Origin of the sequence: Nitrosospira briensis, from assembly GCF_900115125.1 — a bacterium.
Classification (GTDB): Bacteria; Pseudomonadota; Gammaproteobacteria; order Burkholderiales; family Nitrosomonadaceae; genus Nitrosospira; species Nitrosospira briensis_A.
In genome coordinates this window covers 1,142,428-1,200,098 of sequence record NZ_FOVJ01000001.1, presented here as the reverse complement: position 1 = coordinate 1,200,098, position 57,671 = coordinate 1,142,428, and the positions used below count along the sequence as shown (strand labels likewise).

Sequence of the window (57,671 nt, the reverse complement as noted above, 5' to 3'; positions counted from 1 at the left end):
GCGCCATGCCGGAAGGTTTCGTTTACGATACCGAACCGGCTAGCCGGGGGGTGATCGCAGTTTCCCTGATCAATCCTCTTGCGGTCTTTCCATTTTTCAGGGCAGTGCAATCCGCGTTTTATGTCGCGCAGCAGAATGTGACCGATCCCATTGTGCTGTCGCAACTCGCCGCAAACGCGGGTTTGGACGCGCAGCGGTTCTTGCGGACGTTCGAGTCGGAGATGGCCAGGAACCTGGCACTTGCTCATTTTCAAAAGGCACGGCAATGGGGCGTGCGCGGCTTCCCTTCCCTGATAGCGCAGAGCGGAGAAAATTATGACCTGCTCGCCGCGGGCTATTGTCAGTTTGAGGAGTTACGCCTCAAACTCGACGAATGGCTTACGGATATAGCTTGATAACCTGATTTCCGATTTCTTATAGATATAGACCATGCATAAAACATTCATGAGGTTTTTTGTTTCCGCGGTTGCGCTGTCCGTGTTTTCCATTTCCACCCCTGTCGCTGCCGAAAAGGAGAGAGGCAATCGTAATGCCAGTCAACAGGGGCACTTCAAGGGGAAAAAAAAGGATAATAGCAACAATTATCAACGGCACCGGGGCGGAAGCAAACATATGATCCATAATTTCGACGGCCGTCAACGGGCCATTGCTCACGAGTATTTTGGACCTCGTTTGCAAAGCGGCCGGTGTCCTCCGGGCTTGTCAAAAAAGTACAACGGCTGTATGCCTCCGGGACAAGCGAAGCAATGGAGGATGGGCTATCCACTAGCCCGGAACGTCGTGTTTTATGACTTGCCACCTCATCTGATGAGCCGAATGGGCCGGCCCGGACCAGGATACCGCTATGTGCGTGTCGCGGCCGATATCCTTCTGATCGCAGTCGGGACCGGTATGGTTGTCGATGCAATTGAAGATTTAAACTCCATGTAAATGCCAAAAAAAGCTTGTATGTATTAGATGCTACCGGGCAGGTTAGAGCGTGCAGCGATTGTTTTCGTCCAAACGAAACCTAAAATCAAACCTGCTCGCTGATTGAGTCGATTTTTTTAACTCATTACCTAACCTGATCTTGCGCTTGCCGTTTTATATAAAATCGATGGCGCATTCGTCGATAGAACTTACAGGATATCGAGTGGGTTAATAAAAGATATTGCAGAATCATGGTGTTATATTTAGGCATGGTTATTGCTCCTCCAATAGGTTGCTCACGCCGAGCACTTACTTATAGAGGACGCCATGAAATTCAAACCGATAACAACCAAAAATAGATTGGTTACGAGCGCGCTGATGGGTCTTGGAATGACCGCTCCCATGTCAGCCTCCGCATTGACGATTGATATAAATACGTATGTGACAGGTAGTCCGGCATCTGGAACCGAAGCATCCGTCGCTACTCTGATATTGACCCAGAACGGGACCAATGTTGACTTCAGATTTAATAATACAGTGAACAATCTTCCGGAGAATATCGGAGACGATGCCTACATCTCCCAACTCCTGTTTTCCTACGAAGGTTCAGCTGATCTTACGAACGCTTCATTCTCGAATTTTGGAGGAACACAGCAGGTAGATGACATAGATATGCATAAAAGTAATGCAGGGTATGATTTTTATGTGGACCTGGAATATCCTACCAAATCGGGGGAGCGGTTTGTAGATGGCGAATACACTACCTGGACCATCAACGGTGTTTCCGTAGATAACTTTCTTGTTTCCGTGCCAGGAAGTGGCCCGGATTCACTGGCGATGGTACATATTCAGCAAGTCGGCGCCGGGCCAGGCGGAGAAGATTCCCTGAAGTATGTGGGTGGCATAAGCAACCCCCCGATAGACCATCCGCAAAACCCTGTTCCGGAACCAGGATCACTCGCGCTTATGGGTATTGGATTATTAGGGTTGGGGGCAATGCGCAGAGGCAAAAAGTAGCGGGGTCAGGTAAGGGATACAGTCTGCTCGGATAGCTCACGCAGGCAACTCCCGAGGGGGTTGCCTGAGGGCGTTGTTTTACCTGAATTCGTCAGTTAAACGCCTATTTTTTCAGTTGGCATCCACCCCGTCCAATTACCGGATTTAAGTTCAATGCAAAAAACGCGCGAGTATATCGCGAGGGAATGAGTATTATCGAAAGGGCATACGTCGCTGTATAGTTGCTTCAATATCGAAGACAGGCGGAGAACGGGTGACTTACAAACCCGTTCCACTAGACCATCCGAAACGCTCCAGTACGCCTTGGACCGCATCGCTCGCAATGATCCATGCGATAAGGTAAGACGTTAAGCTTAACAGGATAATTGTACCGATGGACTGCCATGGGCTGAGAGTAGAATAATGCCTCCATTGCGACAGAAATCCCGCGTCCTTCGGCAGGTCGGGCTGATGCCGTTCGAATTCGGAAATAATATTACGGCGAGCTCGCCGTAACGCCTCTCTGACTCCTGTCCGATAAGCGTCATCAACAAGATCCAGCCGCCCGGCTTGCAAGTCAGGAAAAGGCTCATGCTCCGGTGTTTTCCAGGCTATTTCCTTGTAGAAATCCTTCATCCGGTCGAGGTACCGTTCATCTGCAAACATCTCCTCAGTTATTCCCTGAACAGTGGATATGACTTCCTTGCCCACAGCAGACTGAGCAGCAGCTTTCGGCTTCAAAAATTCAACGATCTCCTGAATAAACCCGTCTTCCTTCCTGGCGATAAGCTTGAGCCAAATTGCTTCGGCCGCCTGGGGGGAGGGAGGGCGGTATCTTGCCCCGCTGTGGGAGACACCGTCGAATAGCTCATTGAGTTCCATTTTTGCCGCGCGTTCGCAATCAGCATCAATTGCCTCAAGCCGGGCTCTGAGATCGTCATTTGTCATCGTGCTTGCAGCAATACTCTATGGTTTGGATGAAGCGAATAGCCGGATGAGTCGCAAGTGTAGCGTAATTTGCAAAAGGCGTGCACTTGCCAGGAGATGAGCTTCAGATGCGTCTCATCGAGGAACCATGACTCGTGGCGTAAAACAGCGCATTCACTTTGGCGGATAATGACATGGATTTTCGCGTCATGAACGATTATAAATTCAGATGGAATCAGTAGAAGCCGGGTCTCATATTGGAATGGCGGTAAAAGCGTCAAGGTCCTTCACGGCCGCAGCGGTGCGACGGATGAGCTCATAGTTGGTCTCCAACTTTATCATTCCGCCGACCGCAAGCGTTACCAACATTGCTTCAAGTGCATAGATAAGGTGAGCGCGATATCTTTGCAACAGCGATTTGGTATCGATGTCGGTAATCCCGTTATCCTTAAGTCCCTGGGCATAAATTGACAGCAGGGTCGCTTCATGAGTACGCCGGACCTCCGGCTCAAGTGCGGTAGCAAGGAAGTAGGCAACGTCCCCGATTCCGTCACCAAGTCGTACGAGTTGCCAGTCGAGGAGGCCAGGCTGAGATTGGCTCCAGAAGAGGTTGCCGGGATGACAATCATGATGAACAAGTGTTTGTGGACCTTCCGAAAGAAAACGCATCGCGCGGCGGCGGTGGCGGGCATAGTGGACAGCTACCGCATGAATCGTCGAAGGAACAAATTTTCCTGCTCGGCGCAGCCCCCGTTTCATCAGGGGGACCGCCAAGGCTGCGCCAAGTTGATCTTCCAGGCGTCGCACAGGCCCGGCTAGCCAGTGATATGTCCGAACAAGGTCGGTTTTGTTCCGGAAGTGCGCGTGAAAGCGAGCAAGCTGCATAATGACGAGGCTGGCTTGAGCCGCAGTCAGAGCATCGTCGGGACTGCCGGCAATGGCACCGCATTCCGTTACGTCCCTGAGAACCAGGGTAGCCCCCTTACCTGGCTTGCTTTGTGCAGCCAGGAAATCCGGTATTGCGAGCGGCACGTTTCGAGCAGCTTCATTATAGAAGCGTATTTCGGTATGTAATAGCCTTGGCAAAGCTGTAATCAATCTTGCGCGCCAGGCCAGTGATGGCAGTTTTACAAACCATCGCCGGGGCAGTGTTGCCGGACCATTATGTTCTATTGCAAGGCGGATTCGCGTTGTGGTGCCGGTATCCACGGAAATAATATTCAGGCGGGATACGGTTGCGCCAGGACAATGGTTATTGACCACCTGTTGCGCCCAGCCTGCGGTTAAATCGTCAGGGCGGCGAACGAGAATGTTATATTTCATAGTTGGTATATTCGGATTCCATAGGGAAATCGACGATCCATATGTCCAGACGTCCATATGTCTCTCTGTGGTCTTCCGAGCACGTCAACTACGCTTGATGCAATAATCCGAAGTCAGGCACAAGGACGTTCTCTTCATTCTCCCAATAAAAAGGGAGCCTTGGCTCCCTTTTTATGAGATGGCAACAACCAGGAGCTATTGGTAAGGCTTATCTGCGGGCCTGTCCTGATAAGACTTGTCTGTCGACTTGTCCGTTGATAACTTCCATTCCGGATGGTAGTGCGTTTCCCTATCCCAGTCTTTCCAGATGTAGTCGGGATAGATTATAGGCTTGGTGGGAATGACAAACGTCACCAGATCTACAGCCCCGGTTAACGTACGTCCCAGTCCGTGTACGACGCCCGTGAGCAACCCCGTGGTCAGGCCATAACCGAGGCCTTTCTGATTCGTCTCCAGAATGATGTTCTTCGGTACTTCTCCTATACCGGTTATCGTGTTCGCAAGACCATGCGCAAGCTTGTCGCCCACACCTTCGGCATAACTGTGAGCCATTGCCGCCTGAGGCGAAAAGAATAATAGTGCAGATAGTATCAGTAATGGTTTCAACATGTTTTTCATAGATACCTCCCTATAGTAGATTAAATAAACTAAATCCAGCTTAATACTAGCATACGGTTGATGCATATGTGCACGGCATTTTAAAAATTCATGCTGCCAGCCTGTATTTTACTCAGAGGGCGGTTTGGAAGAGAGACGGATAGCTGACATGCTGTAAAAAAACAATGAGAATAAACCGCAAGCCGAAGACTGCGCGAAGGCTTCAGACTCTGGTGAAATTCTGGAAGCATGCGGACACGCTGTATAAAATCTCGTGGAGCGGTGTTTTCCTTCCACCAGGTTTTACACGGCATTCCCTGGGTGAGGCGAATCGGATAACGGTGAGTACATGCATATCGCTTGTTACCGGATCGTAGCCCCTTCCAGCAGTGCCAACCGCCCCTCCCAATAAGCCGTAGCTATCGAACAGAAAAAAGCAACTCGCCAGCCCTTGTTGAATACCTGCACCTTCCGGAAAGTATGAGCGTTTCCGGGAATACTCGTATTTCGCAGCGAGTTTCGTGCTGATTCCCTCATTGAAACGGTCCGCAATCCTGCCGGACATTCTGTAAGCTGCCCCGCCACCATTGCCCGCCGTAAGGACATGAATTGTGCTACCCTTCGGGCTGTTGCAACAGCTGCCATTTGATTCATTTCAAATCAGAGAAATACCGGCAGGATTGGCAGAAAAAATAAGAATTACGTGAACCTTTTAATTGATTTGCCAGACATAACCAATTTCCTGTCCTTGCGTTCTTCCTCGTCAACGTCGTCTGGCCTGCCTGACCCAGCTATAACCAGTGCCTTGCAATTTTCGGTAGTGGTTCCAACGCTTAACGAAGCAGACAATATCGATCCCTTATTGACTCGTCTGTCCGCGCTTGACCTGCCGGCGGGGAGCTTTGAGGTCATCTTTGTGGATGATGGTTCGAGCGACGGTACGCCGGAAAAGGTCCGCGCCTGGGAGGGCCACCATTCGCGGTTGCGTGTGCGGCTGCTTGAACGCCGTGAAAAACCGGATTTGACGCGCTCAATCCTGGCGGGGGTTGCGCTTGCCAGGGGCGATGTAATCGTAGTAATGGATGCAGATCTGAGCCACCCGCCTGAACGGCTGCCTGCCCTGGTTGCGCCCGTACTCAATAGAAGCCATGACGTGGCAGTCGGCAGCCGGTACGTGCCCGGAGGGAGCACGGTGGGGTGGCCGCTGCATCGCCAGTGGTTGTCGCGCATCGGTGGCTGGCTTGCTCGTCCCCTCTGTGACGTAAATGATGCAACCTCCGGGTTTTTCTCCTTCCGGCGAGAGCTGTCCTCGGCTATTGCCGAGCGCGCGCGGGGATACAAGATTCTGCTCGAGCTGCTCATGGCCGGGCAGGGTAAGCTCAGGGTGGTGGAAGTGCCCATTTGCTTTCACGATAGAACGCGGGGCACATCGAAGCTGTCTTTTTTTCATCAGTGGACTTATCTGCAACGCTTGATGACATTGGCGGGGGGCACGGTTTCTGTCGGCACCGCCAGCCGGTTTGCCGCAGTTGGGTTGATTGGCGTAGCTGTTGACGCACTGCTGTTTCAATGGCTCATGAGCAGTGGCGCCGGGCTTGCGCTGGCCCATATCATGAGCTTCTTTGCGGCTGCGGCAATGAATTATTCGCTCAATTCCAAATGGTCGTTCCGGCGTCATCATGAAGGCTATTTGCGATGGGATCAATTCGGCCGTTTTTTAACGGTAGGGGTGTTCGCATTGCTGATGCGCGGCGGTGTATTGGCCTTGCTCGTTTATGGATTGCATGTGCCGTCATTTCTGGCCATTTTCCCCGCAATCGCCGCAACGGCTGCAATCAACTACTTCGGCTCCGCCTTCTACGTATTTCCCGACAAGCGAAACCCTCCCTCGCTGGATGTGCGCTGGCGAGTAGCCTCATTCGGGATCGTCATGTTCGCCGTGCTGCTGCGCCTGGTCTATCTTGGCGTGGCACAACTGATTCCCGATGAAGCCTACTACTGGAATTATGCCCAGCACATGGACCTGAGTTTTTTTGATCATCCTCCGATGGTTGCATGGCTGATCTGGCTTGGTACTTCGATTTTTGGCAACAACGAGTTCGGCGTTCGAATCGGCGCATTTGTTTGCGGCCTGGTCACAATGGGCTATTTGTATGCATTGGCGCGCAACCTGTACGACAAGTCAACCGGCATTCGCGCGGTGCTGCTGCTGGCCGTGCTGCCTTTCGGATTCGTTACGGCAACATTGATGACCCCCGACGCGCCGTTGATGGCGGCCTGGGCCGCTACGTTGTACTACATGGAACGGGCATTGGTTGCTGACCAGCGCTGGGCGTGGCTGGGCATGGGCCTGGCGTTCGGCCTGGGCCTGCTGTCGAAATACACGCTGGGCCTGCTGGGCCTTGCGGCGCTGGTGTTTGTAATGATTGACCCGGCTGCACGGCGGTGGCTGCGCCGTCCTCATCCATATCTTGCCGCATCGCTTGCGCTGTTGCTGTTTTCCCCCGTCGTCATATGGAATATGCAGCACGATTGGGCTTCTATTCTGTTCCAATCCGAGCGAGCCACCGGGATAGGCAACAAATTTTCGTTACAGTGGCTGTTTCTCCACATTCTGCTGGTATTGACCCCGACAGGTTTGATAGCCGCGGTCCTGGCGTTATTGCCCGCCCGGGATCGAGACCCCTCTCACTACGCGAACAGGCGCCGCCTGTTCGTGATAATCTTCACGGGCATGCCGCTGGCGGTGTTCTTCGCGCTCAGCCTGTTTGGCGCACCGAAGTTCCACTGGACCGCCCCGGCCTGGCTTGCTCTGTTGCCGACAATAGCGTGGATGATGGTCCAGGCCAGCGACCTTCGCAGCATCGCCGTCCGCCTGAGAGCAGCCTGGAAACCCACCATCGGGGTTTGCCTGTTTTTCTACGCGTTTGCGATGCATTATGTGGTGCTCGGCATCCCCGGTATTCCATACGCGGGTTTTACCGAGCACTATTTCTGGCGCGAGGCGACGCACGAAATCGAGCAGATCGCAAAGAAAGTTCAACGCGAGACGGGGCAAAAGCCCATTGTCGTAGGCATGAGTAAATGGTCGGTTGCCACCTCATTGTCCTTTTACGATGACAAAGCGGAGCCCATGGACATACGGGGCCGTAATATGTTCGGCCAGAACGCCTCCATGTACAATTTCTGGTATCCGTCGGAGCCGGCTACGAGCCGTCCGATCATTCTGGTCGGCATGAAGCCCTGGCAACTCGAGCACGATATCGAAGGCAATGACAATATTACTCCCGTCCTCGTGCAGCCCGGCACAGTCCAGGAGGTGGCAATAGAGCGGGACGGCAAGCCGCTGCGCCGAGTGTATTATAGGATTGCGCAGGGGTATCTCGGGTCGCGCGAGAACTGAATTCAACGCAGGAAACTGCTGGATAAATCAGTGGTGCACCGGGTGGGGAAGCCTGCCCGCGGCCAGGGATGGGATGAAAGTATCAAGGACAATGGCGGCGACGGTTACAAACCGTTGGCTTCCATTTCCCTGCGCGCGACCTTAGCTATAATCTCAGGGCTGGTCCGTCTTTTAATCCGGCAAATGGGTTGCATCAATCGACAGGAAACAGGCGTGACACCTTGTCAAGCAGCACGTTGTCAGGAGAGCCAGAAATAAGGGGATCAAAATGCGGACATTGCTTTTAAACATGCTCGCGCTGGCTCTGGTGGCAGTATCTTGCGTTGGCGTCGCTGCATCCCCGGGTGGGGAAGGTGAGAAAGGAGAGAAAATCACAACCGCCACCGACCAGCAGGAGGTGGCGGTTACCATCTACAACGATAATCTCGCCCTGGTAAAAGATGCGCGCAGAGTAAAACTGGCAGCCGGGTTCAATAGGCTGGCATGGCGTGAAGTCTCCGCTCAGATGCAGCCAGAGACTGCGCTATTGCGGAACCTCACCATTGCGAACGGATTTGTTTTGCAGGAGCAGAATTTCGATTTCGACCTGCTGACGCCTGAGACATTGATGGAGAAATATCTTGGCAAGGAAGTGACGGTCATTCGCGTTAATCCCGCGACGGGCGCAGAAACCCGGGAAGCGGCCACAGTGCTGGCGGCAAATAATGGCCCGATACTCAGGTATGCGGATCGTATCGAAAGCGGCATTCCCGTCCAGAGCCGTCTGGCCTTTCCCGGGGTGCCGGAGAATTTGCGCGACAAGCCGACGCTGGTCGTTTCTCTGGTAACGTCCCTGCAGGGCGAACAGAATCTCGAACTTTCCTATTTGACCGCGGGACTGTCGTGGCGCGCCGATTATGTGGCGGAATTGAATGACCGCGATGACCATCTCGACTTGAATGGCTGGGTTACGCTAACCAACCAAAGTGGAACAGCCTATCCGGAAGCCCGGCTGCAACTGGTTGCAGGTGACTTGAACCGCGTACGCCAGCAACCTCCCGTGCCGCGCAAGATGATGGCCATGTCAAAAATGGCGGAAGCGTTGGATATGAAGCAGGAGGCGCTGTTTGAATACCATCTTTATACGCTGCCAGGCTCCACGATATTGGCGGAGAATCAAACCAAGCAGGTAGCGCTGATGTCCGCCAACGGCGTTCCAATCAGGAAAGAATTTCTATTGGCTGGCTCAGCTTATTATTACTCGGGGCAATACGACGACATCGGCCAGAAACTGAAAGCCGCTGTGTTTGTCGAGTTCGCGAACAAGGGTACGGGATTGGGTATTCCGCTTCCCAAAGGGATAATCCGGCTTTACAAGAAGGATATTTCGGGCAATACCCAGTTTGTGGGTGAAGATCACATCGATCACACGCCCGGGAATGAAACGGTCCGCCTGAAGCTCGGGGATGCATTCGATGTGACCGCTGAGAGGACGCAGACAGATTTCCGGAGATTGGCGGGAGAAGGGCGCTATGGCAGCATATTGGAAACCGCCTATCAGATAGTGTTGAAGAATGCCAAAAAACAGATGGTGACGGTAAAGGTGCGGGAACCCGTACCGGGTGACTGGACAATGGTGTCGGAATCACACCCCCATATTAAAGCGGCTTCCAATGTTGCGGAATGGCAGGTATCGATCCCCGCGGATGGAAAGGCTGTGTTGAGTTACCGCGTGCGGGTCAAATATAGAGAAAAGAATTAAGGGCGGCGAATGAAAGGAGGGACTAACAACAGTAATGTCTGGTTTGCGAGCAATCCAAAAAAAACGGAGCCCGAAGGCTCCGGCCGGTTACTTTGCTTCGTCGGCTGAGGTTACGTTGATTTTCTTTGGCTGCACAGCTTCCCGTTTGGGAATGACGATTTCCAATACTCCATAATTGGATCTTGCCGAGATTGCATCTGAATTGGCTGTATCAGGCAAGCTGAAGCGCCTGTGAAAAGTACCATAGGTGCGTTCGACCCGCTTGAAGCCGTCTTTCTCGGTTTTTGCTTCAGTTTTCTTTTCACCTTTGATAGTAAGCACTCCGTCTTCCATCGTGATGTCAATTTCCTCCGGCTTAACGCCGGGAAGGTCCGCCTGGAGAATGAATTTATCCGGGTCTTCCTTGATATCCACCGCTGGCGCCCATTCCGCGGTTGCTGCTGATCCCTCGCCGTTTCCGTCCCCGCGCGCACGGTCCAGTTCTCTATGTAATTGATGCAATAAACTCCAGGGTTCATAACGAGCAATAGCCATGATACCTCCATGTGAATTTAAAGTTGACCTACCCGATGCTGAAGTACTCGAATCAGTACTCTGTAGTCAATATAGGTTCGTTTGTCTATTTTTCAACCGTATTCTTGTTTTTTTGACCAGGCGCTTCACAAGGAATGAACACGTGATGGAAGAAAGAAACAATATCGTAGTCCATGGCCGGATAGTGATGGGCTTTTGGATAATAGAGGGATAAGCGAAACAGCGGAGGCTATGCTTTATCTATACCAGAGGCAACTCCCCGCTACGAATTCCGATACTTGCAATTTTTTCGACTGCTTTAACAAAATTTGGGTTTTCATGCAGTTTTACGATTGAATCGGGGTTGGGCCTTCCCCGCATGCGAGCAAGGCGAATAATGCTGATGGCCGGGGCATCCCAATGTAATTCCCCCAATAATATATCTGTGGCTTTCGGGTCGTTACACACCAGCACCATGTCACAGCCTGCCTTTAACGCACTTTCCGCGCGATGCAATATGCTACCGGCAACAGCGGCCCCTTCCATGCTCAAGTCGTCACTGAAAATGCAGCCCTCGAATCCAAGTTCGCCGCGCAGAATCTTTTTTAGCCAAACTTCCGAAAAGCCTGCGGGCCGTACATCCACCTGGGGATAAATGACATGTGCCGGCATGATGCCGGGGAGCCCGAAATCGATCAATTTGCGAAACGGAATCAAATCATTCATTTCGATTTCCGCGTAGGAACGCTCGTCTACCGGCATCGCAACATGCGAATCGGCTTCGATATAGCCATGTCCCGGGAAATGCTTTCCCACCGCCGCCATGCCGCCCGACTTCAATCCGGACATAAGGCTGTGGGCAAGATCGACGATGGCTTGCGGTTCACTGTGGAAAGCGCGGTCACCGATGACGCAGCTTTGCCCGTAATCCACGTCCAGCACCGGGGTAAAGCTGAAATCCACGCCTGCGGCCCGGAGTTCCGCCGCCAGCACATAGCCCATCTGCTGCGCCAGGTGCCGGGCTTTGCCGGGGTGCTCGTCCCATATACTGCCCAGTTCGCGCATGGCGGCCAATCTTGTGAACTCTTCGCGGAAACGTTGCACCCTTCCGCCCTCATGATCGACCGCAATCAATAATGGTGGAGTCCGAAGGGCGTGAATCTCGGCGGTCAACTCGGTAAGTTGCGTGAGAGATGAATAATTGCGCGTGAACAAAATCACCCCACCCACCAGCGGGTGCAGGAGTTTTCTTTTATCGCCGGCAGTAAGGTGCGTGCCTTCGATGTCGACCATTAGGGGTCCGAGCGACATTATTTTTCTAATATGACAAAGGCACAGGCAAGATTTAATTCGTCGCTGATGGACAAATGATGACGGGTGATGCCTTCGTTTCTCGCCAGCTCACCCAACTCGTGATGAAACGTAAAGTACGGTTTGCCCAGATGATCATGTGTTATTCCGATATGGCTCAGGCTCACCGGATAACGCATACCCGTGCCAAATGCCTTCGCTAGCGCTTCCTTCGCGGCGAAACGCTTGGCCAGGAACATCGCACGCTGTCCACTGCCAAGATATTCCGGCCATTCCTCATCTGTCAGCAACCTTTTTGCAAAGCGGTCTCCATATTTCTCCAGTAATCGCGCAATACGGGCAGGCTCAACCAGATCGGTCCCGATTCCATAAATCATCCGCGCGCTTCCACCATTAGCTTTTTCATTTGCCGTACAGCCTGTTCAAATCCGACAAACAGTGCGTGGGCCACGATAGCATGGCCGATATTGAGCTCTGAAATGTTGATTATCGCCGCGATGGGCTGAACATTACCGTAATGTAATCCGTGCCCGGCGTTGACCTTTAATCCGAGCTGGACACCTTTCGCTACTGCCAAACGGATTCGCTCCAGTTCATTTTGCTCGTCGTCTGAATTTCGCGCATCCGCGTAGTGTCCTGTATGAATCTCGATAACCGGTGCGCCGGTTTGTGCTGCCGCCTCGATCTGGAACTCGTCAGCGTCGATGAACAAAGATACGCGCATGCCGGCCTCAGCGAGTCTGCGGCACGCGCGTTCCACCGGTTCGAAATAGCGGAGTACATCAAGGCCTCCTTCGGTAGTCAGTTCCTCTCGCCGTTCAGGCACAAGGCAGACATCGTGAGGTTTGATGTGCAGCGCAAACTCTATCATCTCGTCAGTGACCGCGCTCTCGAGATTCATGCGAGTTTTAAGTAAACTCCGCAAGACTGCCACATCCCTGTCCTGTATGTGGCGGCGATCCTCGCGCAAATGCAATGTAATAGCATCGGCTCCAGCAGATTCCGCAATCAATGCCGCTTCAACAGGATTGGGATATGTCGTGCCACGGGCCTGACGCAAAGTGGCGATGTGATCAATATTGACACCCAGTTTGATCATAATTGTTGCATGTGGTTAATAATTGATGGATATGTACAGCTTATTGTCGAGATGAGCTGTTCGGGGCTCTGATCTTCCGCCGGAAGTGATAGGCTTTTGAATAAAGACAAGGCATTCCAAACAAGTTGATATTATGTCGAGGACAAGTGATTATTTAAAATCGCTGCGCCCCACGCATTTTGCTGAAACCTTACTATACTCGATCAAGTCAGGCCCGCGCCAGATTTCAATTGCAGAAGGATTTGTATCTACCGGACTGGCGATAGCAGTATCTGGATGTCCAGTTAAGTAAATATTGAGAATACAAGGAAAAATGTCCGACCCACGCGTTTTCTTTGCTGCCGAACGCACGCTTCTTGCCTGGGTGCGTACAGGACTTACCCTGATGGCGCTCGGTTTTGTCGTTGCCAGATTCGGCCTTTTTCTGAACCTCCTGACTGCCTCAAGCGGGATTCCCGGCGCAGCTCCGCATTGGTTGTCCGGCTTGATGGGCATCATTCTTGTGCTTGCAGGTTCGACAACCAGCCTGGGCGCGTTACACAATCACCGGCTCTACATCCGTTCGCTTCCACCTGAAGATATTCCTCAATTGGCCAAACCGTGGCTTACATCATTTTTATCGTTATCGGTCGCAACGGTAGGTGTTCTGCTGGTGGTGTATCTCATATTTGCATGAGGCCATCAAGAATTTTTCAGGATCCGGGTTTGGGGGCATAGCCATCGGAGGTTTCGTAAAAGCTTCTCCGTACGGTTGGCCTTCAGCAGGGGATAGGGGATATCATAAGCAGAGGGCTTCCGGGCACGCAGGCAAACGCAATTAGACAAGCAAGGATTTCACATATTGAAATCAGCGTAATTATCGGGAGAAATATCATGCACGAAAAAACGAAACCGTACATTGTGGGCATCAATCACATTGCGCTTGAAGTCGGGGATATAGAGGAGGCACTGGCTTTTTATGGTCGCATCTTCAACTTCAAATTAAGGGGCCGCGGGCGGGGCTCGGCCTTTATCGATATGGGCGATCAGTTTATCGCGCTGATGGAGGGTCGCTCGCAGAGCGCAGATGATCAGAGGCATTTCGGGCTTGTTGTCGACGATCGTTCTCATGTACGGGAACTCGCAGAAGCGGCGGGGGCGACAATGTTGGAAGGCGGCAGGCTCGACTTCCTCGATCCATGGGGCAATCGCGTTCAAGTAGTCGAATACCGCGATCTGCAATTTACAAAAGCGCCCGGCGTGCTGAAGTCCATGGGATTGGAGCTTGACAAGAGCGAAGAGGCTCAAGCGGAGCTACGCAAGAAAGGAATCGGGCCGTGAGTTAATAACTTACAGGGAATCAGCCGCGCGCGGCTCCAGCCAATGAGGGTACCAGGCGTTGGGCTGTCTGATCCGGGGCATTACTCTCCATATCCCGGGGGCGACAAGGACTGTTTCTCGTGAAGCCGCATGCGCCGGCGAACTTCCTCACCCCCAGAAACAGCCGCAAAAGCTTCTGGTCAGATTGATCCCCCGTGGTTTCCCGTCATTATCCCTCGCATTCTCCTGGCATTTCGCTGGGTGCGACCAAAAATATTTCCTGCACGAGAGCACAGGTTTTCAAAGACCTCGCTGCCGATCGTCGAGAATACTTACAGACCATGCTTTTGTCATTAAGAATACTTAATTTAACTGTTTGTAAATATACGGCTTTATAGCTATTTTGGAAGCTGGCACAACATTTGCTTAATGGAAGCCGAGCCGTGCGATTCAAGCGAGGTACGTAAGGATGATATTGCGTGAGCTCACCGATGATACTTATTTGGAGAAGAGTAATGAACAGAACTATAATAAGCAGCCTGCTTGCCACCGCCCTGTTCGCAGGCAACGCGTTAGCTGCGCCCATCACCCAAAGCTTTGATACCTTCGGCACCCTGTCGGGCGCTACTTTCAGTGGCAGCGGTATTCCAAACAACGCGGTTGCGATCACGAATATCGGGAGTTCAGCGGGCGGAACCGGCGTGACGCTGGGGCTGACGGCTCACCAGCGGTATTTCAATCCCGAACTCACGAATGACGGCGCCGGCACGTTCTTCGCTAATCCCGGCGTAGATACTCATGCTCCGTCTCCTGCCAATCCGTATGCCACCTGGAATTTCGCATTTTATGTCGGAGGGGCAGATGCGGATTCCTACAACTACAAGCTCTTCTATGATTTTGATTTCGGTTTGAATACCGAGGAATCCGAACACGGGCAGATAAGCCTTTCCGGTTCATTTCAGGATTCATGGAACCTGGGCATGGACTTCCTGGATAGCGACATCCCGGGGCTCATGTCTTCTCCGAATTTCGGTGCTTTCAATCCCGGCAGTCCCGGTGAGTACAGCTTCGCACTCGTAGCTTATGACACTCAAGGCGCAGAGGTTGACCGCTCCGCAATAGCTGTTCAAGTAGGACAGATTCCTGAACCCGTCACCCTCGCTCTCCTCGGTCTGGGTCTGGCCGGTCTGATCGGCGTCCGGCGCAAGGCCTGATAACCGCCGGTAGTAGGGGCCCGGCGTTGCGCTGGGCTCTGTCACTTTTGCCCCTTGGTCAGACATCCTGTATAAGTCTGAACTGATCCGGCAAGTACTAAAGATAAAGGTCGGGAAAATCGAACGAATCGTGACCTAGATGGAACCCGAATTCGACGTTTTTAGCCACGCTTCAAAATCAGTTGCATTCATGGGTTTTGCATACAGGTAGCCTTGGCCTTCGTCGCATTGGACGCTTTGTAGAAACTGTGCCTGCGCTTCTGTCTCAACACCTTCGGCAATTACTCGCGAGCCGAGTCCTCGACCCATAGTAACAATGGCGCCGACGATAGCGTTGGCATCAGTGTGATGCGGGATGTCACGAACAAAAGACAGATCGATTTTCAGCCGATCCACAGCAAAATTCCTTAAATACGAAAGGCTGGAATAGCCGGTACCAAAATCGTCAATCGCTATTTTTATGCCAGAATCATCAAGAACACGCATTTTCTGTACCGCCGACTCTACTCCTTGCATCACAACGCTTTCAGTTACTTCGAGTTCGAGGCGCTCGGGTAAAAGGCCGGTTTCCGCAAGCACGCGCGATACAGCATCGGTGAAATCGTTCTGGCGGAATTGCACCGCTGAAACATTCACTGCAACCACGGCGTCAAAACCATGGCGGTCGTGCCATTGACGTGCCTGCCGGCAGGATTCCCGCAGTATGTACTCCCCAAGAGATAGAATTAAACCGCTGTCCTCGGCTATCGGAATAAAGTCTGCTGGCAAGACCAATCCCCGCTTTGGATGCCGCCAGCGCATAAGCGCTTCCGCTCCTGTAACCCGCCCCGTGCCAAACTCGATCTGCGGCTGGTATACGGGAAAGATTTCGCCGCGCGCAAGTGCGCCCCGCAGGTCGCGTTCAAGACTCAGCCGGTCTGCTGCCAGAGAAGTCAATTCTTCGGAATAGAACCGGTAGCAGTTTCTGCCATACTCTTTCGCGGAATACATTGATGCGTCGGCATTACGCAGCATGCTGCTGGCATCCTTGCCGCTATCCGGATAAATGCTGATTCCGATGCTCGCGGTCAGCATCAACTCATGCTGCTCTATCAGGTAGGGCTGAGACACGGCTGCAATAAGCTTCTCGGCGGCTCGCGCCGCATCTGCTGCCGTTTGCATATGGTTCAGCAGGACAATAAATTCGTCACCCCCCACTCTGCTGACCGTATCGGTGCGGCGCACTATGGATTGCATGCGCTTTGCGACGGTTTTGAGGAGCTTGTCGCCGATTTCATGACCCAGCGAGTCGTTGACCAGCTTGAAGCGGTCAAGGTCCACGAATAATAACGCCAGCCGGAAGGAGTATCGGCTCGCGTTTCCGATGGCAATTTTCATGCGATCAGCGAGCAAGGCACGATTGGGCAGTCCTGTCAGCGAATCGTAATGGGCGAGATACTCGATACGTTCTTGTGATTCCTTGCGCTGAGTGATATCGCGGGCAATCTTGGATGCGCCGATAATGTTGCCCGCGCTATCTTTCACAGGCGATATCGTGACGGATACATTAATCGGTTTCTTGCCCTTTCCCCATCGGACGGTTTCAAAATGATCTGCAGATTTGCCGCTCTTGATGCGGCCCATGATCCGGTCCTCTTCCTCCAGTCGGTCGGGGGGGACCAGTACCGATATGGAAGAGCCTATTATTTCGCTCGAACGATACCCAAAAATCTCTTCCGCTCCGGCATTCCAATTGGTAATAATACCGTTGAGATCCTTGACAATTATCGCGTCGTTCGAGGACTCGACGATTGCCGCCAATTGCGCTTTATAGGTGTCTGCCTGCCTGCGTTCAGTAATGTCGCGGAAGCTCCAGACCCGGCCCGTATCTTGCCCATCAAGGATTTTGGTTTTCGTATATTGCTCAAATATCCGTCCATCGTTAAACTGAAGGACATCAAAGCTTTCCGTTGGCCACGTCGTATAAATTTCCCGGGTCAAGCGCATGAATTCATCAGGATTTCTTAATTGGCCTGAACAATACTGAATGATTAAACGGTGTCTCGCACGGCGCATAAGTTTGCCGGGGACAGGCCACATATTCATATAAATTCGGTTGTAGTAAAGCACGTTGCCGTGCTTGTCTGTAACAAAAAGTCCATCGGCTGTCGACTCCATGATCGCACGCAGCATGGAAAGTGAACCATTCAGTTCCGCCGTTTTTTTCTCCAATGCTTTTTTTGCTTCCCTGAGCTCATGGTAGATTCGCTCACGCGTCTCAAGAATGACGTGGGAAGTTTTTATGGTAGTGGAATTCAGCAGCGCGTCCTCGTTTTTGGCTGTCGCGGACGCAGGGCTTTCCGCCTGGCTTCGCCCTTCCTGATCAGGGAGAATCGGTCCGTGTGATTCTGGATCATGCTTCATAATATTCAGCTGATCTTTTCTCCAGTAAGAAAACATCAATCCCATCCTCATCGGTAGCAATGAGGAAACAGGAGCAAACCTTACCTTAAGAGCTTTTGCGCTCACCCTTGTATACACAGTATATAGTAACCGTTGATTGACTCCCGCTCGATGTGTTCCCGTCTTGCCGGGGGAAGCTCACCGAATGAGAAAGTTTGAATTAGCAGGATGAAATGGCAATTCGGGACACCACGAGAGATTTAAAGTACCAGGCTCACCCGTGATTGCAGATGGTGAACAGAAGAAATATTCACGGAACCGGGCATGTTCCGGAGCAATGCTTCATCATAACGACAATCATAATTGCTGAAGATCTTTCAGCAATTGCCGCGTATGCAGCGGCTGCTCGCCAAGATAGTGGTTGAGGATGTAGCGCATCAGATGTTTGCTCTGTTGCCGGGTTAATATATCCGAATAATCGCCTTGTTCCATTTCCAGAAGCGTTTTGCCGCGTACTGGCAAGCCTTCGGCTTGACTGCTTCCGTTCAATTCCACCGGTCCGCGCTCGATTTCATAAGAATAATATTTATTCGGATCAATAGGTTTGCCGGACGCGACTTCGTGCTTGAGCATCACGGCATAGCCCAGTTCTTGCAGCAGGCGCTGTTCAAAGCAGCGCAATATGGGAATGTAATCCTTCTGAACGCTCAACGCTGCCAGCGCTTCCCGATAGTAAACGAATAGTTGTTCGTGAGGGTCGTTGCGGTGCAATAGCCGTACCAGCAGCTCGTTCAGGTAAAAACCGCAGATCAGGCCGGTGCCGTGGGGAGGCATCTGGCCTCCTTGCCATTCCGCCTTATACAGGGTGCGTAATTCGGATTTTCCTCCCCAGCTCAGTTGCAACGGCTGAAATGCCAGCAATAGTCCTCTCAGTGCGGATTTGGGACGCTTGGCTCCTTTCGCGATCAGTGGTACCCGTCCGAAATTTCGGGTGAAGGCTTCCACTATTAGGCTGGTTTCCCGGTAGGGATAGGTATGCAGCACGAATGCGGGCTGGGCCTCTTGCCGCTGTTTATCCGCAGTCATAGCGAGGCATCCAAGAGCAACTAGAAAGCGTGATAAAGCTGGGGCGTTGGGGCGCCCCTAACCCGCTTCGGGGTCGCATCTTCCTTCGGAAGACACTGCTCCGCCCTACGCGTGGTAGCCCGCAAGTATCGTAGCGATTCCTTTGGCGCAGGTCTGGCCACCTTAACCCGCTTCGGGGTCGCATCTTCCTTCGGAAGACACTGCTCCGCCCTACGCAGGTTACTCATACCCCAGGCTCTTCAATACCTGCGCGTCGTCTGCCCAGCCGCTTTTCACTTTTACCCAGACGTTGAGATATACCTTGCCGCCAAAGCTTTCCTCCATATCTTTGCGCGCCGTCATGGCGATCAGCTTGAGCTTTTCTCCACCCTTGCCGATGACGATGGCCTTCTGATTTGCCTTGTCCACGATGATGGAGGCATGGATTTTGCGAAGTTCACCTTCCATGGTAAATTGATCGATTACTACGCTGGTGGAATAAGGAATTTCTTCACCCAGCAGCCGAAATAATTTTTCGCGAATCAGTTCGGCGGCAATAAAGCGTTCGTCCCGGTCGGTGATTTCATCTTCCCCGAACAGTGGCGGGTTGTGCGGTAGATATGGCCGGACCGCACCTATCAGCGCGGGCACTTGAGTTCCCTGTTCAGCGCTTACCGGAACGATGGCGGCGAAAGCAAATTCCTTCGCCATTTTTTCGAGAAAGGGCAGCAGTTGCGATTTGTCGGCCATCCGGTCTATCTTGTTGACAGCGAGAATCACAGGCCGGTCGGCAGGCAGAAGCCTGATGACCTTCTTGTCGCGATCGTCAAAATGCATCGCCTCGATTACAAATATCACCGCATCCACATCGCGCATGCTTTGGGTAACCACGCGATTCATTTCGCTGTTCAAGCGATTGGTATGCAGTGTCTGAAAACCGGGCGTATCGACGAAAATAAACTGGGACTCCGCATCGGTGAGAATGCCATTGATGCGATGCCGGGTGGTTTGTGATTTTCTTGAGGTGATACTGACCTTTTGCCCTATCAGCTTATTAAGCAGCGTGGATTTTCCGACGTTCGGCCGGCCCACAATGGCGACATAACCACAGCGATGGCCAGGGCTGCCGGAATTGTCGAGATCGGCGGTCATGGCTGGATGCCCTTCACGGGAGATGCGCAACCTGGCTTGAAAAGATTGAAAATCGCAGAGGGGGCCGCGTACTCTGTCTTCATTTGCTAACCCTGTGAAAGAAGTTGTTCATAGGCTCGCTTCGCTGCCTCCTGCTCTGCGCTGCGTCGAGAAGGTCCTTCGCCGACGGTGCGGATGTCAGGCTTCGGAATCATGCATTCCACCGTGAATTGCTGCTGGTGAGCTTCGCCGCTGGTTGCCGTGACGGAATACACTGGCAGCGCAAGCTTGCGACTCTGAAGGTATTCCTGTAAAAGGGTTTTCGGGTCTTTGCCTTGGGTTTGGGCATCCCAATCTTGCAGCGAAGGCGCAAAAAGCGCTGTAACAACTTTCTCGGCTTGCGCAAAACCGCTATCGAGATATATCGCTCCGAGCACGGCCTCCAAAGCGTCCGCAAGAATCGAAGGACGCCGGTCTCCGCCGCTTTTGAGCTCCCCCTCGCCAAAACTGATCAGCTTGCCCAATTCAAGCGATTGCGCCAATTCAGCCAACGACTGCTGGTTGACCAGGTTGGCCCGAACCCGCGATAAACTGCCTTCCGTAAGATTGGGGAAATTTCGGAATATCAGTGCGGCTACCGCGCAGTTAAGCACGCTATCGCCCAGAAACTCAAGGCGTTCGTTATGGGGGAGGCTGTGGCTACGATGAGTGAGCGCCTGGCGCAACAACTCCGGCCGGCTGAAGATGTAGCCAAGTTTTTGGCAAAGTGCGTCACTGTCCATATCCTGATAAGCGGAACTTAATTTGGGAGTTTCCCTTTCGCGGTCGCATGCTCATCCCGCTTCCCGGATACCTCGTCTCAAAAAACCTTCCCTGTATTCCTGCCGCACCGTTTTGGTCTTGTCTCGGTGCTATTCAATAGATAAGCCAATTCGCTTGAGATCGCTGAAATTCCACCAGATCATGAAGGCCTTGCCGACGATATTGCGCTCCGGGACAAATCCCCAATACCGGCTATCGCTGCTGCTGTCCCGGTTGTCGCCCATCGTGAAGTAATTCCCGGCCGGTACCGTGCAGGTAAAGCCACCCCCATTGTAGGAACAGTTTTCGTCGAAGGGAAACGGGCGCACCCCGGCGAGTTGTATATCCGGAGCCTCAGGATTGACCAGGACTTTATAGCTGTGATCGCCCAGCGATTCGTTAAAGCGACGGCTGTAAACGTAATTCAGACCGGATTCCACATAAGTGTATTCGCCGTTCGGCTCCATTTTTACAGGCGTGCCATTGATAACCAGGTGCTTATCCCGATATGTGACCGTATCCCCCGGCACGCCAATGATGCGTTTGATGTAATCCATCGAAGGATTCTCGGGGTAGCGAAAGACCATGACTTCGCCCCGCTGAGGCTCATTTATGTCCATTACCTTGAGGTTGATGACGGGGAGGCGGATACCATAGGTGTATTTGTTAACCAGAATGAAATCTCCCACGAGCAGGGTAGGGATCATGGAGCCCGATGGGATTTTGAAAGGCTCTACCAGGAACGAGCGCAGACAGAAGACGACAAGAATCACGGGAAAAAAGCTTTTCGGATATTCCACCCACCACGGACCCTGGGCTTCCGCCGCCCGCCGGCGCTGCAGAACGAAGCGGTCAAGTAACGCGATACTGCCGGTAATCACCAGCAGTACCAGCATAATGAGCGGAAAATTCATTCCTGTTCCTTATTCTTTTAGTAGAAATATCCGACGCCTTTTACCGAAGCAAAAAACTGCCGATTGATAGAGGCAGCGTTTAATTCGCGCGGCTATTTGTTGGGTTATTTATCCCCAACCTGCAGGATTGCCAGAAAAGCTTCCTGTGGAATCTCGACATTGCCGACTTGCTTCATCCGTTTTTTTCCTGCCTTCTGTTTTTCCAGGAGCTTGCGCTTGCGGCTGATATCGCCCCCGTAGCACTTCGCCAGCACATTTTTGCGCAAGGCCTTGATGCTCTCTCTCGCTATAATATGAGCGCCGATCGCGGCCTGCACTGCAATATCGAACATTTGCCGCGGAATCAGTTCGCGCATCTTCTGCGCAAGTTCCCGTCCACGGTACTGGCTGCTGGCCCGGTGCACAATCAGCGACAGCGCGTCTACTTTCTCGCCGTTGATAAGGATATCCAGCTTTACCAGATCGGAAGCGCGAAATTCCTTGAACTCGTAATCAAGCGAAGCATAACCCCGGCTGGTGGATTTCAATCTGTCGAAAAAGTCCATTACGACTTCGTTGAGCGGCATCTCATAGGTCAGCATGACCTGTCTTCCCATGTATTGCATATTTTTCTGCGTCCCCCGCTTGCTGATACACAGAGTGATGACCGATCCAACATATTCCTGTGGAACCAGGATGGTAGCAGTAATGATCGGTTCGCGGATTTCCTCCACTTTGGAAGGATCGGGCATTCTGGACGGATTTTCGATTTCAACTATCGATCCGTCGCGCATTACTATCTGATACACCACCGTTGGCGCAGTGGTGATCAGGTCCATGTCATATTCCCGCTCGAGCCGCTCTTGCACGATATCAAGGTGCAAAAGACCGAGAAAACCACAGCGGAAGCCGAACCCCAGGGCTTGGGACGTTTCAGGCTCATACTGTAGCGAGGAATCGTTGAGTTTCAGCTTTTCCAGCGCATCGCGCAATGCGTCGTATTGATTTGATTCCACTGGATAGAGGCCGGCGAACACCTGAGGTTTTATCTCCTTGAAACCAAGCAGCGGTTCGAGCGCGGGGCGATCCACCAACGTTACCGTATCGCCAACCTTCGCGGATTTCAATTCCTTGATACCGGAAATGATGAAGCCGACTTCACCGGCACTGAGCGATTCGCGGTTCTTTGATTTGGGCGTGAAAACGCCCACCTGCTCGCACAAGTGGATGGCCTTGCTGGCCATGAGCAATATTCTGTCTTTAGGTTTAAGTATCCCGTCCAGTACCCGCACCAGCATTACCACGCCGACATAGTTGTCGAACCAGGAATCGATAATCAGCGCTTTTAGCGGGGCGGCAGGATCTCCTCTGGGTGGCGGAACACGCGAAATCACCGCTTCCACAATATCCTGTACGCCTTCTCCTGTCTTGGCGCTTGCACGCAACGCCTCCTGGGCATCTATGCCGATAATGTCTTCTATTTCTTTAATAACGCGTTCCGGCTCGGCTGCGGGTAAGTCAATCTTGTTCAGCACCGGCACGACTTCCACGCCCTGTTCAATGGCGGTGTAGCAATTCGCGACGGTCTGGGCCTCCACACCTTGAGAAGCGTCCACTACCAGGAGCGCGCCTTCGCAAGCAGCCAGCGAACGCGATACTTCGTAGGAAAAATCGACATGGCCCGGCGTATCGATCAGATTCAGCAAATAGTGATTGCCGTCCCGCGACTTGTACTCAAGCGCGGCCGTTTGCGCCTTGATGGTGATTCCACGCTCCCGCTCCAGGTCCATGGAATCGAGCACCTGCGCCTCCATCTCTCGGTCGGATAGGCCGCCGCATAAATGGATGATGCGATCAGCCAGAGTGGATTTACCGTGGTCGATATGGGCAATGATGGAAAAATTACGGATGTGCTGCATTTAGCGGCCAGGGATTTGGGATGGATATCGGAGAGAATGACGTTATGGACTTGCATTGGAACAACTAAAAAGGGCACAAATGTGCCCTCTTGAGTGGTCCGGCAAGTACGTGCAGACCGGTGACTCTATTATTCAAGAACTCGCATTCTAGCGAATTTTGGTGAAATAAGCATCCAGCGCAACAGGATCAAGATGATAATGACAAATTTCCTCACCTCCTGCCACCAGTACAGGAACGCGTTCCCCATACCGCAATTTGAGACTGTCGTCGCTGTCAACGTCTATCACGTCGAAGCTGAAATGAAGCTGCGTCTGCAATTCCTGCAGAGCGGCTATCATATCCTGACACAGATGGCAGTGCTCCCGGCCATATACAGTGAGCGGAACAGGAGCATGGTCAGGACCTGGAGCCGCCATATTATTTATTTTCGCCATTCATTTTCATCGTGATGAACGTCGCGGTATCGCCACGCCTTACAAGTAATGCAATGTTGCGTCCTTTTGGCGTCTTGTTGAGCAACTGGTTGAATTGCTCGACAGTCCTGACATCCTGGTTGTTGATGCTGAGAATCACGTCACCCGGTTGAATGCCGGCACGACTTGCAATGCCCGGCACCATATCTTCCACCAGCAGGCCGTTCTCCGTTTCCAGCTGTTTCTTCTGCTCTGCGCTGAGCTCGCTCAGACTCAGCCCGATACGGTTGGCTGTATCCGCCGGCGCTTTACCCCGTTTACTCGCGCGACCTACAGGTTTCTCGTCCGGCGGAATTTCGTCCACCGTGACTGTCAGTTCCTTAATGCTGCCGTTCCGCCAGAGTTGCACCTGTACCTTCGATCCCGGCTTGGTAGCCCCCACAATACGTGGTAAATCGGCGGAAGCATTGATGGGTTTACCATCAAACTTCAGAATGACATCTCTTGCTTCAATCCCCGCTTTATCCGCAGGGCCATCTTTCTGCACTGAAGCCACCAGTGCGCCGCTGGGCTTGGGCAAGCCGAAGGATTCCGCAAGTTCCTTTGTAACCTCTTGGATCAAAAGGCCGATCCTGCCACGGCTTACCTTGCCTGTTGCGATCAACTGGTCGGCGATATTCATCGCCAGGTCGATGGGGATGGCAAATGACAGGCCCATGAAGCCGCCCGTACGGCTATAAATCTGGGAATTGATACCAACCACCTCGCCCTTCAGGTTAAATAAGGGACCCCCTGAATTGCCGGGATTGATCGCTACATCGGTCTGAATGAAAGGAACAAAATTTTCCTGTGCGAGCGAACGCCCCTTGGCGCTGACAATACCGGCAGTGACGCTATTCTCGAAGCCGAAGGGCGAGCCGATTGCCACTACCCATTCACCGACCTTCATTTTTGATGGATCGCCTTTAGTCACCTTGGGTAAACCGGTGGCTTCGATTTTGAGAAGCGCGATGTCGGTTCTGCGATCTGCGCCGATCAGCTTGGCGCGGAATTCGCGTTTGTCAGTGAGTTTCACATTGATTTCCTGGGCGGAATCCACCAAATGCGTGTTTGTCAGGATATAACCGTCCGAGCTGATGATGGAGCCCGAGCCCAGCGATTTCGATTCAAAGTCTCTGGGATTCCCGTAAGGCTGCATGTGGCGGCGAAAAAATTCGAAAAATGGGTCATCCTCAGGGATATTTGGCATTCCGGGGAAAACCTGGCTACCTACGCTGGATGCTTGTACGGTACTGATATTTACCACCGCCGGGCCTTCCCGTTCAACCAGACCGGTAAAATCAGGCAATTCCTGAATTTGGGCGAAAACGGTAGTGGAAAATCCGAGCAGCGCCATCAGAATAAATTTAGTTATCATTCTCTGTCTTCCATAGGAATAAAAATGAAACCATCAGCTTGAGGCGATCAAGCTGAACCTCTGTAAATACATCCCCGTGGATGGGGTGGAGTTTTAAACCGGATATTTTCCCCACCTCCCGGCAGATACCTGGGCTTGACGGGGAAGGGCTGAAACCGGAAACGACGTTGTGCAGCATTTCTCAATGTCGCCGGAGCACCCAGCTATGCCTGCCGCCGAATACTGCAACTCCAGGTTCAGTTGCGTTTATTGCTTACCGAGTTCCCGATTTGCATTACTGTGGCAGGCGGCACCTCGCCGACCGTGGTTATGACGTTGTCAGCCAAAGTACGCGTATAGATATTGATTGCGCCCCGGCTGTGGTAAAGCCCCTCAGCTGGTGGGGAAAGGTCCTTGGATACCGGTTCTATAAAAACCGATACCGCTGCGAGGCCATCCGATAGCGCGATATGTCCAATCGGTTTCGGTTTTCCGGAAAGATTACGTTTCATTTCAATGATTTTTTTGAACCCTGGGGGCGGGTCATTAACGTGCCATCCGAGTTTGCCGCTTCCTGTTGTAGATGACACGAGATTGGTAGTGTGCCACTCGCCGGCTTTCGCAGCGTATTTGGATCGCAGCTGTTCCTTGCTTATCTCACCGCCAATTTCCAGTTCCGTAAAAACAAATTGTTCTACCACCTCATCCTTGTCCATTACCGCAGCTTTAAGGAGCAAGCCGGTATTGATGTCTACCCATAGCTTCTGGCCATAACGCTTATCATCCCTGGGTATCAGTTCGATTACCTGGCACAGATAATCGCTGACGCGCTCCTGCCCCCCTTTTTTAACAATATAGCCCTCGTCGAGGTTGGTGAGCGGCTGCGGCAGCAGCGCGGGGAAAACCTTGCGTAACCAGCGTTTTTCCGTTACGACGGTCTTGCTTTCCGGCAGATAACATCGCATTTCGTCATTGTTGCGGATAATTTCCCGCGGCGGACCGTCCAGCACCACGCTTTTCTCATGCTCCCCTTCCTCGTTCACCAGATGGATGATGCGGGAGGTCTCGATGTGGTTACCGGATGAATAAACGAATGTGCCGACGTAATTATGCTTACGCGGCGCGGCGGCAATCTTTTGCAGCCAGTCTAGCGCCTCTGGGGATGAATTGGACGGAGCTTGCGCAAAAACAGGCTGAATGTGGGTGGATAGCAGCAACAGGGCAGCCAGCGCAACCCGTGTCATCTGGCGTAGTTTTCGCGTGATTCCGAAACCGTACGCATATAGGGCGCTACGCCATGCATCGCCATGCTGGGTGAAAATTCCCGGTGCGCCAGCAGGTAATCATTAATTTGAGTGGGAGCAGACTTCGGAGAAGTTGCCGCCACCGGGATTGCGGGCAGGGCGGCGGCGGGCGATTGCCTGTTGTCCGCCAGGTTTTGCTGCAAGGGCGCGGGTCCTTGTGTTGTTTGTAAACTCATCCATCCTGCCACCGCTACCGCGGCGATTGAAGCTGCGGCCGCATAGGCAACAGGCTTCCGCCTCGTCGCCGGGCGAAGCACAGGCACAGAGGCAATAGCCTGAATGGCCGGAATGTCCTGTATAGCCGGTTCCGCAGCCAATCTTGCGCTAACACGCTGCGAGATATCGAAAGGCCTAACCTCCGATTGTCCCAAAGCATCGCTGATCAGATGATAAACCGCCCATTGTTCACGTAACCCGTCTGTTTTTGCGAATTGTTCGACTACAGCCGCCGCATCTTCCGGGTCCAGTTCACTGTCCATCAACGCCGATATTTTATCTTGCATGTCACCACCTCTTATCTTTGCCGGTCCCCAGCAGGGGCCGTAATTTTTCCGCTATCGCTTCCCGGGCACGAAATATTCGTGACCGAACCGTACCAATGGGGCAATTCATGATGACTGCAATTTCATCATAACTCAGCCCCTCAATTTCTCTCAGCGTAATTGCCGTACGTAATTCTTCAGGCAATTCCTCCAGCGTCTGGTTCACCGTTTGAGCGATTTGTTTGCTTGTTAGTTCGCTTTCAGGCGTGTTCATTTCTCGTAACTGACTGGCTTCCTCGAACCCTTCGGCGTCTTCATTATCAAATCCGTTGCCAGTGGTCGGCGCCCGCCGGCCCTGGGCCACCAGAAAATTCTTCGCGGTATTAATACCAATTCGGTACAACCAGGTATAAAACGCGCTATCCCCGCGAAACGACGGCAAGGCACGATAGGCCTTTATAAAGGCTTCCTGGGTTACATCCTCCACTTCCGCCGAATCGCGGATAAATTGCGACAGCAATCGTGCAAGCTTGCGCTGATATTTGACCACCAGCAGATCGAACGCTTTTTTGTCCCCATGCTGAGCGCGCTCCACTAGTTGCTGATCGATTTCCCGGTCACTCATGCCGCCTGGTCCCTGAGTCATGATTGTTATACTTGTAACTGCTGCATTACGAAGCAGCCCAGTCAAGTATACCCGTTCAAGGGTTCATCAGGGAATTAGGCACAAGCCCACTATTCGTGGTCTGTGTGAAGAGACAACGCATAGTATAAATTAGTTCAGCTAAAGACGTGGTTATTCAGGAGGACAGTGTCCATGACAAAATCCATGACAGGATTTGATGACGCGATCAACGGTGACCCGCGGACTAACGGGGGCCGCAGAGGAATTTAAGCGCCAGCGAATCCGATTATTCTCCCGAGTTCAGGTTTTTCTCAATGCAGCGCAGCGCAAAAAACGGTCCGCGCGGCACTGGAAAACAGCTGACTTCGACAACCAACTTTGCGGAGACGTTTCCTGGATTTCCCGGGAAATCAGTGGCCCGACATCGCCCGGCAACTTTCTGCACACTCACGGCACGCCGTGGCGCATTCTTCCATACCTTCAAGCTGCTCGCAGCTCTCGGCACAAGCGTCACAAATCTCGGCGCAGATTGTACATGTCTGATTACTGAACTGGGAGCCGCTCAGCATGAAATGCAGCGACGTCTGACATATTTCTGCACAGTTCATCATAAGACGGAAATGTTCCGCCTCGACGTGCTTGCCACCCGATTCCAGGCAATGGTTCATGGCGGTCTGCAAGCAGGTCTGGTGGCAATGGCTGCATGCAGCAATGCAAGCTTGCATGCTTTTGTCATCGGTAGTAAACATAAACACGGGAACCTCCTTTTTGAGAAGTCATGATCGATTTTGCCGTGTGGCAAAATGCAACTGTTACCATGCGCTTATGCCCTGGCGAATTCTGTACGCTAACAGACATACGCTTGCTGTTCAAAAGAGAAACCACCTGCGTACTTCTTTTACCGGATTTGCTCGCAGCTCACTTCCGCAAAGGGAAGAACTACGCCAGCGACCGGGGGATAGCGCCTGATTCCGTCATCGGCTGATCTCATTCCTACGAATCCTCTTGCTTAACCTGCGACAACTGGTTCTTATGCCATTATAAGTTGTGAAGTCCTGAAGGATTAACGCTGGGCTCCACCTATCCTGCCACTGCGAAATAGAAGCACGAGGCAGGTATAAAGCCAGCGCCCGGGTCTGTTATCATTCTCTATTCCACAGAAAACCAAAATAATGACAATCAAGTGCCACAGCTCGATTTTGATACCCTGATCATAGGCAGCGGTCTGGCTGGCCTCACCCTTGCGCTTAATCTGGCTCAAACCAATAAGGTAGGTCTCATCACCAAGCGGGCGTTACTGGATGGCGCCAGCGGATGGGCCCAGGGCGGCATCGCCGCAACATTGTCGGAGGAAGATTCTCCCGACGCGCATATCCGCGACACTCTCATAGCGGGTGCAGGGTTATGCAATGAAGAAGTTACCCGATACGTTGTGGAAAATGGCCCGCTTGCTATCCAATGGCTTATCGGACAAGGAGTGCCCTTTACACGCGATCATGATAACGGAACGGGTTATCATTTGACGCAGGAGGGCGGCCACAGCGTGCGGCGGGTTATCCATGCTGCTGATGCGACAGGATACGCGGTGCAACTGACACTGAACGAAAAGGCGCGCGCACATCCGAATATCACGGTGCTTGAGCATCATATCGCGATCGATCTCATTACCAGCGCCAAACTGGGCCGTGCAGATGAAAACGAAAATCGCTGTTATGGCGCTTATGTGCTGAACGGGGTGACGGGAAAAGTCTACACCGTCGGTTCGCACAACACGGTACTGGCGACGGGCGGTGCCGGCAAGGTTTATCTCTACACCACGAATCCCGATACCGCCACAGGCGATGGCATCGCAATGGGATGGCGCGCGGGGTGCCGCATAGCCAACATGGAATTTGTCCAGTTCCATCCAACCTGCCTGTATCATCCCCATGCCAAATCGTTTCTTATCAGCGAGGCAGTGCGGGGGGAAGGCGGTTTGCTGAAACTTCCCGATGGTACGCGTTTCATGCCTGAGCATGACGGGCGTGCGGAACTGGCGCCCCGCGACATCGTTGCCCGTGCGATCGACTTCGAGATGAAAAAACGCGGGCTCGATTGCGTTTATCTCGATATCTCTCACAAACCCGCCAACTTCCTGAAGGAGCATTTCCCCAATATATACAAGCGCTGCCTGGAATTCGGCATTGATATAACCAAAGAGCCCATACCTGTCGTGCCTGCTGCGCACTACACCTGCGGCGGCGTGGTGACCGGCTGGAATGGCAAGACTGACCTGGACAATCTTTATGCAATCGGCGAGACCGCCCATACCGGCCTGCACGGCGCTAATCGGTTGGCAAGCAATTCGCTGCTGGAATGCCTGGTGTTCGGACAGGCCGCGGCCAGGGATATCATCGAGCAACCGCCCGAGCCGGCCATCGAATTACCGCAGTGGGACGAAAGCCGCGTAACCAACGCCGACGAGGAAATCGTCATATCGCATAACTGGGACGAGCTCCGGCGTTTCATGTGGAGCTACGTCGGCATAGTCAGAACGAGCAAGCGATTGCAACGGGCACAGCACCGCATCGAACTGCTGCATGAAGAAATCAATGAGTATTACGCTAACTTCCGGGTCACGAGCGATCTGCTGGAGCTGCGCAATCTGGTCGATAGCGCCGACCTTATCGTGCAAAGCGCGATGTTGCGCCACGAAAGTCGGGGACTGCACTACAGCCGCGATTATCCGGAACTGTTGCCGGAGGCGAGGGATACGGTATTAAGACGGTAGAATCGGGGAGAACAGAAAGAATCGACTGCAATTCGTGGCGCTCATCCTCCGAAATCTGTCTCGCGTTTCAATTAAACTGCTCAACGTGAAAAAGAATCATTCAGTCTCCCCCGCATACCTCTTTCGCATCAATTGAAAACTCGCAGGATTCCGGCTTCCCCATCCAGCGTTCGCGATCCATCCGGCCTGAACATCCGGCATCTTCCAATAAGGCGCGACTGCCTGATGCATCGCAAACGAGTACAACCGAGTGCCGTTCCTGGCGCAGCACCCTGACCTTATAGTCTTTGAAGTTTTCCAGCAGTACTGGATCATGCCTCGTGGCGAGCGTCAGTAATTCGCTTTCGCTGAGCTCGAGTGGCGGGTTTTTGTAACGGACGGTGGATTCCACCGCAGCCGATAGTTTGGTGAGGGCAGAGGCTTTTATATACATTTCCTCGCTATTGGGCGGCCTCGAGCCGTGGGTGCAGCTTGCTAACGAAAGGGAAGAAATGACGATCGATAAGGTAATGAGGGTAATGCCAACACCGCCGTTTGTCCTGACCATAATCAAGCCTTGTCTTTCCAGTAAACGTAGCTGCCCGTGGCGTCTCTCCCGGTGTCCAGATTCCAGTCTACTGCTGCTGTCCGGTAGATGTCGTTGTTTTTGAAGACCGCATCGGCGATGTACGACCAGGCGATCAGGACGTTTTGCATTGCGCGATCGAATATCTGGTCGTAACTCATTGCACCCAGTGGCGTCGCCAACTCCTCCAGGTACTGAGTATCGAGATTGGCAACAGCCGGATACGTCAAGCCGATGTTTACTGCGACATGCCGCGCGAAGGGAGGAAGTGCGTTGCCTTCTTCCGCTTTATCGACGACAAACTTGAATGAACCGTGCCAGTTATCGATTACTGGAGGATCGGTTTGGTAAGCGCTTGCATAACAAGTTTCAAGCATGCTCTGCCACGTGCTTGTAATGACCGGGTCCAGCTTTCCACTGTCCGGTTTATCGCAACAACCCCAGATTCCGGAGTCGAGGTGCTCTGCCAAACCTATTTCACCAAGGTTTAATCGCTGGAAGATATAGGCGTCCTGATGCATCTCGCAAATACGGTGCTTGTCCTTGTTCTTCTGGTACTCGCCCACCTTTAGTTCGACAACAGGATGAATCGTCGTATCAGTGACGACGTGGCTGGTATATCCCAGTAGCCACGCAAACGCTTTCCGCTGCGGCACGCCGTCCAGCTTTCTGATTAGTTCGATTCCAGCTTTAACCATGTCGCCGGTTTTCTGATAGTGCATTCGGTCCGCCCAGTGACAAGCATTGGGATGAGCGATATCGAGATAAGGATAATCCGGGCTGACAGCGCCAAGCTCGCAAAACCGGAAATAATCCAGCACTGAAATGATTGCCTCGGGCGTAAACCCTTGTTTTTCTAGCCGGGCCGGTTCTTTGGCCAGATTTACCATAGTGAGATGTGCGTAGGCTCCGGACATAGGTACTCCCTCAGTTTCGCGTTACCGATCACCCCGTTTAGCTGCCTGACTGGCTGATGCGGCGCCGATCGGTACTGGATTGGAGAATCGTTGCTATCATATATTTTGTTCCATGCCCACCGCATCGTAGCCGTTTTTTAATATAGTCAGGCCCCGGCCCAAGGTCAATCAGAAAAGCTGTAATGTTGGTAATTAGGGCGCGGTCAAAATGCTTTTCGATGGTGTAAATGTTCAGTTATTTCGAGAAACTGATTTACCCCTACCCGGATTCTACGTGTGCACGGATCAACTCCTCTCCAGAACGGGCGATGATCGGCGAGAACCAGACATGACCATCCGCACTGAACACAAAAGGGAGATGAATAGACCCCTGAATTACATTTAGAGCAACACGAAATGAAAGGCATTGCACTAATCTTATGGACGTTCTTTAATGTTCGCTCCAAGCTTTCGAACTTGCCCAGTGATGGAGTCATGTGTTCGGGCAGCAGGGCGCCGCGACGAGGACTGTCATGCCCGTCGCGCCAGTTTTGACATTGATCGAGGAAGGAGGTTGGGATGAAGGAACGCAAACCCGTAGCTGTCGTGGCTGGAGCGGGACCTGGCAACGGTGCCGCGTTGGCTAGGCGCTTCGCTGACGGCGGGTACGCCGTTGCGCTGCTTGCGCGCGATGGCGCAAAGGTCGCCGGACTTGCCGAGCAGATCGATGGCGCCTGCGCCTATGCGTGCGACGTGAGCGATCCCGCGTCCATTGGCAGGGTTTTCAACATGATCGCGGCAGATCTTGGCGCTGTGGAGGTCCTTCTCTTCAACGCGGGCTCCGGCGTGTTCAAATCGGTCGAGGAGATCACGGCTGCCGAGTTCGAGGCAGCATGGCGTATCAACGCCTATGGTTCACTGATCTGCTCCCAGGCTGTCATTCCTGCTATGAAAGCACGGGGTTCGGGCACCATCCTCTTTACTGGAGCGACGGCATCGCTGCGGGGTGGAAAGAGGACGGCGGCGTTCGCGCCGGCAAAGGCCGCGCAGCGCAGTCTGGCTGAGTCGATGGCTCGCACGCTTTGGCCGGCGGGAATCCATGTTGGGTTGCTAATAGTGGACGGTGTGGTTGACCTCCCCAAAACGCGGCAGACAATGCCTGACAAGGAGGACAACTTCTTCGTGGATCCTGCAGGAGTCGCTGAGACAGCCTGGTTCCTGACGCATCAGGACCGGCGGGCGTGGAGTTTCGAGGTCGAGGCACGTCCCTTCGGCGAGAACTGGTAGTCCGCACCAATAACCCCTATTTCTTTTTTCATTTTGCAGGGGTTCCTGGAGGAATAGGGGGAAATGCCGTTCCAGGTTCTACGTCGGGTGTTGCCGAGGGCGTGGATATAGGCCTGGATAAGGGCCTGGATAAAGGCCTTGGAGGCGTAACGCTAGCCTCATCCCGACGGCTGCCGGAGGACGGTTCGCTAGTCGGAATGCGCCGTGCTTCGCCCAACGCCATATCCTCCGCCTCCACCACCCATCCTCCACCCAAAGCTTTGTAGAGGTTGACGAGGGAATTGAAAATCCTGCCCTGAACGTCAGCCTGGGTGGTCTCGGCTTCAAACAAGGTTCGCTGGGCATCCAGTACTTCAATAAAGCTGATATACCCTTCCTCGTACCGCAGTTGCGCCATTTCCAGATAGGTACGCGACGCGGCGACGCGGCGGTTGACGGCATTAAGTTGTTCGCGTGTTTTTTGCAGTGCAACCAAGGCGTCTTCAACCTCCCTGAGGGCAATCAGGATCACTCGCTGATAGTTGAACAATGCCTGTTCACGGCGTGCCTCGGCCTGCTTTACCTGCCCGGCGATGCCTCCAGCGGTGAATATTGGCACAGAAGTCAGCACGCCAAAAGCGGCCATGTGCGCCGGCCCTATGAACATATTGGAAAGTTGCGTGCTCGCGACGCCCAACATGCCTGTCAGCGAAATCTTGGGGAAGTAGAGGGCGCGGGCCGCACCAATCTGGGCGTTTGCCGCAACGATATTCTGTTCCGCCTCGCTGATGTCAGGGCGCCGCGTCAGCAGCTCTGCCGGCAGCCCGGCGGAGACGCGTGGAAGCTGGAGTTGCGCGAGCTCACGGCCACGCCGGATGGGGCCCGGATTGCGTCCAAGGAGTACGGAAATGGCGTTTTCCTGCTGGCCTATGCTGGCCTCCAGTGGCGGGATGGCAGCTGCCGCGATCTCGAATTGCGATTGCATCTGCGCGAGCTCAAGCTGGGAAATAATGCCTCCTTCATAGCGCAGCTCGAACACCTTGACCGTTTCCGCGCGACTTGCCGCCGTCGCCAAGGCAATTTCAAGCTGGCGATCGAGAATAAGCAGGTTGATGTACGAGGACGCGACAGAGGTAACCAGCGTCAGTATCGTCGCGCGACGGCCTGCTTCGGAAGCGAAAAGCTGGGCGCGGGCAGCTTCGGTCAATCTCCGGATGCGGCCCCAGATGTCGAGCTCCCAGTTCGCATTTATCGATATCTGGTAAATGTTACGAAAAGCATCGGTCCCGGATTGCGAAGGAAGAGGCACTGCGAACGGTGAGCGCAACCGTTCTGCGCCGGCATCACTGTTCAGCTGTGGAAACAGTTCGGAGCGTGTCGCCCCGAAACGGCCCTGGAATTCCTCGATGCGGGCAGCGGCAATGCGTATATCCTTGTTTTCGTCCAATGCCACCCTGATCAGCTCGTTCATCGCGGGATCCCTGAATTGTTCCCACCACATATTGCCGGCGATTTCCAGGGAGGTCTCGTGGTCAAAGCGGTATTTGTTCATCACCTCTACCTGGGGCTGGCGGTAATCGGGCCCCACCATGCACCCGCCAAGCGTGAGCGTCAGGAAGAAGATCAGCGAACAGGAAGCAGGGAAGTCTCGGCTGTCGAGCTGCCTTCGGGCCGTTGTCCCGCTCATTCGGGTGGCCCTTTTGTCAGAGCCGGCGCAGGATTTGCGCCTTCGGTGTCTCCCCCTTCCATTTTTGCAGTGCCTGCCGGCTTATCCTCTGCGAGGGTTTTTCCCTTGCCGCTCATTTTCTGCAAAAGCATTTCTATGGCCCAGTAGAACATCGGGATGAAAAATATCGCAATGACGGTTGCCCCGATCATGCCACCGACAACGCCGGTACCGATCGAAATCTTGCTGTTGGCGGAAACGCCGGTTGCGATCGCCAATGGCACGCACCCCAGCGTAAAGGCAAGAGAGGTCATGATGATAGGACGCAGCCGGTCACGGGCGGCATTAATGGCAGCGTCATAGATTGATTGCCCGGACGCCCGGTTTGACACTGCGTATTCGAAGATCAGGATCGCGTTCTTGGCTGCAAGGGCAATCAGCATTGTCAGGCCGATCTGGAAATAAACGTCATTACTCAAGCCACGCACAAAGATTGCAAGCAATGCGCCAAACAGCGCGAACGGAACGGCGGACAGCACACCCAGGGGCAGCGACCATTTCTCGTATTGCCCAGCGAGGATGAGGAACACCATGATGAGGCCAAACACCAGTACAAGCATTGAGGAACCACCGGCTTTTTTTTCCTCGAAAGTCTGTCCGCTCCATGCAATGCCATAATCGCTGGGCAGAATTTGCGCCGCTATTTCTTCCATAGCGTTGATAGCTTCACCCGAACTGAATCCCGCTGCAGCCTCCGCTGTCACTTTTACCGCGGTGAAGTTGTTGAAACGCGTTACCACATCCGGTCCCCTGTCGAAATGGGTAGTCGCCACCGCGTTGATGGGAACCATGCTCCCCGTCCGGCTGCGGACATAGAGATAATCTATATCCTTGGGAGTCAGGCGGGAAGCCGGTTCACCCTGGATGATCACCTGGAAGAGGCGGCTGAACTTGGCGAATTGCGACACGAACGAGGAGCCAAACATTGTCTGCATGGTGCTGTATACATCCTCCACCGCAATGCCCAGCGTCTCGGCCTTCGCCCGATCTACGTCAAGCCGGAGTACCTGCGCAGCGGCGTTGTAAGTTGAGGTGATGTTGGTCAGTTCGGGTCGTGTCCTGGCCTGCGCCAAATATTCCTCTATCACCTGCGCAATCTGCTGGCTGTCGTTGTCGCCCTTGCTCTGGATATAAAGCTCCATCCCGCCCGTCGTGCCCAGCCCCGGAATAGACGGCGGATTGATAGGCAGAATGACACCTTCGGCGATGTTGGCGAACTTCGCCGCGGCGTCTCTCATTAGAGCGGGTACGCTCTGGGTTTCAGCATTGTCGCCAGCGTAACGCTCCTCGAAGTCCTTGAGCCCGACGAAAAAAGTGGCGGCGTTGCTCTTCATCTGGCCATCCAGCAGGCTGAATCCATCCAGTACTACGATCGATCTTGCGGCGGGATGGCTCATGAAATAGTCGGTAGCGTGACGGCTTACCGCGGCGGTGCGATCCAGTCCTGATGCGTCCGGCATGAGCACGGCACCCAGCACGACGCCCTGGTCCTCGGGCGGAAGAAATGAGCCGGGAACCTGCTTTAACAAAATGAAGGAAAGCGCGATCATGCCGATAAACAGCATAAGCGCTACGGAAAAGCGCTTGATGACCAGCTGCACGCTGCGTATATACCCCTCGGTCATGCGGGCAAACCAGTCATCGAACCATTTGAAAAAACCGCGCTTCTCACCAGCTGGGGGCTTGAGAAGAAGCGCCGCCAATGCGGGGGAGAGTGTCAGTGCCACCACGCCGGATATCGCGACTGAAATTGCAATCGTGATGGCGAACTGCTTGTACAGCTGTCCCGTGACGCCTGGAATAAATGCGACCGGGATAAACACCGCGCATAGTACCAGCACGATCGCAATCAACGCGCCGCCCACCTCATCCATCGATTTCTTCGCCGCATCGCGGGCCGAGAGGCCGAACCTTGACATGTTATGTTCCACTGCCTCGACCACCACGATGGCGTCGTCCACGACTATGCCAATGGTAAGAATCATGCCGAACATGGTGAGCATATTGAGCGAGAAACCCAGTGCGATCATGCCGCTGGCCGCGCCAATGACGGATATCGGGACCGCGATGATCGGGATGAGGGTGGCACGAAGATTCTGCAGAAACAGGAACACGACCGCGACGACCAGCGCCAGTGCCTCGAAGAAAGTATAAATCACGGATTGGATGGAAGCGCGGGTAAACTCCGTGGTATCCATGGTGATTTCATACTCGATGCCTGGAGGAAATGTTTTTTTCATTTCCTCGAGGGTCTCCCGCACGCCTCTGGCGACATCGAGCGCGTTGGCGCCCGGCTGTTGGTAGACGACAAGCACGGTCGCGGGCTTGCCCTGCCGGGTAGTTCTGAGGGAATAATTTCTCTGCCCGAGTTCGGTGTAACCCACGTCCTTGAGGCGAACGATCGCCGCGCCCTCGCTGGCCGCGCGAATAATGATGTTATCGAACTCTTCCGGGGTGGTCAGCCGGCTTTTGGTGGTAATGGAGAAGGACTGCTCGACAGGGCGATCCGTAGGCGACTGGCCGATGCTGCCCACCGCATACTGCTCATTCTGCTGCGCGACCGCCAACTGGACATCGCGCGCGGTGACTCCCAGCGTCGCCATTCGGTCCGGTTTCAGCCAGACGCGCATCGCATAGTCGGGGGTGCCCATGATCGTCGCCTGACCGGCTCCGGGGATGCGCTTGATGGCGTCAAGTATGAAAATGCTGGCGTAGTTGGAAACATAGACAGGTTGGTAGCGATCGTCCGGCGAATAGATCGAGACGACCATCATCATGGCCGCCGACTGCTTCTTAACCGCGACGCCTTGCGCCTGTACGGAGGCGGGCAATAGCGGCAGCGCGAGATTTACGCGGTTCTGTACCTCTACCTGCGCCAGCGACGGATTGGCATCGATGTCGAAATAAACCGAGAGCGTCATGACGCCAGTGGATGAACTGGCGGAGGACATATACATGAGCTTATCGGCGCCATTTACCTGCTGTTCGATAGGGGAGGCGACATTTTGTGCGGCGACTTCAGCGGATGCGCCTGGATATGTTGCGGTAACCGAGATCTCCACCGGCGCGATCTCGGGATACTGCGCGATAGGCAAATTGTAGAGTGCCACCCCTCCTGCCAACGTAATCACGATGGAGAGTACTGACGCGAACACTGGCCGGTCTATGCAGAAATGGGAAATTTTCATCGAGACGGGAATCTGTCCAAGGCTTGCCGAATCATTTTAGCCGGATTTGTTTCTCGTCCGAATGGGCACATGGGCGGCCTATTGCCCCATCGAGGTTGAACCCGGCGGCCCCGGCGGCGGTGCGACCGTATTCTCGACGGTAGAACGCGGCGTATCACCCTCTCCGGCGCCGGCAGTGGGGCCCGATAAAACTGCCGTTGCGGCGCTCATCGGGGCGGATGCATTGACGACTTTGAGGATAGCGCCGGGGGAAAGCCGAATCGCGCCATCCACGACCACCCGTTCCCCAGGCAGCAGGCCGTGGTTGATGAACCAGCCTTCGCCCTGCCAGTCGCCTATTTCGACTTCCCGGCGAGCGGCCTTGCCTTCTCCGTCCACGACCCAGACATAGTGCCCCTTTGCTCCCTGCAATACGGCGCGCTGCGGCAGGAGAATGCTGTTTGGACGCATCGCGCCCCGAAGTTGAACGCGGACGAACTGGCCGGGCCGCAAGTCCCCCTCAGGATTTGCGAATAGCGTGCGCACAAGGAAGGTGCCGGTTTCCTGGGAAAAGGATGGCTCGCTAAAATTGATCCGCCCAAGATGCGGATATACCGATCCGTCTGCGAGCGTGATTGCTACTTCGAAAAGATTGCGTGAGGGAAACCTGAGCAGCCCGTGTTCGATTTCCCCGCGATACTTCAGCATCTGGTTTTCCGAGACGCTGAAATTGACCCAGATAGGATCGAGCTGTGCGACATAAGTCAACAAGCCGTCGGCCCCCGCGCTCAAATAGCTGCCTTCATGCTTTTTACTGAAACTGGATAACCCGGTAAGCGGAGAATAGAGAGTGGTGTAACTCAGGTTCAGCTCTGCGCTTGTTACTTTCCCCTGGGCGGCAAAAACTGCCGCCTGCGCTTGCTGAACCATCCCTATGGTATCGTCCAGGTTTTTTTTACTAAGGGCGTTTTTTTCTGTGAGCGGTCTTACCCGGGCGAGGGTGGCTTCCGCCACGGCAAGCGCAGCCTCTTGCTGCGCCAGTTGGCCTTTCGCGGATTGCAGCGCGGCCTGGAACGGCTTTTGGTCCATCTGGTACATCTTCTGCCCGGCCTTCACCAACTCACCCTCGGTGTAAAGCCGTTTTTCCAGAAAACCTTCGACTCGAGCACGAATTTCGACTTGCCGGGAGCTTTCGGTTTCGGCGACGAATTCCAGTTGGACTGGCGTATCGCTGGGCGAAACAGTCACCGTCGTCACTTCCATCGTGGGTGGCGGGGAGGTGGCCGGTGTTTGGTCACTGCAACCCGGAAGGGTAAGCAGCGTCAGGAGCATGCAGTTCGAGAGCCATAAGGCCCGCAAGGCACGTCGGCACAGACCTGGAAAATCCAAAATAAGGAAGTGCTCAGGAGCGGCTGATGTAGTTATTCGCATGCAATAGGCGAAGGGTCGGAAAGGATCTATCCCCCAAGGTTTTTAGATAGTCCCAGGGCTAAAACAAAGGAAAAGTTTCGATGAAGTTCGTAGAAAATTACGACTGAAGAACGTTTTTATCCTCCTCCGGACACCACTCCCTTGGTCGCTTGCGTGTCGAAAGGATAATGGCGTCGCACATGTTGTATGGTTACCCACTGGTCCGTGGTGAATGCGGCGATGGACCACGCGCCGTTAAAGCGGCCGATACCGGAGTTCTTCTCGCCACCAAACGGATTGTAGGGAAGATCATTTACCGACTGGTCATTGACGTGCACCATGCCGGTTTCGAGTTGCTGTGCAAAGCGCAGGCCGCGCTCGACATCGGATGAAAAAACTGCTGCGGCAAGCCCAAGCTCGGTGTCATTGGCGATTCTGAGAGCCTCCTCTTCTCCGTGTGCGCGTATGAAGGGCGCGATCGGCCCGAACGATTCCGTTTGCGCCAAGGGCATCCCGTTCATTACGTCGGCGAATACATGAGGAGGCAGAACAAGGCCCTGCGCTTCCCCGCCGGCCACCTGTCTTGCACCGGATGAGACAGCATCCTCGATACGCCGCCGCAAGCCATTCAATTGAGCCTGATTGATAACGGGACCGATCATTGTGTCTGGCGCTTTCGGATCGCCAACCTTCAGTTTGCTTACCCGGTCGACAAAGCGCTCAAGAAATGCATCATGTACGCTGTCCTCGATAATGAAGCGGTTGGTGCTCATGCATATCTGGCCCTGATGCAGAAATTTACCGAATATGGCCGCCTCCACCGCCCGTTCAAGGTCCGCGTCCTCTAGCACTACAAAGGGATTATTACCGCCCAATTCGAGTTCGAGTCGCTTCAACGTCGCTCCCTCGACCGCCAGTTTGGCTATGTGCCGGCCCACTGGTGTCGAACCGGTGAACGAAATTACGCGGGGAATCGGGTGGGTAACGAACGCATCTCCTATTTCGCTGCCCGCCCCGATGATTACACTGAGAACGCCGGGCGGCAAGCCCGCTTCTTCCAGAATCTTTGCCAGCAGCAAGCCGCCGGTAACTGGCGTGTCACTTGCCGGTTTAAGAACGACGGCATTACCCACAGCCAGCGCGGGAGCCAGGGATCGAACGGAAAGCTGCATGGGCCAGTTCCAGGGGCTGATAACGGCTACCACGCCGACGGGCTTGCGATACATGCGGCATTCCTTGCCAGGGATGTCGGACGGGAGGATACGGCCTTCCACCAGATAAGGCAGGGTAGCGGCCTCCAGCAGCACAGCATGCACGGTTTCCCATTCCATGGCGGCCTTGATGCGAGTACTGCCCGCTTCCTCGATCAACCATTTCACGATCTCTTCATGGCGCGCTTCCATGACTTGTGCCGCCCTGCGCATCACGGTCGCACGCTCTCCCGGCAGCGCCGCTGCCCAGCCGATCTGGGACGCAACCGCCCCCCGATACGCCTCATCCATGTCATCGCGGGTAGCATGCGGGATTTCGACAAGAGCGTCGCCATTATAGGGGTTGAGGTCACGCAGTACGTTTGCCCCCTTCCCATGCCGCCACTTGCCGTTAATAGGTAACTGATCGAATCCCTGATAATGCGGTTGAGGTTTTCCGTTGTTGTTCTGTTCCATGAAAGGCCTCATTTTTGTATCAATTTCCGTTCGCCGGCGCCGTTGAGTGGTTGAGGCCGGTTCCCGTTCGCCTGGCACTAACCTCGGAATACGATATCGAATTCCGCTACCATGAAGCCGGGCTCCTCAGGAGACTGGCTCAGCTTTATAATCAGCGCTTCCGGATCAACAGCGCTCTGCAGAAACCGGTCCTTTGGGATATACGGGTCTCCTTCGAAATACATCTGCGAAATCAACTCGTCCCGTTTGCCTTTTACATCGAAGTGGATATGAGCTGGCCGGATCATGCCCGGCTCGGCGGGATAGTGCAGCGGTTTTATCGTTTTGAACTGATAGCGGCCATCGGCGCCGGTGGTTACTGCTCCGAAGCCTTCGAAATTGGGGTCGAGCGGTGCCGGGTTCGTGTCATCAGGATGAGCATAGCGTCCCATCGAATTTGCCTGCCATATTTCGACGTCGGCTCCCATAACCGGGATTCCGTCAGGGTCGATCACGCGTCCCCTGACAATGAGAAGCTGCCCCTTGGCGCGTCCCGAGCCGCCCGTAACGCGCGTCAGGTCGCCGCTACGGTTCGGCCTGCTCATGACAGGATAAAACGGGCCCAAAATCTGCTCTTGTGTCCGCCTTCGCCTTGATGCCATCTCAGCAAGAACAGAACTCACGGGTGACAACATGCCGGCAGCGAGTAGAGCCGCTGATGCTTTAAGTATGGTGCGGCGCCCGGGCGCTGGACTATCGAACTTCATGATATTTCCCTGATGAGATTGATTGAACCGGCATACTCCCGATGGGATGGTCCACCTGCAGAAAGTCAGGCCTGACTTGCAGCCAGACGGATGATGGGCTTGATGGTGACTCCCTTTTCGCTGTCTTCAGCCGCCTGGTTGATCTGTTCGAGCGTATAGAATCTTACCAGCTTGTCGAAAGGGAATCGTCCCTGCGTATAAAGCTCGACCAGGGCGGGAATGAAGAGATCCGGTTTGCTCTCACCCTCGATAATGCCGATGATGCGCTTGCCGGCGGTCATTACATCATTGACGTCGAAGCTTGCCTCGATGCCCAGGGCAGGGGCGCCTACGATGCCACAAGTACCGCCTATCGATAGCGCGTCGATCGCCTGGCGCAGAACCTCGGGCCTGCCGCTCGATTCGAGCGTGAAATCCGCGCCCCCATCAGTGATTTCACGCACCGCCGCTACAGGATCAGTCTGGCGGCTGTTCACGACATGGGTAGCGCCTAGTTCCTTCGCGAGTTCCAGGCGGGAAGGAACTACGTCGGAGACAATGATTGTTGTAGCCCCCGCCACGCGTGCCGCCATGACTGCGCTCAGTCCAACCGCGCCACCGCCAAACGTCGCGAAACTGCTTCCGGGCGTCACTTTAAGTGCATTGATTACGGCCCCGGCTCCGGTCTGGATGCCGCAGCCCAGCGGACCCAGCAACTCGAGCGGGGCATCATGCGGCACCTTGACGACATTGCGCTCGTGCACCAGCGCGTAGGTTCCGAAAGACGATTGCCCGAAGAAATGGTCGTGAATGGCTCCTCCGCCTGCTTCGCAGGTGGCTGTGCTCCCATCTTCCCGCGCTCCGCCAAAATTAAGCGGGTAAAAATTCTCGCAATAGGTCAAGTCTCCGCGCAGGCAGGGCTTGCAGTGGCCACACCACATATAGGTCAGCACCACATGGTCTCCTGCCCTGACCTTTTTTACACTTTCGCCCACCTCTTCGATCACGCCCGCGCCCTCATGCCCGAGCACGATCGGTAGCGGCACATCGTAGAGCTGGTCACGCGCAACCATATCGGTATGACACATGCCGGTTGCTACCACCCTCACCAGCACCTCGTCGGGGCGCGGCTCATCCAGGAACAGTCTCTCGACCTGGAAAGGGCCGCCTTTCTGCCGTATCGTTGCCGCCGTAACCTCTCTCATCCTGGCCTCCGATATCCGTATTCGATTACTTCTGGAAAAGATTTGCGACAGGTATGACGTGCATCATCTACGAAGTTCTCCGTTACCCCGGTGATCACTATCGCCGGAAAGCGAGAGTCGCATCAGCGGGATAAAGGAAGCTCGGCAAACTTCATTCGCCAACCCTCATGCAGTCAGCTAAAGCCGGATGCCTGATTTACCCGGAGCAAGTATTCCATTCGGATCCAGCGCCTTTTTAAGGGTCTTGTTGATTTTGCGCTGTACCGGGCCGTAGGTATCCGCCACTTTGTCCATAAACGCCGTATTTACGCGATAGATTCCATAGCCCTGCGCAGAAAAGGTGCTCACCAGCTCATCGAAACATTCGTATGCCGCCTTTACCTGTTTCGGGTTTGTCTTGTCGTACAGGACATCGACGACATGATGCATGTCGCGCATGCCGACGATGAATTCTCCGGAATAATCCAGCCCGTGCCTGGCGAGAATCTCCTTGGTCAGGGACATCTGTTTGAGCGTCTCGCCGCCGCGCGCCTGAGAGACCGGCGCAAACCACATTGATCCGCCACCCCCACGCCAGTTGTACAAGGAAAATTCCTTGAGCGTCATGTCTCCCCGCATGAGTGCGGCGCGGTAGGCAAAGGCGGGATCGCCTGCCGATTCCTTCTCGGTCAATATCTTCGCCTTGCCGGACTTGCCAAACGCCTGTCTCACAATATTCCAGTTCACGTCGACCTGTTCCTGAGTGCCGTAAAGGGCTGCGTATACGTTCCAGATTCCCAGGTTATGATCATTGGTTATTTTACGTACCGCCTCATCGGAAATCGATCCGGATCCGGTCACGTAGTCGCTGCGGCGAGCCTTCGTCGGCGCTTCGTACAAGGCATGGGCGATGACGACCGCGTTGGGAATGATGCCGTTGATGCGCAACGGCCGGATCGTTTCCACGATCTCCACGATATCTTCCTCATCCTGGTATTGTATGACAAAAGGCTTGAAAACCGGGGGAGCGGGCATGAGCCAGAAGCCAAACTTGGTGACAATGCCATAGTTGGACTGGGTAAAAATACCGTCCAGGTAGGGTCCGTACCCCCACTTGAAGACTTGCCAGGTATTGGACCCCGGCATCGAACCCATCCCGGTGCGCAACACTTCGCCATTCGCCAAGACCACTTCCATGCCGCATGCAAACAGGAAATGTTCCCCATAAGGTGTATAGCCGACGCCGCGGTCCAGCGTATTGCCAACCGGCCCCGCAATCGCCGACGGGGCCGGCATGGATAGCCATAAGCCCAGCTTGCGTTCGGCAATGTGGTCGTAGAGCTGTTTATAGGTGACTCCCGGTTCAACCAAAGCATAAGCCAGTTCTTTGTCGACTTCGAGAATACGATTCATCCGTTTGAGGTCGAGCACGACCTGGCCGCGTTCGGCTGGTGCAGCGGAGCCGTAGCCCAGGTTTTTTCCCGTCGAGATGGGCCAGACAGGCACTTTATATTTGTTGCAGATACCCACGATCTTCTGGATCTGTTCCACTGTTGTGGCCATCAGAGCCGCAGAGGGAGCATGGTCCGAGTCCGGCACGGGCATCATGGTTTTGATGTAGGGGGCGAGCTGCTCGGCGCTGACGAGTACATTCGATTCGCCCAGGACCCCGCGAAAGGCGCTGATGGCGGCATCGAAAGTCTGTTCGGACACGCCGTGGGGCAGTGCAATATATTTACTGGCCATTGTTTGTTCCCCTGGCTAAATGTCTACTACGAATGAAGTGAACCCGCCTGTCTTATAGGGTGAGGGCGCTCCTAGCTTGACTTCGTCTGACTGGTACACGTGGGCGCGTGCAGAGCAGGAATCATAACCTGCATCCGCGCCAAGGGCGGCTGCAACTACTGCATACCCTACCGCTTCCATCCACCCGCCGGCATACGATTCATCGCTGGCGCGCGCGCTCCTTCGCTTTCCATGGCTTGCTGTCTGGAGCCCTGGTTCCTGGTTGACCGGGGTCCATGCAGGGGCCGCATCCCACCCCAGCAATTTGCAGCCATCCGCTGGCGAAACGCCAGCGCAATAAAGATGGGCTGGGTCGTGCCGGGGTCCGGGTCCGGCACCATCGAGTCGCCAGGCAAGAAACCCGGGAGGAGATTCCCTCACTGTGCCCCTCTCTTCTGTCCCCTGAGTGGAAAAGAAACTTTCCACTATCGAAAAGCTGCGCTCGCTTTCGACGAGCCGCGCGGCCAGGATGCTGCCCGCGGCGTGCGAAGGCGATGCGGCAGCCCAAACGTGCCTGAGCGTGGGTACGCGCGCTCCCATCCCGCGTACCCAGGTGTCGCCCGAAGAAGCATGAGAACCCAACGATAACAAACTGCCGCCCGCGTTGCGCACCAGTTCGGTGAAGACGGCAGCGCTGCCATCATCCATCACTGCGATCCATCGGGTATCGCGGAACGTCGCGAGCAAGTGGGCGACTTCTTCGTATTCGTTCAGCAAGCCATCTTTAAGCTTGATTACCTGCAGCCCATCCTGTGCGGTTCCGGTTATGGCATCGTGCCCTGTAGCGGTCCGGCGAGCATTCCCGGCAAAGGCAGTGCGGGCTCCGGCTGCGAATTCGGCGTCAGCCGCCCCGCTTCCAAGCAACAGTCGCAATCTTCCCGGTTTGCCTGCCGAAGCGGCGGCCATTGTTATCGGTGGTATGCCCAGCGTCAGCAGCGTGCTTCCCATCAACGCGCCTTTCATGAGATTACGTCGATACACATCCATGAGCTACTCTCCCGTTTGCCGGCCCCTTGCCAGCTTTTTCAGTTTGCCGAGATATATTCGGCCAGTTTCGTCAGTGACTCGTCGTCAATTTCGGCGATGCGAAAGGAAGGCATTGCCCGGCTTCCATTTCGAACCACGTTGCGGATGTAAACGGGAGGAAGCGCGCGGCCACGAATGACAGGTCCAACGCCCTGCTCGTGGCAGTATCCACAAACCTTGGTATAGACCTCGGGCCCGTCTTTCCACACGAAACCTCCATTGGGAGCAGGAGGAGCCGCGAATGCGGCTTTTGTCATGGTTGCTGCAGCAATAGCTATTACTATTACCAGCATAAAACCAATCGCCCCGGCGCCTGGCGCGGTTTTCCTCATATTTGCTCTCCTCTGGAAAGGTACGTATGATAAAACTCGATGGGATTTCCACTTCATTTATTAATATTAGCATTAGTTGATGCGGTTACTAGCTAATGTGAGTAATATGATAAGTGATCATAGTGAAGAATGGTTCGTGAGCTATTTTTAAAGAAATGGGAATTGACGGGCCCGGTTGAGAAAGCATCTTTTCGCCTCTTGAGCGGATTGTTTAACTGAAATACTTGAAAACAAACAATCCCCATTGCTTGCGGGACGACCAAGGGAACAACCGGCCTTCCAGCGGCTGCAATCAACCCGGCATCTTCTCAGGAAGATTCTATCGTTTAGAATTATCAGTAGCGAGGAATTTGTATTGCGGTGCAGATTTTCAGTCTGAGCAGGAGTTATATAAATGTTTAATCTAGGCTCCATGTTCAATCTGGGCCCCGCTGATCCCGTGGTCGGCAAGAAGAGCATCCTGATCAGGCTATCCGCTGCCGAGATCTTCAAATTTATCGGTGATGATTTATTTCATAACTATCCCAGATGGTCGCCTGAAGTACAGGAACTTGAGTGCCTCACTGATGGGCCCGTAAAGTCGGGAACCATAGCAAGGCAGGTACGCGTGGATCATGGCCAACGCTCGGAATCGAAATTTCGCATTACGATTTATGAACCTGCAAGGCGATTGGCCTTTGCGGGCGTTGTTGAACCTTATCGTTGCCTTTACGAACTACAACCCCAGGGCAGGGAAGGTGTAACGGAATTGAGCTTTACTTTTGAACTACTTGAGCTCAAGGCGTTCATGCGGCCTTTTGAGCCGCTGGTCCGAAGCGCGATTCAGGAGGGCGCCACCCGTACGGTGGAAAATATAAAACGTTTGGTTGAAAGCGGCACACCCGGCACACCCGGCGCAGCCGCTCGACCTTGACCGACACCTGCCTGCAATTTTTGAGAATGCAACTTGGCCGGAAAAAAGATCTTTTTACGCTTGGCATTGTAGTTTGTGGATTAATTGTTTCAGCGTCCAGATCGGCGCGAGGATTTATTTATGGCAAATGAAGTTTCTACAGAAGCACAGCAATCGCAGGCACCGGACGATAGAAAACTATGGGATGTTGTCCTCGGAATCTATGGCTACCCGGCGTTGCTTCTTGCGCATAAGCTCGGCGTCTTTCCCCTGCTGGAAGACGGCGAACTTTCGCTATCTGTCATCTGCGAGAGGCTGAACATCAAGGCGCGCCCTGCCGAATCTATTCTAAGCGCAGCAACAGCCCTGGGGTTCCTGTCGATAAAAGAGGGACGTTACTCGCTGACGGCAGTCGCTGAACACTATCTGCTAAAGAAAAATCCCAGCTATTTTGGGTATATGTGGGATCTGATGATCGAAAACGATCAGGTACATTCATTTAAAAGCCTGGAAAGGGCAGTTCGCACAGATGAGCCTCAGGTTTATGGCGGGACGGGTGTTTACCGTCCCGAAGAAGTGCAAGCCGAACTCGTACGAAGATTTACGCGCAGCATGTACAGTATGAGCATCAAATCGGCTTTCCACTGGCCGGAGGTGCTCGATCTCTCCGCTCACCGTATCATGCTCGACATTGGTGGAAGCTCGGGCGCCCACTCGATCGGGGCCGTATCAAAATGGAGTAATTTACAAGCGATCGTTTTCGATTTTCCCCTGGTGTGCGAGATTGCAAATGATTTCATTGCGCAGCATGGCATGCAGGATCGCATCAGGACATATGAAGGAGACATGTGGCGTGACGAAATGCCACCCGCGGATCTTCATTTTTATTCCACGGTTTATAATGACTGGCCGCCTGAGAAGTGCAGCTTTCTAACCGCGAAGAGTTTCAATGCTCTTCCGTCCAAGGGACGTATCATTATCCACGGAATGCTCTATAACGAGGACAAATCCGGCCCTTTCGCTGCGGCTGCCTTCAGCATGCTCATGATGGGGTGGACCGAGGGAAAGTCCTACTCCTCCACGGAGCTGTCCGCGATGTTGGGCGATGCAGGATTTTGTGACATCGAGGTGCGTCCGGCCTTTGGCTACTACAGTATAGTTACTGCTCTCAAACCTTGAGACCCGGGAATACCTGCAGGTGTTCCCGCCAGTTTTCTGCCTGACGTTGCTCTACCCCCTTTTCTGGTCCTACAGGGATCCGGTAATCGAATTTGGGCGGTTTCCTTAATTTTTCCTTTGTTGCGCCTGGAAGGATTGCTTTCAAGACAATCGACGAGAACCTCTCGACGGGGACGGGCGAGCTTGTAATCACCGTAGCCGGGATAGCCGCCGATGTTCACGAGGAAAATCGGCAGCCTGCAATTGGGATAGAGGCGCCTGGCTACGCCGTTACCTTCAATTAATATGTAGATTTGGTCGATGAAGGCAAACTGGCAGCTGCTCGTTAAAGTGATGTGCCCCAGAGCGCTGATTTCAAGTGTTGGTATTGCCGGGAGGTACTCCGGCGGGTAGAGGGGTGGCACCGATGTCGCCGTCATAACACGAAAGATGCGCGCCGACCCCGAAGGCGGTCATGGAGATCGAGCCCAGGGAGTGTCCGCGGATCAGCGCTTGCGCCGCTTCCCCGGCAGTCGCAAGTCCTGCGAGGTACAGCAGGGGGATGAAGTGATCCGGTGTTGGCACCGCGAGGTCATAGTCTTCATGCGAGGCCACCGCCAGTATGCCTGCTGGATCGAGAGCCATTTGATGCGCAACTGCATCATCGAACCGGTGTGCCCAGTCATAGCCTTCATCAACGTTGGCCCAGTCTATCCGGTGCAGATTGTGCACTACGTTCCCACTCGCCACAATGAGGATGCCACGGTCCCGTAGTGGCGCGAGCCTGACCCCGAGTTCCAGATGATAGCTCAACGGCTTCAGGGCGTTTACCGAGAGTTGGACTACGGGGGCGTCGGCTTGCGGGTACATATGCGCAAGCACACTCCATGTTCCGTGGTCCAATCCCCATTGATCCTGGTCCAGGCCTATCCAGGTCGGCTTTACCGTCTCTGCGATTTCCGCGGCAACGTCCGGTGCGCCGGGGGCGGGGTACTGGAAGGCATAGAGTTCGGGGGGAAAGCCATAGAAGTCATGGATGGTTCGCGGCCTCGCCATGGCAGTAACTGCCGTGGCCCCGATGTACCAATGGGCCGAAACGACCAGCAGCGCGCGTGGCCTGGGGAGATTCTTGCCAATCTGACGCCATGCGTTCGTGTAGCGGTTCGAAGCAAGCGTATTCATCGGGTTTCCATGCCCGATGAACAGGGCGGGTAAGCGGCTCATCCAATACTCCCAATGTGGAAAATCAATTTGCTATCTGAAGAAGATCACCGGCATGGAAGATAAAAGCCCTTGGGGGGAAATTCAACAATTCCTTTCGATCATGCGCTGACCCATCTGCACGTCGTTTGATCACATGGTTATTTGATTGCTTGAACGACTACTGCAGGGTCGATATCGAATCGGAGAAAATGCTATTGTATATTTTGCTCCCCGTTTTGGGATAGCTGGCCATGGCCGTTTTTAATATAGCCATGCATCGGTCAAAGATCAAATTAAACGCGCTGATGGCTAAAAGTGTCCAGCCCGTATCGCTTTTGGATGGTTTAAATGTTCAGCTATTTCGAAAAACTGGTTTACCCCTATCCGGATTCCACGGACAGGATCCCTCCACAAGGTTTTTTCGCTTTCATATGGGAAGCGACAGCCGGCGTAAAACGGCACCTCATTGTGATGACGCTGTTAACCGCCGCGATAGGCGCATTTGAAGCGATATGGTTTGCCATGCTGGGGAAAATAATTGATTGGCTGAACGATGTGCCGCCCTCTCTCTTATGGGATCAGGAACGGAACGGGCTTCTTCTATTTGCCGGGCTGCTCATAGCAAGTCCCTTGCTGGTGGGGTTTCAGAACCTCGTAAAGCATCAGGTGCTGGGCGGAAACTTTCCCATGCGGCTCCGATGGAATTTCCATCGTATGATGCTCAACCAAAGCATGGGCTTCTACCAGGATGAATTTGCGGGGAGGGTGGCCGCCAAGGTTATGCAAACCGCCCTCGCGCTACGTGATGTCTGCTTTATTCTGGGAGACATCCTCGTTTATGTAACGATTTACTTTTTTACAATGGTCGCGGTGGTGGGCAGTTTTGATGCTTGGATGGCCATCCCTTTTATCGGATGGTTCATTCTCTATATTTTTGCATTGCAGTTTTTTGTACCACGGCTGAGCCGGGTTTCCCAGTCCCAGGCGGATGCACGCGCTTTAATGACCGGGCGCATCAGCGACGCCTATACCAATATCGCAACCGTAAAGCTTTTTTCTCATACCGGCAGGGAAGCGGGTTATGCACGATCCGCCATGCAGGAATTTCTGAAAACGGTGCATAGCCAGATGCGATTGATCTCCAGCTTTGAAATCACCAACCAGGTCATGAGCGCCGCACTTATCATCAGCGTTGTCGGCCTCGCCTTACTGCTATGGGCAGAAGGCCGAATAGGGGTGGGGGCGGTCGCTGCCGTCGGGGCAATGTCGCTAAGGCTCAACGGCATGTCGCATTGGGTCATGTGGGAGATGACTTCGCTATTCGAACAGGTTGGCACCGTGCGGGATGGCATCACCACATTGTCGCGCGCCCATCTGGTAACGGATTATCCTGACGCAAAACCTCTCCGGATAAAAAATGCCGATATCCGGTTTGAGGACGTCCTCTTCTGTTACGGCGGAGATACGCCGGTGATAGATCATCTTTCCCTGCATATCAGGGCCGGCGAAAAAATCGGACTGGTTGGACGTTCCGGCGCCGGAAAATCCACGCTCGTAAACCTGTTGCTCCGATTTTATGATGTTGAGAAGGGTCGCATATTGATAGACGAGCAGGATGTCAGATATGTTACACAGAACAGTTTGCGCGCCAATATTGGTATGGTCACGCAGGATACCTCGCTCATGCACCGGTCCGTGAGGGAGAACATCCTTTATGGCCGTCCCGATGCAACCGATATGGATATGATAGCGGCGGCAAAAAAAGCCGAAGCACATGATTTTATAATGGGCCTGGCGGACCCTATGGGACGCAAAGGCTACGATGCACATGTAGGCGAGCGCGGAATAAAGCTTTCTGGCGGCCAGCGCCAGCGGATTGCCATAGCCCGCGTAATGCTGAAGGACGCCCCGATTCTTCTGCTTGATGAGGCCACCAGTGCGCTAGACTCGGAAGTGGAGTCGGCCATTCAGTCAAGTTTATACCGGTTGATGGAAGGCAAGACCGTGATCGCTATAGCCCACCGCTTGTCGACGATAGCGGCGATGGACCGCTTGATCGTCATCGATAAGGGCCGTATCGTGGAAGAGGGCGGGCATCAATGCCTCATTGCGCTCAATGGTCTTTATTCGCGCCTGTGGAACCATCAGAGCGGGGGGTTCCTGGCGGAAGATGCGTAGCCCTGTCCCCCGTGAACCGGTGAACCGGTGAACACTTTCTGGAAGAAAGCACGGGAGACGATATCAGGGGAGGGGGGCGTTTCCGTTATCAAGTTCTATATCGGCCGCTGGTTTAACTCCCGAGCGGATTGCCGACTCGCTCAGTGACGGCAGGCAAAGTTCGATGAAGCGATAAGCGTATCCGCGGAGGTAGTGGCCGCGCCGAATGGAAATGTTTGTCGTATTTTTTTCGAACAGGTGTGAGCTATCAAGCAGATTGAGCCGCACATCGCGAACCGGATTAAACGCCATCGAGGCGACAATTCCGACCCCCAGCCCGAGCTCGACGTAGGTCTTGATGACGTCGGCGTCCAGTGCCGACATTGCGATATCGAGTAACAGGCCTGCCTTTGCAAACGCCTGATCAATTCCCGCTCGACCGGTAAAACCCTCGTGGTAGGTGATAACCGGAAATTCCGCAATCGCCTCGAGCGTGAGCGGATGTACAGATTCCAGGGGGTGGCCGTGTGGGACGATTACGGCATGATGCCATGAGTAATAAGGGAAGGAAGCCAGTTCCGCGACACTCTCCAGCGCCTCCGTGGCAATCCCGATGTCTGCAACGCCGTCGAGCAGCATGGACACGATCTCGCCTGGGCTGGCCTGATGCAGGACGAGATGCACCTGGGGAAACGCCTGCTTGAATAGCGTCACCACCGAAGGCAGAGCGTATTGCGCCTGCGTATGGGTAGTCGCGACAGTAAGCCGGCCCTTGTCCCGATTGCTGAATTGTTCAGCCAGACGTTTCACGTTTTTGGCGTCAAGCAGGATGCGTTCGACGATCTTGACAAGTTCCCTTCCCGGATCGGTCAATCCGAGCAGCCGCTTGCCTTTACGCACGAAAAGTTCGACGCCCAGTTCATCTTCCAGATCTTTTATGTGCTTGCTGACACCGGATTGTGAGGTGAACAGGGCATTTGCCGCGTCCGTCAGATTGTAGTTCTGTCGAACCGTCTCATGAATGATGCGCAGTTGCTGGAAGTTCATATTGTTATTGTGTAATACCAGTATTGGTTAAGGGTCGTTTTTTGGCGAGCAATTGATAGGGCCAACGCGTGAACTGCTTGCCTGTCCTTTCGACTCCTCCCGTTCCTCCAATCTTTTATCCTTGTCTTTTGACCGTCATGATCTATATTTTCAATAGCGCCTGTCGAGGACTTCTTCAGTTCGTCAATATGCATGAATCCACCGGCCTCATTTAACGGATTTCGTTTTCATTTGTGGAGGTTGATTTTAATGGGGGGCTATCATGGAATCGACCCAGCCTGTCAATCAGGCACCAAACCAGTATCAGCTCAGCGGCAAGCATCTTCATATCAGTTACTCAACCAGCGGTTTCGACGGCAGACCACATTTCACCTATCAGGATCAACAACAGACACTTGGCTTCAGCGGAGATGAGATCCGTACTGCCGAGTCCGAAATCGGTACGCTTGTCACTGTCACCATTCGCCTGAGCATCGATAGCGGCGGAACCAGTTTCAGCATAATACTGCCCCGCGTGGACATTCCCGGAGAACAATCCGTACCTGTCCAGACCTACGGTATTACGACTATACATAAATTCTCACCAATACCCATGAGCGGGCAACGCGATTTTTATACGGTAACATCCCTGGCCGGCTCAGCAGGCGTAGTATTCTTTTAGGTTCCTCAGGTCCAATCCTTCAAGTCCTTCGGATCTTTCCACTTCCAGCGCAGCAGTATCCGTAATTGCCTGAATTCCTCGGGGTCTATGCCGTCGGGTAGAACGGTTACGCTGAACGAGAATTTTCGCAACGGCTCCGGGGAATCCACAACGTCGTCGAGTTTCAGCGGTTGCAATTCGAGTACGGTGAGATAAGGCGCGACAAAGCTGCTGCCGAGCAGGGTGCAAACGATGCGCTCTCCCCGTCGCGTTTCAACTGCGCAAATCATTTCATCTGACAGTTCGAGCCCCGTTATTGACTCCGGCGAACGTAGCAACGCGTAGCGCCTCAAGTAGAAAACCAGGCTGGTAACAAGGACGGCGGAGCCTGCTAATTTGACTGATCCAGGTAATAGAAGCGGCCACAGCAGGCCAATCGCCGAGAAGTGGGCAAAACCCAGCATGGCGGCCAGCTGCATGGAGGGTCCGAGCCGGACGGCGAGTAGCGGTGGAAGAGGTCGATGCAAGAGATCAGGCATAGCTGATTATCTCATTCCTGGCAATTTGCCGCTCATCCGGAACGTATGCTTTATAATTAACTTTTTTCACAGCCATAGATCGTTCTGCATGAACCTCATCTGGCGAGCGTATCAGCAAAACTCCGGTGCAATTATCGAGGATGGCCGCGTTGTCCGCTATGGCGATGCCGCCGCTGAACTCGCGAGTACCCGATCCGCGAGTACCGGGTCGGCCACTGTGCTGTGCGATCTTTCGCACTTCGGCCTGATCTATTTTTCGGGGGAGGATGCGCAATCGTTCCTGCAGGGGCAGTTGAGCTGTGATGTAAGACAGATCGGTTCTACGGGCGCCCTTTACGGGAGCTATTGCAATCCCAAGGGCAGAATGCTGGCGAGTTTCCTGATCTGGCGTGATCGTAACGGCGCTGATGGCGGTTACCTCATGCAACTGCCCTTGGCGTTGCTGACATCCGTTCAGAAGCGCTTGTCCATGTATGTATTGCGGGCCAAAGTCAAGCTGGCTGACAGCAGCGGGATGTTGGTCCCAATGGCGGTAGCCGGCGACGATGCAGGATCGCTCATACAGGAAATCATGGGCGCGATTCCGCTTGCCCATCTTGATGTGATCCATTGTGAAAAGGGAAGCGTCATCCGTCTTGCAAAGAATCGTTTTGAACTCGTCATCACCCCGGAGTACGCGCCTGCGGTATGGGATGGTTTAAGCAAAGACGCGCTGCCGGTAGGCGGGCCGTGCTGGGACTGGCTGGAGATCAAGGCCGGTATCCCGATGATTACGCCCGCCACCCAGGAACAATTCATACCGCAAATGACTAATCTGGAGGCCATCGGAGGGGTAAGTTTCCAGAAAGGTTGTTATCCTGGCCAGGAAGTCGTCTCCCGCACCCAGTATCTGGGTAAGATAAAACGTCGCATGTACCTCGCCAACGTCCGGCTGCCGAGTTCAGAAACGCGAGTTGAAGCCGGGGACGAGTTGTTTAGCGTTGATATGGGAGATCAATCGAGCGGCATGGTAGTGAACGCGGCCCCATCGCCAAACGGCGGCTTTGATTTATTGGCGGTCATGCAGATAGGCAGCGTCGAAACTGGCCAAATTCGCTGGAAATCGCCGGAGGGACCCTTGCTGGAGATCATGCCGCTACCTTATCCGGTTGATCAGCAATGAGGAAACAACATGCAATTTTTTTTGAGTCACGCAGTCGAGCCAGGTCAATAGCTTGAAATGGTGGTGCGGATCGCCGGATCCGTTTACACATTGCGCGCGCTGCCCGGCGATAATGCAGCGATATTTCCGCCGGGATGTCCGTCTCGATCCGGTCCACCTTCATTTTTTTTGGAGCGCCTGCAGGACGGACCGGACGCCCATTCCACCCCGTCCAACTATCGGACTCAGGTTAATGTCTAACAGCAAAATGTTGTCGTTCCGTTTATCTCTCTGGTATTTGTTGCTGCCACTCATGTTAATGACACCCGTGGTATCCGCCGATGTACTCGAACAGCGCGATATCGCCTTTTATTATGGCAGCCGGCCACCTGTTGAGGATCTGCGGCATTTCGATCAGATCGTCATTCAGCCGAGCCAGGTCTTGCCTCACGAGAGGAAAGCGTTATTAAAGCTGGATTCGCTCATATTCGCCTATGTCTCGTTCGGGGAGATTGCGCGCAACAGCGAGGATATGGAACGCATCAATACTGATTGGTCGATCGGTGTCAATCCGGCATGGAACAGCCTCGTCATGGACATGACCGATCCCGGCTGGCACGAATATCTCCTGGAGCAACATTTCGACCGCCTGTGGCGCGACGGATACCGCGCGTTCTTTCTCGATACCGTTGACAGTTATCTGATCGTTACGGCGGAAGGCAAACAGCGTGACGAGCAGGAGAAAGGGCTGGTTGCGTTGCTCGCGGAAATAAAGCGCCGCTTTCCCGGCTGCAAACTCATTCTCAATCGCGGTTTCGAGGTGCTCGACCGTGCCAGTCAATACACCGATGGCATGGTTGCTGAATCGCTTTTTCATGGTTTTGATCCGGTTACCGGCAAGCATGCGCCGACCAGGGAAGAAAACAGGGAGTGGCTTCTCAATCAGCTGACACGTGCGCAAAACGAATTCAATGTGCCGGTTACCGTGCTGGATTATGTCGAGCCGGGTAATTGGGTAGAGGCCGAAAAAACGGCTCAGAAAATTGCCAAGCTCGGGTTCATGCCATGGGTCGCAAATGGCGATCTAACGTGGCTCGGGCATGGCCGCATCCGCCTGGCCCCGCGGAGGTTGCTTGCCATTGCAAACGGCACGGCCGCCCAGCAAATGGATCAAGAGTTGTTCAAACACGCCGCGATGCCGCTTGAATATCTCGGCCTGGCCCTGGACTATTGGTATATCGATCATTCTCCTTTGCCGATAGAGCCGCTTGTCGGGCGATATGCCGGCGTAATCGTCTGGTTGGGTGACGAAAACGAGAACGGCACAAGCCGTTATGAAAACATTTGCGCGCGTTTGCAAACGGAAGTCGACGTGGGTTTGCCCGTAGTATTCATGGGTTATCTGCCAAGCGGCGTTGCCTGCCGCAACCTGATCGATTATCAGGGCAGCTTGCAACCCACGACCAGTATGCTTGAGCTTCGCTCTGCCAATGATCGCCTGGGTCGGCCCGCGACAGCGCCCATAGTGGGTAGCGGTACGCCTGATGTCCGCGTCCGCGATCGCAATGAAGCCTGGTTGACGCTGAGCGATGGAGACAACGTGTTTCATCCGGTTGCGGTCGGGGCATGGGGAGCCTATGCATTACATCCTCATTTGATAAACGAAAGTGCTTCGGGCCGTCATGAATGGCTGCTGGACCCCTTCTCTTTTTTTCAGGCCGCATTCCGCCTACCTGTGCAGCCGGTATTCGATATAACAACGGAAAACGGGCGCCGCCTGGGCATTATCGAGGTGCGCGGAGACCGCCTGTTTGCCAAAGACGAGCATGGCGTTGAAGCTATCGACCGGCTTCGTGTCTGGATGGAAAAAAATCCCGCACCGGTAACGCTGGGGGTCATCGAGGCTGAAGTGAACAGTGAAGACCGGCGAGCCAAGGTACGGCGATTGGCTGACATGCCGCAGGTTCGATTGGCAAGTCACACGTACAGCCATCCCTTTTATTGGGGCGTTTTCGAGGGCAAGACAGATGCCGACCAGCAGCCTTATCGCTATAGCGTGTTCATGGAAGGTTACGCCGCCGAGATGACGCGCGAGACTGCGGGGACTATCCCATTTCTGCAATCGATGGCGCCCCGTTCTCCACTGTTGCTTATCTGGTCGGGGGATGGAAAACCGGTGCCAGCCGCTCTGGCCGCTGCATTCAAAGCCGCATTGCCCAATTACGGTGGAGGCGGCCTCCACTGGCAGAGCGGTTCATTATCCATCGCTGATCTTTCTCCCGCGCTGCGGCCCACTGAATGGGGTACGCAGGTGCTGACGCCATTGACGGGCGAACCGCTGTTTGCGCAACTCTGGTATGGTGAAGCACTGAATTTCAGCATGGTCAGCGACTGGAACCGGCAGCTCGATAGCGGACGGCGGTTGCGCATTTCATCCTTGTCGATTCATGCCGATGCGCTGTTGCACGCCCGAGGGGCGGAACTCCTGGACCAATTGGCAGACGAGCAGCGCAAAGAAAACGTGCTTGGCCTGTGGCTCGACGAATATGTTCAGCGTGCGCAGGCGTTTCAAACAGCGAGCATTGCGCGCGACCTCGATGGCAATTGGCTGCTTTTTGGGGATGCGCTTCG

The 57,671-nt window shown here is 54.0% G+C and carries 52 protein-coding genes (2 of these 52 only partly in view); 19 read left to right on the top strand and 33 right to left on the bottom strand.

The features are described 5' to 3' along the window. From BMZ14_RS05420 to BMZ14_RS05410, 3 genes are all read left to right on the top strand, one after another. Window positions 1-395 carry the 3' portion of a DsbA family protein gene (locus BMZ14_RS05420; RefSeq protein ID WP_074795339.1) on the top strand. 235 nt of this gene lie to the left of the window's left edge, so the window shows 395 of its 630 coding nt (coding positions 236-630); the start codon falls outside the window, past its left edge; it ends in the stop codon at window positions 393-395. Window positions 396-429: 34 nt separating this feature from the next. Further along, a complete protein-coding gene (locus BMZ14_RS05415) occupies window positions 430-930 on the top strand; it encodes an RcnB family protein (protein ID WP_074795337.1) in 501 nt (166 codons plus the stop codon). 306 nt (window positions 931-1,236) lie between these two features. Next, window positions 1,237-1,926: a PEP-CTERM sorting domain-containing protein gene (locus BMZ14_RS05410; RefSeq protein WP_074795335.1), complete on the top strand. Its 690-nt coding sequence runs from the start codon at window positions 1,237-1,239 to the stop codon at window positions 1,924-1,926. Window positions 1,927-2,184: 258 nt separating this feature from the next. Here BMZ14_RS05410 and BMZ14_RS05405 read toward each other — a convergent pair whose 3' ends face one another. The 4 genes from BMZ14_RS05405 to BMZ14_RS05390 all read right to left on the bottom strand — a co-directional run bounded on the left by BMZ14_RS05405 (window position 2,185) and on the right by BMZ14_RS05390 (window position 5,317). Further along, on the bottom strand, window positions 2,185-2,853 hold the full coding sequence (locus BMZ14_RS05405; RefSeq protein WP_074795333.1) for a hypothetical protein: 669 nt from the start codon (window positions 2,851-2,853) through the stop codon (window positions 2,185-2,187). Between the two features lie 231 nt (window positions 2,854-3,084). Further along, complete coding sequence (locus BMZ14_RS05400; protein WP_074795332.1) at window positions 3,085-4,155, bottom strand: phosphotransferase; 1,071 nt, start codon at window positions 4,153-4,155, stop codon at window positions 3,085-3,087. 195 nt (window positions 4,156-4,350) lie between these two features. Beyond that, window positions 4,351-4,773 (bottom strand): exosortase system-associated protein, TIGR04073 family, encoded by a 423-nt coding sequence (locus tag BMZ14_RS05395; protein WP_074795330.1) that lies wholly within the window; start codon window positions 4,771-4,773, stop codon window positions 4,351-4,353. Window positions 4,774-4,975: 202 nt separating this feature from the next. After that, a complete protein-coding gene (locus BMZ14_RS05390; RefSeq protein WP_074795328.1) occupies window positions 4,976-5,317 on the bottom strand; it encodes a hypothetical protein in 342 nt (113 codons plus the stop codon). Between the two features lie 240 nt (window positions 5,318-5,557). Between BMZ14_RS05390 and BMZ14_RS05385 the strand changes: the two genes are divergently transcribed. Together BMZ14_RS05385 and BMZ14_RS05380 are read left to right on the top strand one after the other, a co-directional pair. After that, complete coding sequence (locus BMZ14_RS05385) at window positions 5,558-8,155, top strand: glycosyltransferase family 39 protein (RefSeq protein WP_074795623.1); 2,598 nt, start codon at window positions 5,558-5,560, stop codon at window positions 8,153-8,155. A gap of 268 nt (window positions 8,156-8,423) precedes the next feature. Then, window positions 8,424-9,896: a DUF4139 domain-containing protein gene (locus BMZ14_RS05380; RefSeq protein WP_074795326.1), complete on the top strand. Its 1,473-nt coding sequence runs from the start codon at window positions 8,424-8,426 to the stop codon at window positions 9,894-9,896. An 87-nt stretch (window positions 9,897-9,983) separates the two neighbouring features. On the opposite strand, the gene BMZ14_RS05375 is transcribed toward BMZ14_RS05380, so the two are convergent. From BMZ14_RS05375 to pdxJ, 4 genes are all read right to left on the bottom strand, one after another. After that, window positions 9,984-10,430, bottom strand: a complete 447-nt coding sequence (locus tag BMZ14_RS05375; RefSeq protein WP_074795325.1) for an Hsp20/alpha crystallin family protein — start codon at window positions 10,428-10,430, stop codon at window positions 9,984-9,986. 240 nt (window positions 10,431-10,670) lie between these two features. Then, complete coding sequence (gene nagZ, locus BMZ14_RS05370) at window positions 10,671-11,720, bottom strand: beta-N-acetylhexosaminidase (protein ID WP_074795323.1); 1,050 nt, start codon at window positions 11,718-11,720, stop codon at window positions 10,671-10,673. Beyond that, a complete protein-coding gene (gene acpS / locus BMZ14_RS05365; RefSeq protein WP_074795322.1) occupies window positions 11,720-12,097 on the bottom strand; it encodes a holo-ACP synthase in 378 nt (125 codons plus the stop codon). The genes nagZ and acpS overlap by 1 nt, the downstream gene beginning before the upstream one ends. After that, window positions 12,094-12,819, bottom strand: coding sequence for a pyridoxine 5'-phosphate synthase (gene pdxJ / locus BMZ14_RS05360; protein ID WP_074795320.1), 726 nt, complete (start codon window positions 12,817-12,819; stop codon window positions 12,094-12,096). Before pdxJ ends, acpS begins: the two co-directional genes overlap by 4 nt. A 313-nt stretch (window positions 12,820-13,132) precedes the next feature. On the opposite strand from pdxJ, the gene BMZ14_RS05355 reads away from it, so the two are divergent. From BMZ14_RS05355 to BMZ14_RS05345, 3 genes are all read left to right on the top strand, one after another. Beyond that, the gene (locus BMZ14_RS05355) at window positions 13,133-13,495 is read left to right on the top strand and encodes a YidH family protein (RefSeq protein ID WP_074795318.1); all 363 of its coding nucleotides are present in this window, start codon (window positions 13,133-13,135) and stop codon (window positions 13,493-13,495) included. Window positions 13,496-13,692: 197 nt separating this feature from the next. Next, on the top strand, window positions 13,693-14,139 hold the full coding sequence (locus BMZ14_RS05350; RefSeq protein WP_074795317.1) for a VOC family protein: 447 nt from the start codon (window positions 13,693-13,695) through the stop codon (window positions 14,137-14,139). Between the two features lie 494 nt (window positions 14,140-14,633). After that, window positions 14,634-15,332: a PEP-CTERM sorting domain-containing protein gene (locus BMZ14_RS05345; protein WP_074795315.1), complete on the top strand. Its 699-nt coding sequence runs from the start codon at window positions 14,634-14,636 to the stop codon at window positions 15,330-15,332. Between the two features lie 135 nt (window positions 15,333-15,467). Here BMZ14_RS05345 and BMZ14_RS05340 read toward each other — a convergent pair whose 3' ends face one another. From BMZ14_RS05340 to rpoE, 11 genes are all read right to left on the bottom strand, one after another. After that, window positions 15,468-17,735, bottom strand: a complete 2,268-nt coding sequence (locus BMZ14_RS05340) for a sensor domain-containing protein (protein WP_256208404.1) — start codon at window positions 17,733-17,735, stop codon at window positions 15,468-15,470. Window positions 17,736-18,071: 336 nt separating this feature from the next. After that, complete coding sequence (recO, locus tag BMZ14_RS05335; RefSeq protein WP_074795313.1) at window positions 18,072-18,800, bottom strand: DNA repair protein RecO; 729 nt, start codon at window positions 18,798-18,800, stop codon at window positions 18,072-18,074. A 219-nt stretch (window positions 18,801-19,019) separates the two neighbouring features. Further along, window positions 19,020-19,931: a GTPase Era gene (gene era, locus BMZ14_RS05325; RefSeq protein ID WP_074795310.1), complete on the bottom strand. Its 912-nt coding sequence runs from the start codon at window positions 19,929-19,931 to the stop codon at window positions 19,020-19,022. A gap of 86 nt (window positions 19,932-20,017) precedes the next feature. Continuing rightward, complete coding sequence (gene rnc, locus BMZ14_RS05320) at window positions 20,018-20,692, bottom strand: ribonuclease III (RefSeq protein ID WP_074795308.1); 675 nt, start codon at window positions 20,690-20,692, stop codon at window positions 20,018-20,020. A 129-nt stretch (window positions 20,693-20,821) separates the two neighbouring features. Further along, window positions 20,822-21,625: a signal peptidase I gene (gene lepB, locus BMZ14_RS05315; RefSeq protein ID WP_074795306.1), complete on the bottom strand. Its 804-nt coding sequence runs from the start codon at window positions 21,623-21,625 to the stop codon at window positions 20,822-20,824. Window positions 21,626-21,729: 104 nt separating this feature from the next. Then, the gene (gene lepA / locus BMZ14_RS05310) at window positions 21,730-23,523 is read right to left on the bottom strand and encodes a translation elongation factor 4 (RefSeq protein ID WP_074795304.1); all 1,794 of its coding nucleotides are present in this window, start codon (window positions 23,521-23,523) and stop codon (window positions 21,730-21,732) included. 147 nt (window positions 23,524-23,670) lie between these two features. After that, window positions 23,671-23,958 carry a glutaredoxin family protein gene (locus tag BMZ14_RS05305; protein WP_256208402.1) on the bottom strand — a complete coding sequence of 96 codons (288 nt, stop codon included), beginning with the start codon at window positions 23,956-23,958 and terminating at the stop codon, window positions 23,671-23,673. Continuing rightward, complete coding sequence (locus BMZ14_RS05300; RefSeq protein ID WP_074795302.1) at window positions 23,942-25,354, bottom strand: DegQ family serine endoprotease; 1,413 nt, start codon at window positions 25,352-25,354, stop codon at window positions 23,942-23,944. Before BMZ14_RS05300 ends, BMZ14_RS05305 begins: the two co-directional genes overlap by 17 nt. Before the next feature lie 236 nt (window positions 25,355-25,590). After that, window positions 25,591-26,577, bottom strand: coding sequence for a MucB/RseB C-terminal domain-containing protein (locus tag BMZ14_RS05295; RefSeq protein WP_074795300.1), 987 nt, complete (start codon window positions 26,575-26,577; stop codon window positions 25,591-25,593). Continuing rightward, window positions 26,574-27,140, bottom strand: coding sequence for a sigma-E factor negative regulatory protein (locus BMZ14_RS05290; protein ID WP_074795298.1), 567 nt, complete (start codon window positions 27,138-27,140; stop codon window positions 26,574-26,576). The genes BMZ14_RS05295 and BMZ14_RS05290 overlap by 4 nt, the downstream gene beginning before the upstream one ends. A gap of 1 nt (window position 27,141) precedes the next feature. Then, on the bottom strand, window positions 27,142-27,744 hold the full coding sequence (gene rpoE, locus BMZ14_RS05285; RefSeq protein WP_074795618.1) for an RNA polymerase sigma factor RpoE: 603 nt from the start codon (window positions 27,742-27,744) through the stop codon (window positions 27,142-27,144). Window positions 27,745-28,157: 413 nt separating this feature from the next. Here rpoE and BMZ14_RS15040 point away from each other — a divergent pair, with 413 nt between their 5' ends. From BMZ14_RS15040 to nadB, 3 genes are all read left to right on the top strand, one after another. Continuing rightward, a complete protein-coding gene (locus tag BMZ14_RS15040; protein WP_177186912.1) occupies window positions 28,158-28,526 on the top strand; it encodes a hypothetical protein in 369 nt (122 codons plus the stop codon). Continuing rightward, on the top strand, window positions 28,523-28,729 hold the full coding sequence (locus BMZ14_RS05275; protein ID WP_074795296.1) for a hypothetical protein: 207 nt from the start codon (window positions 28,523-28,525) through the stop codon (window positions 28,727-28,729). Before BMZ14_RS15040 ends, BMZ14_RS05275 begins: the two co-directional genes overlap by 4 nt. A 198-nt stretch (window positions 28,730-28,927) precedes the next feature. Then, window positions 28,928-30,514: an L-aspartate oxidase gene (nadB, locus tag BMZ14_RS05270; RefSeq protein WP_083396636.1), complete on the top strand. Its 1,587-nt coding sequence runs from the start codon at window positions 28,928-28,930 to the stop codon at window positions 30,512-30,514. A gap of 100 nt (window positions 30,515-30,614) precedes the next feature. On the opposite strand, the gene BMZ14_RS05265 is transcribed toward nadB, so the two are convergent. Both BMZ14_RS05265 and BMZ14_RS05260 read right to left on the bottom strand, forming a co-directional pair. Further along, window positions 30,615-31,061, bottom strand: coding sequence for a hypothetical protein (locus BMZ14_RS05265; RefSeq protein ID WP_074795292.1), 447 nt, complete (start codon window positions 31,059-31,061; stop codon window positions 30,615-30,617). Window positions 31,062-31,063: 2 nt separating this feature from the next. Next, window positions 31,064-31,996: a zinc dependent phospholipase C family protein gene (locus BMZ14_RS05260; RefSeq protein WP_074795290.1), complete on the bottom strand. Its 933-nt coding sequence runs from the start codon at window positions 31,994-31,996 to the stop codon at window positions 31,064-31,066. 558 nt (window positions 31,997-32,554) lie between these two features. Between BMZ14_RS05260 and BMZ14_RS05255 the strand changes: the two genes are divergently transcribed. Then, window positions 32,555-33,262, top strand: coding sequence for an SDR family NAD(P)-dependent oxidoreductase (locus BMZ14_RS05255; protein WP_074795288.1), 708 nt, complete (start codon window positions 32,555-32,557; stop codon window positions 33,260-33,262). A 28-nt stretch (window positions 33,263-33,290) separates the two neighbouring features. On the opposite strand, the gene BMZ14_RS05250 is transcribed toward BMZ14_RS05255, so the two are convergent. The 9 genes from BMZ14_RS05250 to BMZ14_RS05210 all read right to left on the bottom strand — a co-directional run bounded on the left by BMZ14_RS05250 (window position 33,291) and on the right by BMZ14_RS05210 (window position 46,263). After that, window positions 33,291-34,928, bottom strand: a complete 1,638-nt coding sequence (locus tag BMZ14_RS05250; protein ID WP_083396635.1) for an efflux transporter outer membrane subunit — start codon at window positions 34,926-34,928, stop codon at window positions 33,291-33,293. Beyond that, the gene (locus tag BMZ14_RS05245) at window positions 34,925-38,155 is read right to left on the bottom strand and encodes an efflux RND transporter permease subunit (protein WP_074795286.1); all 3,231 of its coding nucleotides are present in this window, start codon (window positions 38,153-38,155) and stop codon (window positions 34,925-34,927) included. Before BMZ14_RS05245 ends, BMZ14_RS05250 begins: the two co-directional genes overlap by 4 nt. A 78-nt stretch (window positions 38,156-38,233) precedes the next feature. Next, entirely contained in the window at window positions 38,234-39,466 is a 1,233-nt protein-coding gene (locus BMZ14_RS05240) for an efflux RND transporter periplasmic adaptor subunit (protein WP_083396634.1), read from the bottom strand. A 215-nt stretch (window positions 39,467-39,681) separates the two neighbouring features. Beyond that, entirely contained in the window at window positions 39,682-41,211 is a 1,530-nt protein-coding gene (locus BMZ14_RS05235) for an aldehyde dehydrogenase family protein (protein ID WP_074795614.1), read from the bottom strand. Window positions 41,212-41,288: 77 nt separating this feature from the next. Further along, window positions 41,289-41,957: a dioxygenase family protein gene (locus tag BMZ14_RS05230; RefSeq protein ID WP_083396633.1), complete on the bottom strand. Its 669-nt coding sequence runs from the start codon at window positions 41,955-41,957 to the stop codon at window positions 41,289-41,291. A 65-nt stretch (window positions 41,958-42,022) separates the two neighbouring features. Further along, a complete protein-coding gene (locus BMZ14_RS05225) occupies window positions 42,023-43,141 on the bottom strand; it encodes an NAD(P)-dependent alcohol dehydrogenase (protein WP_074795284.1) in 1,119 nt (372 codons plus the stop codon). Window positions 43,142-43,318: 177 nt separating this feature from the next. Beyond that, window positions 43,319-44,866, bottom strand: a complete 1,548-nt coding sequence (locus tag BMZ14_RS05220; RefSeq protein ID WP_074795282.1) for an FAD-binding oxidoreductase — start codon at window positions 44,864-44,866, stop codon at window positions 43,319-43,321. A gap of 15 nt (window positions 44,867-44,881) precedes the next feature. Further along, window positions 44,882-45,892 (bottom strand): hypothetical protein, encoded by a 1,011-nt coding sequence (locus BMZ14_RS05215; protein WP_074795280.1) that lies wholly within the window; start codon window positions 45,890-45,892, stop codon window positions 44,882-44,884. A 38-nt stretch (window positions 45,893-45,930) separates the two neighbouring features. Then, window positions 45,931-46,263: a c-type cytochrome gene (locus BMZ14_RS05210; protein ID WP_074795278.1), complete on the bottom strand. Its 333-nt coding sequence runs from the start codon at window positions 46,261-46,263 to the stop codon at window positions 45,931-45,933. Between the two features lie 394 nt (window positions 46,264-46,657). Here BMZ14_RS05210 and BMZ14_RS05205 point away from each other — a divergent pair, with 394 nt between their 5' ends. The 3 genes from BMZ14_RS05205 (at window position 46,658) to BMZ14_RS05195 (ending at window position 48,618) form a co-directional block, all read left to right on the top strand. Continuing rightward, a complete protein-coding gene (locus tag BMZ14_RS05205; RefSeq protein WP_074795277.1) occupies window positions 46,658-47,176 on the top strand; it encodes an SRPBCC family protein in 519 nt (172 codons plus the stop codon). A 120-nt stretch (window positions 47,177-47,296) separates the two neighbouring features. Beyond that, window positions 47,297-48,334 (top strand): methyltransferase, encoded by a 1,038-nt coding sequence (locus tag BMZ14_RS05200; RefSeq protein ID WP_074795275.1) that lies wholly within the window; start codon window positions 47,297-47,299, stop codon window positions 48,332-48,334. Window positions 48,335-48,426: 92 nt separating this feature from the next. Then, complete coding sequence (locus BMZ14_RS05195) at window positions 48,427-48,618, top strand: hypothetical protein (RefSeq protein ID WP_074795274.1); 192 nt, start codon at window positions 48,427-48,429, stop codon at window positions 48,616-48,618. A gap of 70 nt (window positions 48,619-48,688) precedes the next feature. Here BMZ14_RS05195 and ygiD read toward each other — a convergent pair whose 3' ends face one another. Beyond that, the gene (gene ygiD, locus BMZ14_RS05190) at window positions 48,689-49,537 is read right to left on the bottom strand and encodes a 4,5-DOPA-extradiol-dioxygenase (RefSeq protein WP_074795272.1); all 849 of its coding nucleotides are present in this window, start codon (window positions 49,535-49,537) and stop codon (window positions 48,689-48,691) included. A gap of 327 nt (window positions 49,538-49,864) precedes the next feature. Between ygiD and BMZ14_RS05185 the strand changes: the two genes are divergently transcribed. Next, on the top strand, window positions 49,865-51,694 hold the full coding sequence (locus BMZ14_RS05185; RefSeq protein WP_074795271.1) for an ABC transporter ATP-binding protein: 1,830 nt from the start codon (window positions 49,865-49,867) through the stop codon (window positions 51,692-51,694). 63 nt (window positions 51,695-51,757) lie between these two features. Here BMZ14_RS05185 and BMZ14_RS05180 read toward each other — a convergent pair whose 3' ends face one another. Beyond that, entirely contained in the window at window positions 51,758-52,720 is a 963-nt protein-coding gene (locus tag BMZ14_RS05180) for a CysB family HTH-type transcriptional regulator (protein ID WP_074795269.1), read from the bottom strand. A 262-nt stretch (window positions 52,721-52,982) separates the two neighbouring features. Here BMZ14_RS05180 and BMZ14_RS05170 point away from each other — a divergent pair, with 262 nt between their 5' ends. Then, window positions 52,983-53,381: a hypothetical protein gene (locus BMZ14_RS05170; protein ID WP_074795265.1), complete on the top strand. Its 399-nt coding sequence runs from the start codon at window positions 52,983-52,985 to the stop codon at window positions 53,379-53,381. A 5-nt stretch (window positions 53,382-53,386) separates the two neighbouring features. On the opposite strand, the gene BMZ14_RS05165 is transcribed toward BMZ14_RS05170, so the two are convergent. After that, window positions 53,387-53,899 carry a hypothetical protein gene (locus BMZ14_RS05165; RefSeq protein WP_074795264.1) on the bottom strand — a complete coding sequence of 171 codons (513 nt, stop codon included), beginning with the start codon at window positions 53,897-53,899 and terminating at the stop codon, window positions 53,387-53,389. Window positions 53,900-53,987: 88 nt separating this feature from the next. On the opposite strand from BMZ14_RS05165, the gene ygfZ reads away from it, so the two are divergent. Continuing rightward, the gene (gene ygfZ, locus BMZ14_RS05160) at window positions 53,988-55,061 is read left to right on the top strand and encodes a CAF17-like 4Fe-4S cluster assembly/insertion protein YgfZ (RefSeq protein ID WP_074795262.1); all 1,074 of its coding nucleotides are present in this window, start codon (window positions 53,988-53,990) and stop codon (window positions 55,059-55,061) included. Between the two features lie 232 nt (window positions 55,062-55,293). Further along, window positions 55,294-57,671: the 5' portion of an endo alpha-1,4 polygalactosaminidase gene (locus BMZ14_RS05155; RefSeq protein WP_256208399.1), read on the top strand. 376 nt of this gene lie beyond the right edge of the window; 2,378 of the gene's 2,754 nt are visible here — the first part of the coding sequence; it begins with the start codon at window positions 55,294-55,296; the stop codon falls past the right edge of the window.

Coding starts and splice junctions, on each gene's coding strand:
- BMZ14_RS05340 (WP_256208404.1), bottom strand. CDS start 17,735: ATGAAGCATGATCCAGAATCACACGGACCGATTCTCCCTGATCAGGAA.
- BMZ14_RS05245 (WP_074795286.1), bottom strand. CDS start 38,155: ATGAAAATTTCCCATTTCTGCATAGACCGGCCAGTGTTCGCGTCAGTA.
- rpoE (WP_074795618.1), bottom strand. CDS start 27,744: ATGAGTGACCGGGAAATCGATCAGCAACTAGTGGAGCGCGCTCAGCAT.
- BMZ14_RS05380 (WP_074795326.1), top strand. CDS start 8,424: ATGCGGACATTGCTTTTAAACATGCTCGCGCTGGCTCTGGTGGCAGTA.
- BMZ14_RS05235 (WP_074795614.1), bottom strand. CDS start 41,211: ATGGAACAGAACAACAACGGAAAACCTCAACCGCATTATCAGGGATTC.
- BMZ14_RS05345 (WP_074795315.1), top strand. CDS start 14,634: ATGAACAGAACTATAATAAGCAGCCTGCTTGCCACCGCCCTGTTCGCA.
- BMZ14_RS05180 (WP_074795269.1), bottom strand. CDS start 52,720: ATGAACTTCCAGCAACTGCGCATCATTCATGAGACGGTTCGACAGAAC.
- BMZ14_RS05255 (WP_074795288.1), top strand. CDS start 32,555: ATGAAGGAACGCAAACCCGTAGCTGTCGTGGCTGGAGCGGGACCTGGC.
- era (WP_074795310.1), bottom strand. CDS start 19,931: ATGACCGCCGATCTCGACAATTCCGGCAGCCCTGGCCATCGCTGTGGT.
- BMZ14_RS05350 (WP_074795317.1), top strand. CDS start 13,693: ATGCACGAAAAAACGAAACCGTACATTGTGGGCATCAATCACATTGCG.
- BMZ14_RS05290 (WP_074795298.1), bottom strand. CDS start 27,140: ATGCAAGATAAAATATCGGCGTTGATGGACAGTGAACTGGACCCGGAA.
- BMZ14_RS05225 (WP_074795284.1), bottom strand. CDS start 43,141: ATGAGAGAGGTTACGGCGGCAACGATACGGCAGAAAGGCGGCCCTTTC.
- lepA (WP_074795304.1), bottom strand. CDS start 23,523: ATGCAGCACATCCGTAATTTTTCCATCATTGCCCATATCGACCACGGT.
- rnc (WP_074795308.1), bottom strand. CDS start 20,692: ATGGACAGTGACGCACTTTGCCAAAAACTTGGCTACATCTTCAGCCGG.
- BMZ14_RS05220 (WP_074795282.1), bottom strand. CDS start 44,866: ATGGCCAGTAAATATATTGCACTGCCCCACGGCGTGTCCGAACAGACT.
- pdxJ (WP_074795320.1), bottom strand. CDS start 12,819: ATGATCAAACTGGGTGTCAATATTGATCACATCGCCACTTTGCGTCAG.
- BMZ14_RS05400 (WP_074795332.1), bottom strand. CDS start 4,155: ATGAAATATAACATTCTCGTTCGCCGCCCTGACGATTTAACCGCAGGC.
- nagZ (WP_074795323.1), bottom strand. CDS start 11,720: ATGTCGCTCGGACCCCTAATGGTCGACATCGAAGGCACGCACCTTACT.
- BMZ14_RS05305 (WP_256208402.1), bottom strand. CDS start 23,958: ATGGCGAAAATAAATAATATGGCGGCTCCAGGTCCTGACCATGCTCCT.
- BMZ14_RS05210 (WP_074795278.1), bottom strand. CDS start 46,263: ATGAGGAAAACCGCGCCAGGCGCCGGGGCGATTGGTTTTATGCTGGTA.
- BMZ14_RS05165 (WP_074795264.1), bottom strand. CDS start 53,899: ATGCCTGATCTCTTGCATCGACCTCTTCCACCGCTACTCGCCGTCCGG.
- BMZ14_RS05260 (WP_074795290.1), bottom strand. CDS start 31,996: ATGTCCGGAGCCTACGCACATCTCACTATGGTAAATCTGGCCAAAGAA.
- BMZ14_RS05295 (WP_074795300.1), bottom strand. CDS start 26,577: ATGACACGGGTTGCGCTGGCTGCCCTGTTGCTGCTATCCACCCACATT.
- BMZ14_RS05355 (WP_074795318.1), top strand. CDS start 13,133: ATGTCCGACCCACGCGTTTTCTTTGCTGCCGAACGCACGCTTCTTGCC.
- BMZ14_RS05250 (WP_083396635.1), bottom strand. CDS start 34,928: ATGAGCGGGACAACGGCCCGAAGGCAGCTCGACAGCCGAGACTTCCCT.
- recO (WP_074795313.1), bottom strand. CDS start 18,800: ATGACTGCGGATAAACAGCGGCAAGAGGCCCAGCCCGCATTCGTGCTG.
- ygiD (WP_074795272.1), bottom strand. CDS start 49,537: ATGAGCCGCTTACCCGCCCTGTTCATCGGGCATGGAAACCCGATGAAT.
- BMZ14_RS05230 (WP_083396633.1), bottom strand. CDS start 41,957: ATGAAGTTCGATAGTCCAGCGCCCGGGCGCCGCACCATACTTAAAGCA.
- BMZ14_RS05170 (WP_074795265.1), top strand. CDS start 52,983: ATGGAATCGACCCAGCCTGTCAATCAGGCACCAAACCAGTATCAGCTC.
- BMZ14_RS05275 (WP_074795296.1), top strand. CDS start 28,523: ATGATCGATTTTGCCGTGTGGCAAAATGCAACTGTTACCATGCGCTTA.
- BMZ14_RS05410 (WP_074795335.1), top strand. CDS start 1,237: ATGAAATTCAAACCGATAACAACCAAAAATAGATTGGTTACGAGCGCG.
- BMZ14_RS05265 (WP_074795292.1), bottom strand. CDS start 31,061: ATGGTCAGGACAAACGGCGGTGTTGGCATTACCCTCATTACCTTATCG.
- acpS (WP_074795322.1), bottom strand. CDS start 12,097: ATGATTTATGGAATCGGGACCGATCTGGTTGAGCCTGCCCGTATTGCG.
- BMZ14_RS05390 (WP_074795328.1), bottom strand. CDS start 5,317: ATGTCCGGCAGGATTGCGGACCGTTTCAATGAGGGAATCAGCACGAAA.
- BMZ14_RS05300 (WP_074795302.1), bottom strand. CDS start 25,354: ATGATAACTAAATTTATTCTGATGGCGCTGCTCGGATTTTCCACTACC.
- BMZ14_RS05205 (WP_074795277.1), top strand. CDS start 46,658: ATGTTTAATCTAGGCTCCATGTTCAATCTGGGCCCCGCTGATCCCGTG.
- BMZ14_RS05215 (WP_074795280.1), bottom strand. CDS start 45,892: ATGGATGTGTATCGACGTAATCTCATGAAAGGCGCGTTGATGGGAAGC.
- BMZ14_RS05375 (WP_074795325.1), bottom strand. CDS start 10,430: ATGGCTATTGCTCGTTATGAACCCTGGAGTTTATTGCATCAATTACAT.
- BMZ14_RS05200 (WP_074795275.1), top strand. CDS start 47,297: ATGGCAAATGAAGTTTCTACAGAAGCACAGCAATCGCAGGCACCGGAC.
- lepB (WP_074795306.1), bottom strand. CDS start 21,625: ATGAATTTTCCGCTCATTATGCTGGTACTGCTGGTGATTACCGGCAGT.
- BMZ14_RS05405 (WP_074795333.1), bottom strand. CDS start 2,853: ATGACAAATGACGATCTCAGAGCCCGGCTTGAGGCAATTGATGCTGAT.
- BMZ14_RS05185 (WP_074795271.1), top strand. CDS start 49,865: ATGTTCAGCTATTTCGAAAAACTGGTTTACCCCTATCCGGATTCCACG.
- BMZ14_RS05395 (WP_074795330.1), bottom strand. CDS start 4,773: ATGAAAAACATGTTGAAACCATTACTGATACTATCTGCACTATTATTC.
- BMZ14_RS05240 (WP_083396634.1), bottom strand. CDS start 39,466: ATGCTCCTGACGCTGCTTACCCTTCCGGGTTGCAGTGACCAAACACCG.
- BMZ14_RS05415 (WP_074795337.1), top strand. CDS start 430: ATGCATAAAACATTCATGAGGTTTTTTGTTTCCGCGGTTGCGCTGTCC.
- ygfZ (WP_074795262.1), top strand. CDS start 53,988: ATGAACCTCATCTGGCGAGCGTATCAGCAAAACTCCGGTGCAATTATC.